The sequence below is a fragment of the Accumulibacter sp. genome, from assembly GCF_029255125.1.
Taxonomy (GTDB): Bacteria; Pseudomonadota; Gammaproteobacteria; order Burkholderiales; family Rhodocyclaceae; genus Accumulibacter.
Genome location: NZ_JAPUVR010000106.1, coordinates 1 through 53,315, shown reverse-complemented (window position 1 = coordinate 53,315; position 53,315 = coordinate 1). Strand labels below are relative to the sequence as shown.

At 66.4% G+C, this 53,315-nt stretch carries 46 protein-coding genes; 15 read left to right on the top strand and 31 right to left on the bottom strand.

The features are described 5' to 3' along the window. The 13 genes from Q1L59_RS11100 to nosZ all read right to left on the bottom strand — a co-directional run. A partial coding sequence (locus Q1L59_RS11100; protein WP_300332178.1) for a toll/interleukin-1 receptor domain-containing protein occupies positions 1–1,995 on the bottom strand: 1,995 nt, incomplete at its 3' end. Between the two features lie 229 nt (positions 1,996–2,224). Then, complete coding sequence (locus Q1L59_RS11095; RefSeq protein WP_300332176.1) at positions 2,225–3,754, bottom strand: methyl-accepting chemotaxis protein; 1,530 nt, start codon at positions 3,752–3,754, stop codon at positions 2,225–2,227. Positions 3,755–4,310: 556 nt separating this feature from the next. Then, a complete protein-coding gene (locus Q1L59_RS11090; RefSeq protein WP_300332174.1) occupies positions 4,311–7,571 on the bottom strand; it encodes an SUMF1/EgtB/PvdO family nonheme iron enzyme in 3,261 nt (1,086 codons plus the stop codon). A 206-nt stretch (positions 7,572–7,777) separates the two neighbouring features. Beyond that, positions 7,778–8,605: an ABC transporter permease subunit gene (locus Q1L59_RS11085; RefSeq protein WP_300332172.1), complete on the bottom strand. Its 828-nt coding sequence runs from the start codon at positions 8,603–8,605 to the stop codon at positions 7,778–7,780. A gap of 31 nt (positions 8,606–8,636) precedes the next feature. Continuing rightward, the gene (locus Q1L59_RS11080) at positions 8,637–9,092 is read right to left on the bottom strand and encodes a protein NosL (protein WP_300332170.1); all 456 of its coding nucleotides are present in this window, start codon (positions 9,090–9,092) and stop codon (positions 8,637–8,639) included. 25 nt (positions 9,093–9,117) lie between these two features. Continuing rightward, entirely contained in the window at positions 9,118–9,990 is an 873-nt protein-coding gene (locus tag Q1L59_RS11075; RefSeq protein ID WP_300332168.1) for an ABC transporter ATP-binding protein, read from the bottom strand. Between the two features lie 12 nt (positions 9,991–10,002). Further along, positions 10,003–10,965 (bottom strand): NapH/MauN family ferredoxin-type protein, encoded by a 963-nt coding sequence (locus Q1L59_RS11070; RefSeq protein ID WP_300332166.1) that lies wholly within the window; start codon positions 10,963–10,965, stop codon positions 10,003–10,005. Then, on the bottom strand, positions 10,962–11,867 hold the full coding sequence (locus Q1L59_RS11065; protein WP_300332164.1) for a 4Fe-4S dicluster domain-containing protein: 906 nt from the start codon (positions 11,865–11,867) through the stop codon (positions 10,962–10,964). The genes Q1L59_RS11070 and Q1L59_RS11065 overlap by 4 nt, the downstream gene beginning before the upstream one ends. After that, positions 11,864–13,327, bottom strand: a complete 1,464-nt coding sequence (gene nosD / locus Q1L59_RS11060; RefSeq protein WP_300332162.1) for a nitrous oxide reductase family maturation protein NosD — start codon at positions 13,325–13,327, stop codon at positions 11,864–11,866. Before nosD ends, Q1L59_RS11065 begins: the two co-directional genes overlap by 4 nt. Before the next feature lie 7 nt (positions 13,328–13,334). Next, on the bottom strand, positions 13,335–14,324 hold the full coding sequence (locus Q1L59_RS11055) for a hypothetical protein (protein WP_300332160.1): 990 nt from the start codon (positions 14,322–14,324) through the stop codon (positions 13,335–13,337). A 1-nt stretch (position 14,325) separates the two neighbouring features. Beyond that, the gene (locus Q1L59_RS11050) at positions 14,326–15,060 is read right to left on the bottom strand and encodes a c-type cytochrome (RefSeq protein ID WP_300332159.1); all 735 of its coding nucleotides are present in this window, start codon (positions 15,058–15,060) and stop codon (positions 14,326–14,328) included. 117 nt (positions 15,061–15,177) lie between these two features. Next, positions 15,178–15,489 carry a c-type cytochrome gene (locus Q1L59_RS11045; RefSeq protein ID WP_300332157.1) on the bottom strand — a complete coding sequence of 104 codons (312 nt, stop codon included), beginning with the start codon at positions 15,487–15,489 and terminating at the stop codon, positions 15,178–15,180. 81 nt (positions 15,490–15,570) lie between these two features. After that, positions 15,571–17,868: a Sec-dependent nitrous-oxide reductase gene (gene nosZ / locus Q1L59_RS11040; protein ID WP_300332155.1), complete on the bottom strand. Its 2,298-nt coding sequence runs from the start codon at positions 17,866–17,868 to the stop codon at positions 15,571–15,573. Between the two features lie 316 nt (positions 17,869–18,184). On the opposite strand from nosZ, the gene Q1L59_RS11035 reads away from it, so the two are divergent. Further along, a complete protein-coding gene (locus tag Q1L59_RS11035) occupies positions 18,185–18,733 on the top strand; it encodes a hypothetical protein (protein ID WP_300332153.1) in 549 nt (182 codons plus the stop codon). A 128-nt stretch (positions 18,734–18,861) separates the two neighbouring features. Here the strand turns inward: Q1L59_RS11035 and Q1L59_RS11030 are convergent, their stop codons facing one another. From Q1L59_RS11030 to Q1L59_RS11015, 4 genes are all read right to left on the bottom strand, one after another. Next, complete coding sequence (locus Q1L59_RS11030; RefSeq protein ID WP_300332152.1) at positions 18,862–19,149, bottom strand: DUF3467 domain-containing protein; 288 nt, start codon at positions 19,147–19,149, stop codon at positions 18,862–18,864. A 200-nt stretch (positions 19,150–19,349) separates the two neighbouring features. Further along, the gene (locus Q1L59_RS11025; RefSeq protein WP_300332151.1) at positions 19,350–20,462 is read right to left on the bottom strand and encodes an SDR family oxidoreductase; all 1,113 of its coding nucleotides are present in this window, start codon (positions 20,460–20,462) and stop codon (positions 19,350–19,352) included. Continuing rightward, positions 20,459–22,270, bottom strand: a complete 1,812-nt coding sequence (locus Q1L59_RS11020) for an AMP-binding protein (RefSeq protein ID WP_300332150.1) — start codon at positions 22,268–22,270, stop codon at positions 20,459–20,461. The genes Q1L59_RS11025 and Q1L59_RS11020 overlap by 4 nt, the downstream gene beginning before the upstream one ends. A 58-nt stretch (positions 22,271–22,328) precedes the next feature. After that, positions 22,329–23,408, bottom strand: coding sequence for a hypothetical protein (locus Q1L59_RS11015; RefSeq protein ID WP_300332148.1), 1,080 nt, complete (start codon positions 23,406–23,408; stop codon positions 22,329–22,331). Between the two features lie 520 nt (positions 23,409–23,928). Here Q1L59_RS11015 and Q1L59_RS11010 point away from each other — a divergent pair. Continuing rightward, positions 23,929–24,780: a class I SAM-dependent methyltransferase gene (locus Q1L59_RS11010; RefSeq protein ID WP_300332146.1), complete on the top strand. Its 852-nt coding sequence runs from the start codon at positions 23,929–23,931 to the stop codon at positions 24,778–24,780. A gap of 121 nt (positions 24,781–24,901) precedes the next feature. On the opposite strand, the gene Q1L59_RS11005 is transcribed toward Q1L59_RS11010, so the two are convergent. Together Q1L59_RS11005 and Q1L59_RS11000 are read right to left on the bottom strand one after the other, a co-directional pair. Next, positions 24,902–26,131 (bottom strand): FtsX-like permease family protein, encoded by a 1,230-nt coding sequence (locus tag Q1L59_RS11005; RefSeq protein ID WP_300332144.1) that lies wholly within the window; start codon positions 26,129–26,131, stop codon positions 24,902–24,904. A gap of 9 nt (positions 26,132–26,140) precedes the next feature. Beyond that, a complete protein-coding gene (locus tag Q1L59_RS11000) occupies positions 26,141–27,370 on the bottom strand; it encodes an FtsX-like permease family protein (RefSeq protein ID WP_300332180.1) in 1,230 nt (409 codons plus the stop codon). Between the two features lie 144 nt (positions 27,371–27,514). Here Q1L59_RS11000 and Q1L59_RS10995 point away from each other — a divergent pair, with 144 nt between their 5' ends. The 7 genes from Q1L59_RS10995 to Q1L59_RS10965 all read left to right on the top strand — a co-directional run bounded on the left by Q1L59_RS10995 (position 27,515) and on the right by Q1L59_RS10965 (position 32,861). Then, entirely contained in the window at positions 27,515–27,919 is a 405-nt protein-coding gene (locus tag Q1L59_RS10995) for a hypothetical protein (RefSeq protein WP_300332142.1), read from the top strand. A gap of 157 nt (positions 27,920–28,076) precedes the next feature. After that, a complete protein-coding gene (locus Q1L59_RS10990) occupies positions 28,077–28,952 on the top strand; it encodes a PEP-CTERM sorting domain-containing protein (protein ID WP_300332141.1) in 876 nt (291 codons plus the stop codon). 212 nt (positions 28,953–29,164) lie between these two features. Continuing rightward, positions 29,165–29,704: a TlpA disulfide reductase family protein gene (locus Q1L59_RS10985; RefSeq protein WP_300332139.1), complete on the top strand. Its 540-nt coding sequence runs from the start codon at positions 29,165–29,167 to the stop codon at positions 29,702–29,704. After that, positions 29,701–30,873 (top strand): cytochrome D1 domain-containing protein, encoded by a 1,173-nt coding sequence (locus tag Q1L59_RS10980; protein ID WP_300332138.1) that lies wholly within the window; start codon positions 29,701–29,703, stop codon positions 30,871–30,873. The genes Q1L59_RS10985 and Q1L59_RS10980 overlap by 4 nt, the downstream gene beginning before the upstream one ends. Before the next feature lie 5 nt (positions 30,874–30,878). Beyond that, a complete protein-coding gene (locus Q1L59_RS10975) occupies positions 30,879–31,877 on the top strand; it encodes an AsnC family transcriptional regulator (protein ID WP_300332136.1) in 999 nt (332 codons plus the stop codon). Continuing rightward, on the top strand, positions 31,870–32,349 hold the full coding sequence (locus tag Q1L59_RS10970; RefSeq protein ID WP_300332135.1) for an Lrp/AsnC family transcriptional regulator: 480 nt from the start codon (positions 31,870–31,872) through the stop codon (positions 32,347–32,349). Before Q1L59_RS10975 ends, Q1L59_RS10970 begins: the two co-directional genes overlap by 8 nt. Next, positions 32,346–32,861 carry an Lrp/AsnC family transcriptional regulator gene (locus Q1L59_RS10965; protein ID WP_300332133.1) on the top strand — a complete coding sequence of 172 codons (516 nt, stop codon included), beginning with the start codon at positions 32,346–32,348 and terminating at the stop codon, positions 32,859–32,861. Before Q1L59_RS10970 ends, Q1L59_RS10965 begins: the two co-directional genes overlap by 4 nt. A gap of 87 nt (positions 32,862–32,948) precedes the next feature. Here the strand turns inward: Q1L59_RS10965 and Q1L59_RS10960 are convergent, their stop codons facing one another. The 4 genes from Q1L59_RS10960 to Q1L59_RS10945 all read right to left on the bottom strand — a co-directional run bounded on the left by Q1L59_RS10960 (position 32,949) and on the right by Q1L59_RS10945 (position 37,997). After that, a complete protein-coding gene (locus Q1L59_RS10960; protein ID WP_300332131.1) occupies positions 32,949–35,528 on the bottom strand; it encodes a PHB depolymerase family esterase in 2,580 nt (859 codons plus the stop codon). 60 nt (positions 35,529–35,588) lie between these two features. Next, positions 35,589–36,413, bottom strand: a complete 825-nt coding sequence (locus tag Q1L59_RS10955; RefSeq protein ID WP_300332129.1) for a DUF3047 domain-containing protein — start codon at positions 36,411–36,413, stop codon at positions 35,589–35,591. Between the two features lie 62 nt (positions 36,414–36,475). After that, positions 36,476–37,291, bottom strand: coding sequence for a TIGR04282 family arsenosugar biosynthesis glycosyltransferase (locus Q1L59_RS10950; protein WP_300332127.1), 816 nt, complete (start codon positions 37,289–37,291; stop codon positions 36,476–36,478). Then, positions 37,266–37,997 carry a TIGR04283 family arsenosugar biosynthesis glycosyltransferase gene (locus Q1L59_RS10945; RefSeq protein ID WP_300332125.1) on the bottom strand — a complete coding sequence of 244 codons (732 nt, stop codon included), beginning with the start codon at positions 37,995–37,997 and terminating at the stop codon, positions 37,266–37,268. Before Q1L59_RS10945 ends, Q1L59_RS10950 begins: the two co-directional genes overlap by 26 nt. 276 nt (positions 37,998–38,273) lie before the next feature. On the opposite strand from Q1L59_RS10945, the gene Q1L59_RS10940 reads away from it, so the two are divergent. Next, the gene (locus Q1L59_RS10940) at positions 38,274–39,092 is read left to right on the top strand and encodes a formylglycine-generating enzyme family protein (RefSeq protein WP_300332123.1); all 819 of its coding nucleotides are present in this window, start codon (positions 38,274–38,276) and stop codon (positions 39,090–39,092) included. Between the two features lie 64 nt (positions 39,093–39,156). Here the strand turns inward: Q1L59_RS10940 and Q1L59_RS10935 are convergent, their stop codons facing one another. The 3 genes from Q1L59_RS10935 to Q1L59_RS10925 form a co-directional block, all read right to left on the bottom strand. Continuing rightward, positions 39,157–40,812, bottom strand: coding sequence for a caspase family protein (locus Q1L59_RS10935; protein ID WP_300332121.1), 1,656 nt, complete (start codon positions 40,810–40,812; stop codon positions 39,157–39,159). Positions 40,813–40,928: 116 nt separating this feature from the next. Beyond that, the gene (locus tag Q1L59_RS10930) at positions 40,929–41,264 is read right to left on the bottom strand and encodes a hypothetical protein (protein ID WP_300332119.1); all 336 of its coding nucleotides are present in this window, start codon (positions 41,262–41,264) and stop codon (positions 40,929–40,931) included. Between the two features lie 153 nt (positions 41,265–41,417). Continuing rightward, positions 41,418–42,062 carry a disulfide bond formation protein B gene (locus tag Q1L59_RS10925; protein ID WP_300332117.1) on the bottom strand — a complete coding sequence of 215 codons (645 nt, stop codon included), beginning with the start codon at positions 42,060–42,062 and terminating at the stop codon, positions 41,418–41,420. 125 nt (positions 42,063–42,187) lie between these two features. Here Q1L59_RS10925 and Q1L59_RS10920 point away from each other — a divergent pair, with 125 nt between their 5' ends. The 4 genes from Q1L59_RS10920 to Q1L59_RS10905 all read left to right on the top strand — a co-directional run bounded on the left by Q1L59_RS10920 (position 42,188) and on the right by Q1L59_RS10905 (position 44,733). Further along, on the top strand, positions 42,188–42,910 hold the full coding sequence (locus Q1L59_RS10920) for a winged helix-turn-helix domain-containing protein (protein WP_300332115.1): 723 nt from the start codon (positions 42,188–42,190) through the stop codon (positions 42,908–42,910). Continuing rightward, entirely contained in the window at positions 42,897–44,300 is a 1,404-nt protein-coding gene (locus Q1L59_RS10915) for an ATP-binding protein (RefSeq protein ID WP_300332114.1), read from the top strand. The genes Q1L59_RS10920 and Q1L59_RS10915 overlap by 14 nt, the downstream gene beginning before the upstream one ends. A gap of 80 nt (positions 44,301–44,380) precedes the next feature. Beyond that, the gene (locus Q1L59_RS10910; RefSeq protein WP_300332112.1) at positions 44,381–44,539 is read left to right on the top strand and encodes a hypothetical protein; all 159 of its coding nucleotides are present in this window, start codon (positions 44,381–44,383) and stop codon (positions 44,537–44,539) included. 5 nt (positions 44,540–44,544) lie between these two features. After that, a complete protein-coding gene (locus Q1L59_RS10905; protein WP_300332111.1) occupies positions 44,545–44,733 on the top strand; it encodes a hypothetical protein in 189 nt (62 codons plus the stop codon). Positions 44,734–44,933: 200 nt separating this feature from the next. On the opposite strand, the gene Q1L59_RS10900 is transcribed toward Q1L59_RS10905, so the two are convergent. From Q1L59_RS10900 to Q1L59_RS10880, 5 genes are read right to left on the bottom strand one after another with little or no spacing between them, the layout of a single operon-like run. Next, the gene (locus Q1L59_RS10900; protein ID WP_300332109.1) at positions 44,934–46,232 is read right to left on the bottom strand and encodes a mechanosensitive ion channel domain-containing protein; all 1,299 of its coding nucleotides are present in this window, start codon (positions 46,230–46,232) and stop codon (positions 44,934–44,936) included. Then, positions 46,229–47,488, bottom strand: a complete 1,260-nt coding sequence (locus Q1L59_RS10895) for an RsmB/NOP family class I SAM-dependent RNA methyltransferase (RefSeq protein ID WP_300332108.1) — start codon at positions 47,486–47,488, stop codon at positions 46,229–46,231. The genes Q1L59_RS10900 and Q1L59_RS10895 overlap by 4 nt, the downstream gene beginning before the upstream one ends. Next, complete coding sequence (locus Q1L59_RS10890; RefSeq protein WP_300332106.1) at positions 47,488–48,636, bottom strand: DUF3108 domain-containing protein; 1,149 nt, start codon at positions 48,634–48,636, stop codon at positions 47,488–47,490. The genes Q1L59_RS10895 and Q1L59_RS10890 overlap by 1 nt, the downstream gene beginning before the upstream one ends. Before the next feature lie 11 nt (positions 48,637–48,647). Then, positions 48,648–49,301, bottom strand: coding sequence for a phosphoribosylglycinamide formyltransferase (gene purN, locus Q1L59_RS10885; RefSeq protein WP_300332104.1), 654 nt, complete (start codon positions 49,299–49,301; stop codon positions 48,648–48,650). Beyond that, positions 49,298–49,945, bottom strand: a complete 648-nt coding sequence (locus Q1L59_RS10880) for a DedA family protein (protein ID WP_300332102.1) — start codon at positions 49,943–49,945, stop codon at positions 49,298–49,300. Before Q1L59_RS10880 ends, purN begins: the two co-directional genes overlap by 4 nt. A gap of 226 nt (positions 49,946–50,171) precedes the next feature. Here Q1L59_RS10880 and Q1L59_RS10875 point away from each other — a divergent pair, with 226 nt between their 5' ends. Then, positions 50,172–52,970 carry an SUMF1/EgtB/PvdO family nonheme iron enzyme gene (locus tag Q1L59_RS10875; RefSeq protein WP_300332100.1) on the top strand — a complete coding sequence of 933 codons (2,799 nt, stop codon included), beginning with the start codon at positions 50,172–50,174 and terminating at the stop codon, positions 52,968–52,970. The last annotated feature ends 345 nt before the right edge of the window (positions 52,971–53,315 follow it).

Sequence of the window (53,315 nt, the reverse complement as noted above, 5' to 3'; positions counted from 1 at the left end):
GGCGTCACCGAGACCGGCGATCACTTCGTCCAGGCTGGGCGAGATCGTCGCCGCGCGCCATTCGCTGGCGGCGAGTTCCGCCTGCGGGTGCGCAGCCAGCCAGCGCGCGGCGAAGTATTCCTGCAGCAACTGGTGGACGTAGAGGAGGTCGTCCCATTGTTCTTCGAGCACCTGCAGCGCGCTGCCGGCGCACAGCAGCTCGGCCGCCGGTACGCCGCCGCCCGAAGCGCTGAGGAGTTCGCAGGCGTCGTCCCACGGCACGCGCACGCGCGAGGCTTGGCCCGGTGCGCGGCGCGCCTGCAGCGCATGCGCCAGCCGGCTGAGCGCCGGGAGGAGCGGGCCGCGCGTCGGCAGTTCGAGCGCGTTGCGCCATTCGCGGCGGACGATGTGTGCGTGGTCGCGCGCGTCGAGCAGGTAGCCAGGGCGAAACATTCGGTTGCCAGCTTCGATTTCGCGCAGCAGCGCTTGCCGAACGAAGCCGGTGAACAGGGCGGCGCGCCCACGCAGCGGCGGCCCGCCTTCACCCGCCTGGGCGATCAGCAGGCGCAGGTAGAACGGCGAGCGGAAGAGATCGAGTTGCGGCGTGCCGCGCAGTTGCGACCAGAGGTCGGCGCCGTGCGTCGGGCTGTATGCGGCGAGGAAGTCTTCGACCTGACGGTCGGCGAGTTGTTCGATGCGCACGTGCGGCACCGAACGCTCCGGCGTCGACAGCGATGCGCTGTAGTCGAGGCGGCGGCACGAAAAGATCGCGCGCACGCCATGCGGCAGGCGCGCGAGGAAGTCGCGCCATAGGTCGATCCGCTGTGCGTAGTCCGCCGCGTCGCCGTGCGGGATTTCGTTGACCGCATCGAGCAGGAGAAGCACCCGGCCGCGCCGCAGGAAATCGGCGAGCGGCGGCAGGTGCGGCGTGCGCCGCTCCCATTCGGCCGCCAGCCAGTCATCCGGCGACGGTAGCGCTTCGCCGGCGCGCGCCGGTCGGTAGCGGTTCAACGGGACAAAGAAGCTCACCCAGCCGTCGGCGGCTACTCCGCCCACCGCCCGGGCTGCGCCTGTGCCTTCGCCTGTGCCTTCGCCTGTGCCTTCGCCTGTGCCCTGGCCTTCCCCTTCGCCTTGGCCCTTCCCTTTGCCTTCTGCCGCGCGTAGTGCGTCGTACGCCAGGTCGAGTTCCAGCCGGCGCAGCAGCGTGCTCTTGCCGCAGCCGGGCGGGCCGAGAACGACGAGTGCCGGCGCGTCGGCCGCGGCCGCGAGCACCTGGCGCAGATCGTCGAAGCTCTGCGGCTGCGCCTGCCAGCGCATGCCTTGCGCGTCCTGCCCCTGGTCGAGCAGCAGCGTCAGCCGCGTGAAGCGCCTGTTCAGCGCGTAGCGCGGCTGCGACCATTCGGCAATGCGCGCCAGTCGGTAGTCGCTCAGCGTGCGCGGCGAAGCGGCGAGGATCTCGTGCAGCGCGGCTTCGCTGATTTCCGGCAGCTCGCCGCCGTCGATGATCGCCCGGCGCAGCCCGCTCAGCGGAGCGCGCGCAACGCCGGGGAAAGCCGGCGGCGCCGATGCTGCAGCGCCCGGGAATGGCGGCGCCGTCGGCGGCTTGCGCCGCCCGCGTTCGACTCCGGCGAGCAGCTTCGCGCGCGCTGCCACCTCGTCAGCACCGACCAGATCGAGGTAGACGATGGCAGCGAGCAAGCCATCCGGCCGACAGTCGCGCACGCGCACCGGCAGCAGACGCTGGCGACCCGCCGCGAAAGCGCCTGTCCATTCGGCCTCGGTGAAGCCCGAAGCGAAGTAGGCGTCCGACAACACGGCAATCGTGCGCTCGGCCTTCTGCAGCGCGCGCTGCATCGCGCTGACGAAATTGCTGCCCGGGTCGAAGTCCCATGCCTGAATCAATGTCTTGTAGCCCGCGTCTTCGAGCTGCCAGGCAATCCACTCGGCCCACGCGCGGTCGGCCTGCGTGTAGCTGACGAAGAAGTCGATCGGCGGCGTCGCGGCGCTGGAAGTCATCGTGGGCTCGGGCTGGGCGGTAGGCGGAATGCCGAGAAACTGGCCAGCGCTGCGCGCTGCTCTCGGCAATGCCGTCCGGTGTCGTCCGCTCTCGGCGAGCGATGCCGGGGACGATGATATTAGCCGAAAATACCCGTGCTGCGGAGAGGATCGCCAGGCCAGTCGCGCGTCATCGCGCGATCGTCAGCGGCGCGACGACCAGCCCGGCGCTGCGGCCGCCGGCAGCGGCTCAGCCGGCGATGTGCGCCTTGCGGCCAAGGTGGAAAAAGTCCATCAGCTCCTGCAACTGTATGGCCTGCGCACCGAGTTCTTCGGCCGTCGCGGCGAGTTGCTCGGAGGCCGAAGCGTTCTGCTGCGTCGCCTGATTCAAGTGGCCCATCGCGCTGCTGATCTGGCCAACCCGCGTGGACTGCTCGTGCGAGGCGGCGGCGATTTCGCGCACGAAGTCGGACACCTTGCGGATCGACGGCACCATTTCGACGAGCAGCGCGCCGGCGCCTTCCGCGAGGCCGACCGAATCACGCGCCAGCGTGCCGATTTCCTGCGCGGCAACCTGGCTGCGTTCGGCGAGTTTGCGCACCTCGGCGGCAACGACGGCGAAGCCCTTGCCGTGCTCGCCGGCGCGCGCCGCCTCGATCGCTGCGTTGAGCGCCAGCAGATTCGTCTGGTAGGCGATGTCGTCGACGATGCCGATCTTGCCGGCGATGCTCTTCATCGCCTCGACCGTGCGAGCCACCGCCGCACCGCCCTCGCCCGCCTGCCGCGCAGCGCCCGCGGCCATGCCCTCGGTGACTTTCGCGTTCTCGCTGTTGCGCACGATCGCGGCGCTCATCTCTTCGATGCTGGCACTGGTTTCCTCGGCCGCCGCCGCCTGCTCGCTGGTCGACTGCGAGAGCGAAACGGCGGTGGACGACACCTGGCCGGAGGCGTTCGATACATTGTCGGCGGCGGCGAGCACCTCGCCGATGATCGTACCCAGCTTACCGACCATCGCCTGCATCGCCGTCAGCAACTGGCCGAGTTCGTCCTTGCCATCCGCCTCGATGCCGACCGACAGATCACCCTCGGCGAGCGCGCCGGCAACCTGCAGCGCGCTGTGGATCGGTCGCGTAATCGAAAGGCAAATCCAGGTCGCCAGCGCGCCACCGAGCAAGACCGCCGCCGCGGCCAGGCCGGCGATCAGCACGTGCGTCGAGGCGACCAGCCCCTCCGCTCGCCGGCTGACCTCCTCGGCGCGCTCATTCTGCTGCCCGACGAAATCGCCGATGGCTTTCAGATAAGCCGCTTGCGCCGGACGATAGTGCTTGCCGAAATGGCTGACCGCCGCCTCCCATTCCTTCGCCTTGATCATCTCCTGCAGCGTGCCGGACATCGCGTTCGACGCCGCCCGCGCCTGCACGATCGCCGCCAGCGCTGCCTTGCCCGCCTCGCCCGCCTCGCCATCGCGCAAACCGGCGAGCGTGTCGATGATCTCGGTCGCCCGCTTGCTCGCTGCCGCGCGTTGCTCGAGTTCGTTGTGACTCGCCTCGTCGTTGCGCAGAATCAACATGTTCAGGCGCGACGCGGCAGCCACATGCACGATGTCGTTGAGCTCGTTGGCCAGCCTGACTTTCCGGTTCTTGTCCTGGACCAGATCGCTGATCTCGGCCTGCAGGTCGCCAACACGCTTGAAGCCGATCCCGGCGACGCCAAGCAGCAGGATGAGTACGGCAGCGAAGGCAGCTCCCAGGCGGGTACCCAGATTGAGATTGCGGAACATCGATATCTCCCCCGGTCAAAGAACGCGAACACGCCCGCCGCGCAGCAACGGCGGCAGGCGATAAACGCGCTACGCCCGAGACCGGGAGCCAGCCCCTCCGGCAAAAAGGGCACGCCAGCCAGCGAAGCCGCTCGTTGCCGGCACGGTCAAGCCGCGGACGGGACGGCCAGGCCGAGAGCTCGGCCAACCGGCGTGCACGGACGACGCCGCTTCACCGGATCTCGCCTTCCGTTCGCGAGCGTCTCGGGCTCTGCCGGGAGGGCTCCACAGGCGATGCTCGCTGCTCGCCCGGCGACGAGCAAAACCGCCCTTCACCCGCCGCACCGCCAGCCCAACGGTGACAGGCGACGCCGCCCTCAGCCGTAGCGCGCACCACACAAGCGTAACGAGACCAAGGGGCTTGCACCATCCGTAGTTTCTCGGAAAGCTCAGTGGAAACACGGAGAAAATCGCCCGCAACAAGGCGCGGGCGCTGCGCGCCCGGTGAAAAGCGGAAAAGCCGAAGAACGACGCCGCTGCGCGGCGACAGAGGAGCAGAAGATCAGAAAATCAGTGATCAGCATTCCGGTGGGCAGCGGTTCAAAAGGATGGGGGACACACACACCACCCGAACGCCAAGGGCGTTGTTGCGGGTTCCAGGATGGCGGCGGCCGCGGTAAGTAAAGCGCGCGAAGTCGCGGTCGTCGAACCAAGAGCCGCCGCGCACCACGCGCCGGGGCGTCGTCCGATCCGGATCTTCGCGCCCATCGTCCGCCACGTAGGGGTACGACTCGTACGCGCTGCTCGTCCATTCCCAGACGTTGCCGCTCAGATCGGCCACGGCCTCCAGCGTGTCGCCGCCGGCAAACACCCCCACCGGCGTCGTTGTACGCGCGTGCGTTTCGAAGGTGTTCGCGCGTGCAGGGTCGAAATCGTCTCCCCACGGGTAACGCCGACCCGCCCTTCCGCGCGCCGCAGCTTCCCACTCCGCCTCGCTCGCCAACCGCCACGCCTGCCCTGTCTGCTCCGACAGCCACGCGCAGTACGCGCACGCTTCGTACCAGGACACACCGACTACCGGCTGCGCCGCCTGGTTGAACGCTGGATCGTTCCAGTACGTCGGCTGCCTCTGCCGACCGGACGGGTACTCGCCTTCAAGCAGCGCTGCAAACTCGGCGTCGGACATCGCGCACCACTTCTCCCAATCGGTCAGCCGCTGCAAAGTCATGCGGCCCTCGGCTGGCCACAGGCGCACCGCCGCTAGGTTGTCCTGCACCCAGCGCCGGGCGTCAAGCGAGGCCTCCTTCGGCCCGTCGGCCGTGCCTTCGCCGCGGCGCCAGGCTTGCGCTGCTTCGCCCTCCCACCAGCGCTCGTCGTCGTAGCCGCCGGCTTCGATGAACAGCCGCCACTCGGCGTTGCTCAGCGCAAAACGGGCAATGGCGAAGGCGGCGACCGACACGCGATGCGCCGGCGCTTCATTGTCGTACAGCCCTTCGTCGCTGCCCAGCGGGTAGTCGCCGCCGGCAATCGCCACCAGCGGCGGCAGCAAGTAGGCGCCGTGCGGCCCGCTGCGCCGTTCGTAACGCGGGTCGCCGAGTTCGCCCAGCGCGCGCGCCGCGCCGATGCGCGCGCGCAGGTCGGCCGCCCGGTCGCGGCTGCGGGCGATCAACTCGTCCTGCAGCCGCCGGCGCAACGGCTCGGAAACGGCCACATCCGGCTGCGCGGCGCAGCGACCGGCGAGCGGCAGGTTTACCGCGCCGACGGCAGCGACGAAGTCGTCGGCGCGCGGCGCCAGCGCCGCGGCGAGGACAAAGGCCTCTTCCCAGCCGCTGCCCGGCAGCGCCGGCAGCGGGTCGGCGTCGCCCAGGCCGGCGATGACTTCGCTCAGGCTGGGCGAGACGCGGTCGGCGCGCCATTCGCCGGCGACCAGGCCCGGTTGCGGATGCGCGGCCAGCGCGCGGGCAGCGAAATACTCCTGCAACAACTGGTGGACGTAGAGGATGTCGTCCCATTGTTCTTCGAGCACCTGCAGCGCGCCGCCGGCGTGCAGCAGCTCGGCCGCCGGCGCGGCGTCCGCCGCGGCGAGGAGCTGGCAGGCGTCGTCCCACGGCACGCCCACGCGCGAGGCTTCGCCCGGCGCGCGGCGCGCCTGCAGGGCATGCGCCAGGCGGCTGAGCGCCGGCAGCAGCGGACCGCGCGTCGGCAGGTCGAGCGCATTGCGCCAGGCGCGGCGAACGATATGTTCGTTGTCTCGTCGGTCGAGCAGGAAGCCGGGGCGGAAGAGCCGATTGCCGGCTTCGATTTCGCGCAGCAGCGCCTGACGGACGAAGCCGGTGAACAGTGCGGCGCGACCGCGCAGCAGCGGCCCGCCTTCGCCGGCCTGGGCGATCAACAGCCGTAGGTAGAACGGCGAGCGGAAAAGATCGAGCTGCGGCGTGCCGCGCAGTTGTCGCCAGAGGTCGGCGCCGTGCGCCGGGCTGTACGCGGCGAGGAAGTCTTCAACCTGGCGGTCGGAGAGTTGTTCGATGCGCACGTGCGGCACCGACAACTCCGGCGTCGACAGCGAGGCGCTGTAGTCCAGGCTGCGGCACGAGAAGATCGCCCGCATGCGCCACCCGGTCGGCGGTCGGGCGAGAAAGTCGCGCCAGAGCTCGATGCGCTGTTCGTAGTCGGCCGCGTCGGTGTGCGGGATTTCGTTCACCGCGTCGAGCAGCAGGAGCAGCCGGCGGCCGCGCAGGATGTCGGCGAGCGCCGGCAGATCGGGCGTGCGGCGCGCCCATTCGGCCGTCAGCCAGTCGCCCGGCAACGGCAGCGCTGCGCCGGGGTTCGCCGGCCGGTAGCGGTTGAGCGGCACGAAGAAGGTGATGACGCTCTCGTCGGCGTCGGCGTCGGCGTCCGCACTCGTTGTGCCCTGAGGCTCGCCCTCCCCGCCGCCGGCGCGCAGCGCGGCGCAGGCGAGGTCGAGTTCGAGCCGGCGCAGCAGCGTGCTCTTGCCGCAGCCCGGCGGGCCGAGGACGACGAGCGCCGGCGCATCGACCGCGGCGGCAAGCACCTGGCGCAGGTCGTCGAAACTCTGCGCCTGCGGCTGCCAGCGAACGCCTTGCGCGTCCTGTCCCTGATCGAGCAGCAGCGTCAACCGCGTGAAGCGCTTGTTCAGCGCGTGCCGCGGCTGCGACCATTCGGCGATGCGGCCGAGGCGGTATTCGGCCAGCGTGCGCGGCGAGTGGGCCCCGATCTCGCGCAGCGCAGCCTCAGCAAGCTCCGGCAGCTCGCCACCGGCAACGACGGCTTGCTGCAGCGCGCGCAAGGGGTTCTCCGCGCTTCCGGGAAAAGCGGGCGGCGATGGCGTCGTGGCGGCGCCGCCGGACGTCGCCCGGGCTGGGCCCGGAAAGCCGGGCGGCGTCGCCGGCTTGCGCCTGCCGCGGTAGACTTCGGTCAGCAGTTTCGTCCGCGCGGTCGCCTCGTCGAGCCCGACGAGATCGATGTAGACGACCTGCCCCAGCAGCCCGTCCGGCCGGCAGGCCGCCACGCGCACCGGCAGCAGGCGGCCGGCTTCGGCTGTCGGGTCCTGCGCGAAAGCAGCCGTCCACTCGGCGTGCGGAAAGGGCGCCGCCAGGTACTCGTCCGACAGCACGGCAATCGTGCGCGCCGCTGTCTGCAGTGCGCGCTGCATCTCGCCGACGAAGTTGCCGCCGGCAGCGAAATCCCACGCCTGGATCAGCGTCCGGTAGCCGGCCTCTTCGAGCTGCCAGGCAATCCACGCCGCCCAGTCTTCATCGGCTTGCGTGTAGCTGATGAAGAAGTCGGTCGGTGTGGTAGCGGGCGCGGCGCGTCTCATCGTGGACTCGGAGCGAACAGCATGGGGCAGGCAGCGTGCGTGAAGGAGGAGGCCAAGGAAGAGTGAGAAGCCGACGAAGGCGGCCGACGGCTAATGGCTACGAGACGGATATTAGCCGAAAACCTCTGCCGGAAAAATGGCCGGGCATGCTCGCCGGCCGACGGCTACACGCTGGCACGCCCGGCGGGCGGCGCTTCACCGCCGACTTACGGCAGGTCGCTGCGCCGGAACGTCCAGTAGCCGGCCAGCGCGCACAGCGCGCCGATGAAGAGCGGGTAGAGCAGCGCGTAAAGGCGGAAGCCGTCGCGCCCGAAGAGGTCGAGGATGACGTAGGCCGACGGGCCGAGGACGATCAGTTGCGGGTCGAACATGGCCAGCGCGGCGGTGCGGAAGACCTGCAGCGGGTTGAGCAGCGCGATGCCGACCGCGACTTCGGGCGCGGCGCGACCCTGGATCAGCAGGCCGAGCAGGATCAGGTCGAGGAAGAGGAGCATGCACAGCCAGACGAGAAAGGCGGCGCCCTGCGCAACGTCGGTGCTGCGCGCCAGCGTCGAGATCAGCATGCCGATGCCGAGGAAGCACCAGGCGAGCGCGGCGAGCAGCCCAGTGTAGTAGAAGAACATCGCCCACGGCACGTCGATCGCCTGGAAGAGCGACCAGACGACGGCGCCGAGCATGGCCGCGAAGACGGGCAGGAAAATGACCAGGTAGCGGCCGAGCAGCTTGCCCCAGAACCACGCGGCGAGACCGACCGGCAGCGCGAGCAGGTACTCGTAGACGCCGGCCTCGCGGTCGCCGGCGACCGAGCGCACGGTGGTGATGAGGACGAAGACCGGCAGGATGGCCATGGTCAACTGGATGTAGGTGACGAGCAGACGCGACAGGCCGATGAAGCCGAGAACGCGCGATTCGGTCAGACCGAAGGCAAAGAGTAGCGCGACGATGCCGCCGAAAACCAGGCTGTAGACGAGGAACCAGCGCGCGCGCAGCGATTCGACGATGTCCAGGCGGGCGGTGAGCAGGAATGCGTTCATGCCGGGCTGCTCGGCGCGGGCTGCCGCCGGCTCATTTGCCGCGCGCCAGGATGCGCTGCTTCATTTCGCCGTAGCTCAGGCTGCCGTCTTCGGCGTTCGCCTGCGCTGCGAACTGGTAGCCCATCGGGCTCTTGCGACCCGCCAGGTAGTGCGCCTGGCGGGCGTCGAGCCAGGCCAGCGTGCGCTGGTCGGCGACCCAGTATTCGAGCCTGGCCGCGTTGTCGTCGAAGGGCTGGCGGGCGAGCCAGAAGACGGCGCAGCCGATGTCGTCGAACTTCCAGACCTTGCCCGCCGGGTCGCGAATCTGCGCCGCGAAGCGCCGGTCGCTGATCACCATGCCGCAGCGCGCGTCGAGGTCGCGATCCCACTTGATGTCGACCGGGCCGTGCTCGGCTTCGCGCGCGCAGCCGGCCGCGAACGCCGCCGGCAGCAGCGCCGGAGCGAGCGGCAGCAGCCGGACGATGCCGACGAAGCGCCGGCGCTTCATGCCTCTGGCGGCGGAATTCGCCGGCTCATTGGAGGACGACCGCCGGGTCGAGCGCGTGCATTTCGATGCGCGCGAGCAGCCCGACGTAGCGCGCGACGACGCCCATGAAGCGCAGGCGGTCGGCGCCGGCGACCGTGCCGTGCCATTCGAGGCCGGCGCGCCGATCGGCAAACTGCCAGGCGGCGAGCGTGCGGGTGATCGCCGCGTCGGCGCGGGTAAAGGTCAGATGCACCTGGAAAAGCGCCGCCAGCGCGCCCTCTTCGGCGACCCGGTCGTCGAGCACGATGCGCCCGGTGTCGAGTTCGACGACGCGGTTGACCAGCGGCGCGACTTCGTCGAGACGGTGGCTGGAGATGATCATCGTGCTGCCGGCGAGGCGCTCGGCGAGCAGGCTGAAGAAGGTGTGCCGCGCTTCCGGGTCGAGGTTGGCCGCCGGTTCGTCAAGCACCAGAACCTGCGCGTCGCGGCCAAGCGCGATGGCGATCAGGAGCTTCTGTTTCATGCCGCCCGACAGGCGGTTGAACGGCCGCGCCAGGATCGCCTCGACCTCGAGCCCGAGCCGACGCGCGACGGCGAGGATGCGCTCACTCGCCGAATGGCAGACGCCGGCGGCAAAGCCGACGAGTTGCGCGACCGGCATCTTGAGCGGCGGCGGCAACTGCGGAACGAAGCCGATGCGGCCGAGGACGAGCGTGCGCTCGCTGCGCGGCTCGCGCCCGTCGATGGTGACCTTGCCCTGGTGCGTGTATTCGCCGAGCAGGCAGCGAATCAGCGTCGTCTTGCCGGCGCCGTTCGAACCGATCAGCGCGATGCGCTCGCCAAGGCCGATCTCGAGGTTGACGCCGTCGAGCACGCGTTGCTTGCGGAAATCCTTGCCGACGTTGTCGAAACGTATCATGCGCAATCTTGTTCAGAGCAGGCGGTCGAGGCCCTTGACCGAAAAAACCAGCGCGCCGCTCGGACAGACGTCGACGCAGAGGCCGCAGCGCGTGCAGTCGGGGCCGATCGGCTCGCGCAGCTCGGCTGCCCTGCCCTTGATGACGACATCGAGCACGTGCGGCACCAGACAGACCTTGCGGCAATCGCCTTCGTGGAAACAATTTTCGAGCCGGTACTCGATACGCAGCGGAGAGACGGCGCCGACGATACCATAGGTCAGCCCGATCGGGCAGACGTAACGGCACCAGGCGCGCCGCGAATAGACGACTTCGAAGACGAGCAGCACGAGCACCCAGCCCAGGGCGAGCGACGGACCGTAGATCAGCGCACGCGAGAGGATTCCGGTCGGCGAGATCGTTTCAAAGACGGTGTAGCCGCTGAGCAGCGCGAGCAGCGAGAAGACCAGCCAGAAAATGCTGCGCGCGCCGCGGTGGAATTCGTGGTCGCTGACCCGTTTCTTCGCCACCAGTTGGAGGTGCAGCCACTCGAACCACTCGGCGACCAGGTGGTAGGGACAGACCCACGAGCAGAACGAGCGCCCGCCGAGCGCCACCCAGAGAACGAAGACGGTCACCGTGCCGATGAACAGATTGACGATGACGTGCTTGTGGGCAAGCATCACCTGCAGCGCCGAGTTGAGGTCGATCAGGTGAAAGCCGACGAAGCGCGAGGCGGTGAGCGATCCTTCGAGCATCTGGATGTCGAGCCAGAAGGAGAAGGTGAACAACAGGTTGACCAGGATGAGAACGAGCCAGCGCCGGTTGCGCCATTTGTGGTTGACCAGTTGGTGATCGTGCGCGTGTTGCTTGAGCGCCGCGAAGTCGGCCTTGGTCATTCGTTTCAGGCTGTGTACCTGGCGCGCTGCCGGCGAGATCACCGGCGGTTTCTGCGGCGCGGCGCCGAAGAGGACGCGCAGTGCTTCAAGCTGGCTCATCCGGCGCTCCACGCGGCGCGTTGATCGACGACGATCGCTGCCGTTTCGAGCGGGCAGATCATCTCGCAGACGCCGCAGCCGACGCATTGTTCGAGCACCTGCGGGCGATAGTGCTTCTGCCCGTCGGGGCCGATCGTTTCCTGCAGGTGGATGGCGTCCTTGATCGGGCATTCGCTGACGCACAGGTCGCAGATGTCGCGTTCGTAGGGGTGTTCGCGCACGGCGATCGGGCGCCAGCGGTCGATCGCGCTGTAGCGCAGGCGTCCGGTGAAGTCGGCGCCGCGCGCCTGCCCGCGAAAGCCTTTGCCCTGCACCGCCAGACACGTCTCGGGCCGCGCCAGGCGGGCGAGGCCGATACGCTCGCGCAGATTGAGCGTCGGCTCGGCGTCCTTTTCCTTCGCCTTGAGCACCGGCGCGCGAGCGAGCGGCATGCCGGGCCGCGTCGGCAGCGTCGCCGGTTTCTTGTAGGTCAGCGAGCCGGTCGGGCACGCCAGGATGCACTGCACCGCGTCGCAGGAAAAGTCGCACGCCTGCCGGCGCGCGTCGATGTACGGAACGCCAAGCCCGAAACCGGCGTCGAGATCGTCGAGTTTGATCGCCGCGACCGGACAGACCTGCACGCACTGGCCGCACTTGATGCACGAGGAAAGGAAATCGCTCTCCTCGAGCGCCCCCGGCGGGCGCAGACGCGCCTTGCGCGCGCTGGCCACCGGAACGTAGCCGAGCATCGCCAGGCCGAGAACGCCACCGACCAGAAAGGCGGAACGGATGAAGCGGCGCCGGTTCGCCTGCCGGCGCACCGGCGCCGGCGATCGTTTCGCTCCTCCCGGGGCCGCGCTTTCGTTCGTCGCAGCGGCCGGATCGAGGTCGACGCCCGACTGATCCTTGCCTGGCTGGTTCATTCGCCCGCTCCCGTGTGGCGCGCCGGCGTCCGCGTGAACGCCGGCTGCTCGTCGCGCAGGAGCAGCACCGGCGTCGAAAACGGCGCCAGGCGTTCGAGGAAGTCGAGCGTTTCCATCATCGGTGCGTTGCGGAAGAAGCGCGCGTAGGGCACTTCCATCCACAACTGGTCGGCGTAGGCGTACAGCTCGTGCGGGCGGTCGCCGATCGCGTCGTGGTCGCGGTCGAAACCCTGATAGTCGTCCCAATAGTTGTTTTTCCAGACGTTGTGGCGCGCGCTACCGGCGTCGCCCATCGCCACCTGCGTCAGGTTGCCCTCGAAGACGTTGCCCTCGATCAGCGTGCCGTCCTTGTCGGCAAGAAAACTCATGCCGACGCCGTTGTAGGCAATGCGGTTGCGGCGAATCCGGATCGTGCTCTCGGGCTCGAAAGGCGACATGTCGAGCCCGATGCCGACGCCGCAGTAGATGATTTCGTTCTCCTCGACGAGCACGTCCGAGGCCTCCTTGAAGCCGACCGCCATCCCGGTCGGCCCGTTGGCGTGCGAGAAGAGATTGCGCCGGATCGCGCCGCCGCCGGAATACATGACATAGACGCCGACGGCGTTATCGGAAAAGCGGTTGCCTTCGACCAGGTTGTTGGCGGCAAACATGAAGTGGATCGAATAGCGGCTGCGCCTGGCCTCGTTGCCCAGGTAGCGATTGTCGTTCGAGTACCAGGCGACCATGTCGCGCGCGTCCTCGATCATGTTGCCGGCGATCAGGTTGCGCTGGCTGTACCACAGGCGCAGGCTGTCGCCGCGCGTGCCGAGGTCGAAAGGCTTGGAGCGTATCCGGTTGTTGCGCACGACGTTGTCGTTCGACTTCTTGAGGTCGATGCCGAACAGGCAGTCGTCGATCGTCAGGTCTTCGAGCATGTTGCGGTCGCCGCGTACGTTCAGGCAGGCGTCGTCGGTGTCGTGCGACGCCCCGGAAGCGGTCAGATGAAGTCCGCGCAGAACGGAATCGTTCGCCGCGAGTATGAAGACCGTTCCCTTGCCGCCGCCGTCTATCGTCACCTGCCCGCCACCGTCGATATGCAGCGGCTTGTTGACGACGACCGGACCCGAGTACCTGCCCGGCGCCAGCTTGAGCAGCGTGCCGGCGGGCGCGGCATTGACCAGATCCTGCAGGAAAGGCAGCCCGGCAACGTGCGCCGCGAGAGGAATGCTCACTGGCTGGTCGATGCCGCCCCAGCCGGCGTTTCCCGGCGCCGCCCGGCCCGGCGGCGCGGCCATTCCGCCCAGGCGTTCGTCGCGCGCTTCATTGTCCGCGTTGCGCGCTGCATTGGCCGTGTTGCCGCCGCTGCCGCGCGCGCCGCTGCGCAACAAGGCGGTCAGCGCGTCTTCGGCGTCGCCCGCCAGGGGCAGCGCCAGCAGTGCGAACCCGCAGCTCAGGCCGACGGCGAGCAGACGACGCAGCATCGGTCGCTTACTCCACACTTCCCTCGCGCAACTGCCGGCGGCGGATCAGCAGCGCGAGCAGCAGGCAGATCATCACGCCGACGAGCATCGCGTAGCCCCAGTAAGGGTAGGAGTAGGTCGAGAACTGCGCCACCTTGCCCTCGCCGAAAACGGTCGGCATGAAGGGCTTCAGCGTAAAAGCGCCCCAGGGGTGCATGTTGTGCCCGAAGAACCACAGCCAGCCGGCGTAGGTGATCAGGAAGTAGATCGGCAAAAGCGCCGGGATCAGCGCGAGAACGAGCGTGAACGCGCGCACGCGGGCAACGCCAAGAACGATCAGCAGCATGGCGACAAAGGTGGCGCCGATCACCAGGTGCGTGATGCGCGTCACGTTCTCGCCCCAGCCGCGGATTTTTTCGGGCTCGTTGAAGAAGGTCGCGGTCTCGCTGACGTAGTGCGCGACATGCGCCTGCAGTCCGCCGAGCGCGTACTGGTCGACCAGCATCCAGGCGGCGACGGCAAGAAAGCCGGCGCTCAGCAGGCGCACGCGCGCCGCTCGCTGCGGCAGCATGAAGCCGATCAGCATGACGGCGAAGAAGGCAAAGAAGAACTTGGCCAGCGGTTTCTCGACCGGCGCGCCGGTGGCGATCGGAAACATGCCGACGTAGTGGTTGATGGTGTTCATCTCGTGCACGCAATCGAGTCCCTGCGCGCCCTGGTTGACGTCCTTGCCCTTGTCGGTGATCGGATTGTAGCGCTCGTCTTCGTGCGAAATGTCCTTCTGGATGATCTCGCCGGCCATGCGCGACCCCTTGCCGGCGGCGCTGCAGCCGTTGAAGACGCCGTTGAAGTGGAAATGGATGCGGATTCCGTCGGGAAAGGCGTCCGGCGGATAGTTCGGGGCGGTCAGCGAGACCCACCAGATCGGCGCGAAGTACGCGCCGATCATCAGGGCCGTCGCCACTGCGCTGAGCAGGGCGACGATCCGGTTCGGCCCGGCAAAGGGGTTTGCCGACATCCTACTTCTTCTTCGCTGGCGCCTTGGCCTTGCACATGTTGCCGGGCATGACCAGGCTCGATTGGTAGGCCGAGATGGCAATGAGTTGATCGTTGTTGTATTTCTTGATGATTCTGACCATGTCCGGGTTGGCGTTGCGGCGATGGCCGTCGCGAATTTCGGTCATCTGGCGGAGCAGGTACTTGTAGTGCTGACCGGCGATCACCGGATAGAACTTGTCCTTGACGCCCTCGCCGTTGGCGCCGTGGCACTCCTTGCATTCCTTCTCGTAGAGGTCCTTGCCGGTCGCCAGTTGCTTGTCGGCGTCCTTGCCTTCGTACTTGCCGTGTTCGAGCGGAATGCACAACTGTTCGATGTACGCAGCAACGTCGGCGAGTTCCTGCGGGTCGGTGAGCGTCGCAGCGAACGGGTACATCGTCGGATTGTCGCGCAGGCCGGCGCGAATGTCGGCCATCTGCTTGATCAGCACCGTCGTATGCTGCCCGGCGAGCTGCGGGAAGGTGCCGTCCGGACGCCCGGCGCCCGACGGCAGGTGGCAGGCGCCGCAGACTTCGTACGCCTCCTCGCCGCGCTTGCGATCGCCCTTCAGCTTCAAGGCCTCGATCTTCTCGCCCTCCTGGGCGTTCCATTTGTAGTCCTTGCTCTCGATCCCCTGCGTCTTGGGCGCCGGTGGGCCGGCCTGCACCGCGCCCGCCGCGAACATCGCCAGCGCCGTCGCCAGTATCACTTTTTTCATTGTCTGCTCCCTGCTGTATGAGAAGTCACTGCGGCTGATCCGCTCGGCCGTCCGCTCTTCGCTGCGCGCCATCGGAACGTGCGCCCGACGGCCGCGCGCCGGCCGTCGGCGAACGGCTCAGGGCTTGAGCTTCGAGACGTAGTCGGCAAGCACTTTGATTTCTTCGTCGCTGACCAGGTGCATGACGCCCTTCATCGCCGCTGCGTTGCCGTTGGCGCGCGCGCCGCTCTTGATGTCGAGCATCTGTCGTTCGGCGTACTTGGCGTTCTGCCCGGCGATCTTCGGGTAGTCGGGCAGCAGCGCCTTGTTGCCCGCCGGGCCGTGGCAGGCATTGCAGGTCTTTTCCGTGTACAGCTTGGCGCCGTCGGCCGCCAGGGCTGGCGCCGCCGCCAGCGCCAGCAGGGCGAGCAGTACGATCGGTTTCTTCATCGTTTTTCCTTCCTGGGAATGAAACGGGGAACAGGATAGTCCTGCTCCCCGCTGATCTGCCTTGAGATGCATCAAGAGCGCTTACTTCACCTTCTTGGCGCCGTTCTGCTCAAGATACGTCTTGGCGCGCAGGCCGAGGTCGGCTGCCTTGACCTGGTATTGCCAGATCTGCTCGGTCCACAACGCAGCGTTGTTCCAGTCCTTCTTGCCCGCCGCTTCGTCAGCCTTGGCTTTCGCGTCCTTGATCTTGCCCAACTGATCGACCGCGTCGTCCATCATGTTGACCACGTCCGGGAAGTCCTTGTAGTTGACGCTGGTGATGTAACCGACGACCGAGTCGATGACCGCCTGCGTGTCGGCCACCTTCTTCAACTGCGCCTTGTAGTCGGCTTCGCTGTAGTTCGCGCCGGCCGCGCCACCTGCCTTGCTCGGCTTCCAGCCTTTCGGCTTGACCAGCAGGTAGCCCTGCATTTCGAGGTGCAAGGCCGAGCAGAACTCGGTGCAGTAGTACGGATAGACGCCTTCGCGATCGGCCTTGAACTTGACCGTGACCGTCTTGCCGGGTTCGACCGAGGCATGCACGTTGTAGGTCGACACGGTAAAGCCGTGCGTTTCGTCCTGCGCGCGTTCGAGGTTGGTCAGGTGGATCGTCACTTCGTCGCCGACCTCGGCTTCGATCGTTTCCGGCGTGATGTGCGAGCGGATCAGCGTGCCGAAGACCTCGATCTTGTTGCCTTTCTTGACGGTCTTCTCTTCGCCGGCGCGCACGGCTCCCGGGTGCGGCTTGTCGGTCCGGCTGTCGGTGCCGACCTTGTAGCGCACGCCCGGCTTCAGCTTGCCGGCCTCGATGGCGACGACGTAGTGCGGCTCGCCGAGCGGCAGCGGCATGTCGTACAGGAGCTGCATCTTGTCGTTGCTGATGTCGATCAACTGGTGGTTCTGCGGGTGCAGCGGGCCAACCGGAACGAAGCGGTCGATCGCCAGCTTGTTCAGCGCGATCAGATAACGCCCTTTCGGATCGACCGAGTCGCCTTCCATCGTGACCAGGTGACCGATGTTGTAGTGCACGCTGATCTTGTCGAGCACCTTGCCTTCGCAGAAGTTCCACTTGGCAACCTGCGAATCGACGTAGAGCGAGGTGTAGGCAACGCAAGGCTTGGCGTCATACTGCGTATGCAGCGGGCCGAGGCCGAGCTGGACCTGCGTGTGCAGCGCTTCCTTCATGCCGATCACCGGGATGCCGTAGGCGTCCTTCGACTCGAACTTGCCGGCCTTGATTGCCGCCTGGATCTTGTCGAACGAATAGACCGAAACGTGCGTGTCGAGCTTGCCGGAAACGGTAATGAACTTGCCGTCCGGGGTGACATCGACGCCGTGCGGCGACTTCGGTTCGGGAATCAGGAAGAGGATGCCCTCCTTGATCGCCGTCTCCATCATCAGCACGTCGTGCCCGTTGATCTTCTTCGCCTTGCCGGCAGCAACCAGTTCGGCCGCCTTCTTCCAGTTGATCACGTGCAGGTAGTCGGTGTCCTTCGCCGAGCAGCCGGCTTCGTACGGTGGCCGGCCTTTCTCGATGCCGCCGACGTAGCGCTCGGAACAGAACGAGTTGGTGAACGACCAGCCGTCGGACGGCCCCTTGCCGGCGTCGCTCAGGTCCTGGCTGTACGGCGGCAGTTCAAGCGAGAACGACTGCTTCGGGTTGATCCGGCCTTCCTTGCGGTCGAACTTCCAGTAGGTGACGCCGCCGCGGTATTTATCGTTGAACTCTTCGAGCGGATAGAACTTCTTGTTTTCCAGCGGCGCGGCGTACTGCGCAGCCTCGATGACGTATTCGGTGTTCGGCGTGACGAAAGCGCCGCCGTGCTCGGACTTGAAGATCGGGTTGACGACGATTTGCTTGGTTTCGAAATCGCGCAGGTCGATCACCGCCAGCCGCGGATTGGCCTTGTCGTTGATGAACAGGAACTGACCGTCGTACTTGCCCTGCGTCTCGGAGATCGCCGGGTGGTGCGTGTCGCCCCAGGTGATGTCCTTGCCGTCGATGCGCCCCTGCGCGAGAACGGCCTTGGAGTTTTCGTCGAAACCGTAGCCCTGCCACGGTTCCGGCGTGAACACGCCGATGTACTTCAGGATACGCATCGACGGAACGCCATAGACGATCACCTGGCCCGACTGGCCGCCGGACGAGAAGGCAACGAACTCGTCACGCTTGCCGGTCGGTACATAGGTCTTGGCGGCAGCCAGGAGGTCCTGCTGCGAAAGATTGCGGCGCTTCAACACGTCCTGCAGCGATTCGGCAGACCCGACGCTGCCCGCCGCGGCAAGGCCGATCCCTGCCGTCAACAGCAGCGACGCAAGCTGCCTGGTACGCATTTTCATCTTGACTCTCCCTCTGGTCATTGGGGTGGTCCCTTCCTTGATGCCCACGGTCATTGTCTCGGCAGCCACCCCGAATGATGGCGATGACCGCCTCCTCGCCCCCACCGCCGGTTCCTCCGGACGACAAGGGAGGTTTCTCGATCGCCGGCGCGCGTGTCGTCGTGCTGCCCGTGCGACACGACGCGGCTGCGGCAATGTGTCGCACATTGTGCGGAGATGCCGACTGCGATAATTTGACCTACGCTAAAATTTTCCACAGCGCCTGCCGGCGGCCGGTGCGCCTTGGCGGTCTGCCAGCCAGCCAGGCGGCCGCAGCATGCCGCTGGCAGGCAGCGCCACACCCGGCGGCAGCCGCGCTTCGCCACCGACCAACGAACCGCAGACGATGATCAGAAACCTGGCGCTTGACGCCGCCCTATTGCTGGGACTTGCCGGGGTGGGTTTCGCCGGCTACAAGCTGGCTCCGCTGCTCGAACCGCGGACCGATATCGCGCTGCCGCGGTCGACCTGCGACCTCGCCCGGCAGACCTGCACGGCCATTCTGGCCGACGGCGGCAAGGTCGAGCTGTCGATCGAGCCGCGCCCGATCCCGGCACTCAAGCCTTTGCGGGTCAGGGCGAACTTCAGCGGGATCGAGGTGCGCAAAGCCGAAATCGACTTTGCCGGCACCGAGATGAAGATGGGTTACAACCGCCCGCAACTGGCGAGGCAGGCGGAAAGCGCGGCAGGCGGCAGCCACTTTGCGGGTAATGCCAACCTGCCGGTGTGCATCACCGGCGGCATGGAGTGGGAGGCGACGCTGCTCGTCGACACCGGCAAGGCAGTCATTGCGCAGCCCTTCCGCTTCGTCGTCGGAAGCGATTGAGCGACATCGCCGGCGCTCGCCGCAAGTCGGCGGCAGAGGGGTGAGCCGACGCAGGGGAAAACGGGCGGCTCGCCTGCGCTGCCGCCAGGGCAAGCCGCCGTCTTGCCCTTACTGCGTCGTGCTTCGCCTTACTTCAACTCGCCGTAACGCGACTCGTATTCGGCAATCAGCTTGTTCAGCAATTCGGCCAGGCGCTTGGCGGCGAACGGGCTCATCACGATGCGGTGCGCCAGTTCGATCTCCATTTCCGGCTGGCTGCGGTCCCAACTCGCGTTCAGTCCAAAGTTCATCACGACTTCTTCGCGCGTCGAGTTGGCGTTGGCGAAATTGACATAACTGCTCTTCAACTGTTCGACGTTCCACTTGACGCGTGTACCGACGGGTTCGGGTCTCTTTTCGGCAGGTGATTCGGCCATTGTGCACTCCTTTCTCGGTTTGATGAAAACACGCCATTTCAGCGTGCCGGGTTTTTTCGATCACTGCTAGTATAAGTTGTTCTCGCGCCGACGAACCGAAAAGCGGCTGTCCGTTGGACGGCTGGACGCTTGTTGGCTGGGGTGATTCGGCCGCCCGGCCCGCGCCACGGCCCTGGCCCAAACGAGATGGCGCACGATGGCTAGCGGCTGCGCTCCAGGTAGTAGTCCAGTACCTTGTCCAGATAGCGGTCAGGATGCGGCACCGGAAGCTGCGCTGCCGCGAGCAGCTCCTGTGTGCGCTGATTGATGAAGGTCTGCTCGGTCGCCAGGTAGTCGAGGAACACCGGCAGCGTTCGCACCGCGCGCCTGAGTTCTGTCGGCATGAAGACGCTGACACCGGCAACGATCGCCTTGAACAATGGCGTCGGCAGTTCGACCATCCGCGGCAGGTCGCGACCCGCCCGCGAGAACGCCGCCCTGACGCGCTCGCGCAGCGGCACGAGGGCAACGGCCAACGTGGGGCCGGAACACGAATGGAGGATCAATCCCCCGCTCGCCGAGGTCTGGCTCGACCAGGCGATGGTCTTGGCGACATAGTCGGCCGGGACGACATCGAGGCGAGTGCCGCCAAACCGAGGACTGAGGCCACGCGTGCGCTGCCCGGAGAGAAACTCGCACAGGTGATAGAAGACCTGGAAATGTATGATGCGACCGCTGGCGCTCTCGCCGACGACCATGCTCGGACGGTGGACGGTCACCGGGAGGCCGCGCTCGGCTTCGCCGCGAACGAGTTCTTCGGCTTCCGCCTTGGCTTGCTCGTAGGTGTTGTGAAAGTCGCGCCGATCAGTCAGCCATTCTTCCGGCACTTGCCGATACGTCCGACCGCCGACGCCAACGGTGCTGACGAACTCGATCTTCTCGAGCTTGGGTGCGGCGTGCGCGAGAGCCACGACATGCTTCGCCGAATCGACCGAAGAGCGGCGTGCCTGCTCGATCGGCAGATTCATCCGCACATTGCCGGCCGCATGGATGATGTGCGTACAGGCGGCGCAGAGCGCCTGGTATTCGTGCGCCGTCAAGCCGAATTCGGGCAGCGTGACGTCGCCGCGCAAGGCCCGTATGCGCTGGCGCGCGGCTTGGTCGCTCGAGCCGATTCCCCAGAAACGGTACAGCTCCTCCAGCCGCTCGTTCAGCTTGTCGGCGGTCTCCGCGCGCAGGAGCAGGGTCAGCTCGCTCGTCGGCTGCTGCAGCAACACCGGCACCAGACTGCTGCCGATCGCTCCGGTGGCCCCGGTAATGAAGTAGTGGCTCATGACTCGCAGTAGAAAATCTGGTGGTCGGCACTCCAGGCTTCGAATCGACTGCCAGGTGCAGCATCAATCCGGGCGTAGAGTTCGTGCAAAACTGCACGATGCTTCGCCTCGATGACCTGTCGGCGGAGTTTGAGGTTGGTGGTCAGTTCGCCAGCATCGATGGTCAGCGCCTGAGCACTGAAGATCAGGCCGGCTGGGCGCTGATACGCCGCCATCTGCTCGCTTACCGCCGCCACCTGGGCGCGCAGAGCGCTGAACGAATTCTGCTGGGCGGCCTGCCACTGCCCTTCACTGACGACCAGCAAGGCGACTGGCCGGGCGCGCCCGGCGCCAAAGACAACCGCGTGTTCGATCTGCCGAATCTGCTGCAGGCCGCTTTCGATTCCTGCCGGAGCGATGCGACGGCCGGTGGACGTCTTGAAAATCTCGGATTTGCGACCGATCAGCGTGATGAAGCCATCACCATCGATCGTCGCCAGATCACCGGTCGCCAGGTAGCCATCGGCAAGTAGCGCGGGCGCCGGTTTCTCAGCACCGAGATAACCGGAAAAGACGCCGGCACCCCGCACCAGGAGCTCGCCATCCTCGGCCAGGCGAACTTCGCTGCCCGGAGCCGGCTGACCGACCGTGCCGAAGCGAAAGCGGTCTGGCCGATTGATCGCGATCGGGATGACATTCTCGCTGACGCCGTACGCTTCCAGAACGGGCAGACCGATGGCATGCAGACGCTCGAGCAACCACCCGGGCATCGGCGCCGAACCGCTGACCATGAAACGCAGGTTGGGCCCGAGCGCACCGCGAATTCGGCTCAAGGCCAGCCAATCGGCCAGCACATGCGCCAAACGGTCGGCCAGTCCTGCGCGCTCTCCCGCCCGGCTCGCCGCGGCGTGTCTTTGACCAACGCGCAGCGCCCACCTGACCATTCGCCGTTGCCACGAGGGCTGTTGCTCGATCACCGCATCGATGCCGGCCTGCAGTTTCTCGTAGAAGCGAGGCACGCCGATGAAGAGGTGCGGCGCGATGAACTTGACATAGCGCATGATCTCGCGCGGATCGCTGACGTAGAAGGTCTGCGCGCCGCGCGCGATCGCGCTCAGATTGATCATCCGCTGAAACAGATTGGAGAGCGGCAACCAGCAGGCGAGGCGGCTTTCCGCGCCGACCTGCGGAAAAGCCGAGAGAATCGCACTCGCCGCCAGGCAGATCTGCCGATGCGAATACTCGATGCCTTTCGGCTCGCCGGTCGTGCCGGAAGTGAAGACGATCGTCGCCGGCGCATCCGGCAGGGCCAGATTCCAGTCGTCGCCGGCCGACGCTGGCGCGAGCAGCGTGGCCAGCGAAATGACTCCGTCATCATCGCCGTCACGCAGACAGACCGCGAAACGCAACTGTTGGCGCATGTTCGCGTCGAACCTGTCGAGGTACGAACGGTCGGCAACCACCAGGCCGACGAAGCCACAGCGACGCGCAATGGCGCACAACTGCTCGCCGAGTGCGTAAGGATCAAGGCCGACGGCAACGCCGCCAGCAGCGAGAACGCCAAGTTGCGCGAAATCCCATTCGCGACAGGCGGGAGCCATGATGCCGACCGGCTCGCCCGCCGTCAGACCAAGCTTGCGGAAGCTGCTGCTCAGCGACGCTACCGCTTGCCGGTAGGTACGCCAGTCGGTTGGCTCCCATTGTCCGTCGGCAGCCAGACTCCACAAGGCCGGCGCCTCCGGACTGTGCTCGCTACGTGCGAGCAACAGGCCGGGCACCGTCCAGTCACTGACCGCGAACACGCGATCGAGCTCGGCTACGCCACTCATGTCCGCGGTTATTGCGCCCAGGTCTGCCGGTTGGCGCACGCACTGGCGCTACTACTGATCATGCCTGGACAACCGGATCGTAGGCGCCGCGCGCGCGCGTAAGGCGAAGATCGTCTGCCGTCATGCCCAGCCAGTCCAGGCTGCGCGTCACTTCCTTGGCCGGACCGATGCGGTGGCGGATCAGAAAATCGACCACCGGCCCCATGATCTGCCAGTATCTGCGGTTCGCCTTGCCGTGGCGGATCAGGGTGGAGAATTCTGGGGCGTAGGGGTTGTAGCCAAAAGTACGCAGATCCGAGTACATCAGCAGCCAGTTGATCGGGTAGTTGCTGTGGATCGGGTTGGCGTGTTTGCTCGAGGCGACCAGATCATGCTCAACCACCTTGCGCATGATCTCTTCCTGGTTGTATGGCCATGCATGGAAGGGTGCCAGGTAACGCGGAATCGCGGTCCCCTTCGGCAGCGTCGTCGGGTTGTAGAAACGTGCCAGTTCCTCCTCGCTGAACTCACCGCAACGCCTCAGTTCCGGGGGCGTCCAGTCGGTCGCGCAAATCAGCGGCCGGGAAAATTCATAGAGCATCCGCTCAGGCTCAGGCTGTCCGGGTGAGTAGCCGGCTAGGACCAGCGGGATGCCTTTTTCTATCGCCAGTTTGATCGCATCACCCTCGAAAAGCGGAGCATAAACATAAGACAACGTATAGACGGCGCCCCGTTCTTCCTGGTTGCTCAGTAGATAACGAAACGTCTTGCGGTAAAACGCCTGCGAGGGCGAGTAGCTGAGATGGTCGATATCGAGCTTGGCCAGCGCGCGCCTGATGTTGTCCCAGGCGAGAGGCGGTATATTGATATCGACCGTAAAGGCGAGAACCTTTAGCTTGAGTTCGACCGCCAGCCGGTAGAGCAGATAGATACTGTCCTTGCCGCCGCTCAGCGGCACCAGACAATCATACTCGGCCTGACCACGCGATTCGGCCAAGGTCCTTTCCAGGTCCAGCTCGAACGCGCGGCGCGCTTCTTCGGCTTGCGCCGTTTCCCTGGCCAGCGCTGCTTCATCGCGACACAGGTTGCAAACCCCGTCGTCAGCCAGCGATACTCCGGGCACCTGATCGGGAACCAGGCATTTGGCGCATCTTCTCATTCTACTGTCTCCTCTCGGACCGCGGACCGGGCAGCGGACATCGTATCGATCAACTGATCGCCCTCCGTCGCAACGGACCACTGGCGGCCGGCCGGAACAGCACGATCATCTGCCACGCTTGGTGGCAAACCGGCTCGTGCTGCTTGCCCGACAAACCTGATACGTGGCCCAGGCAACGCAGATTTCAGGCGCTTGCCCAACCCCCCGAAACCTCGGCCTGCCCCGGCGCACGCTGCCTTGCAACCGCGGCATCCTGGCCAGAAGCGCCAAGAGACCATCGGAACCCCGGCCGTGCGCGCCACCCGGGGCGCCTTGCGCCACCTATTCTGCCGTGTTGCCAGTACCGGTGCAACCATGTAGAGTGCATTACTCCGCACGCATCTGGAGTTGGGCGCTTGGCACGGAAAGGGCGAAACGAGTCCTCTCAAGGCGCCCGGTCGATACGGCAACAGGCCGCCGGCGAGCGCACTGCGATCGCGCGGAACTTCCCGCAGCACCGCCTTTTCCTTGGCATTGCCGCATGCTTGAAGAACTTTACTACTTTACCCGCGAGCGGCTGACCGCGGCGCATAGGCCACGTGTCGCGCACGCGAACCCTCTGATTTTCGACCGGGCATTCTGCGAGCAGTACATCGCTGCTTCGCGTCTGAGCGATTTCCGGATCATTCAGGCGTTCGTTCTCCAGCGCGCGCTGGCCGGCATTCCGGCGCACGGCGAAGCGCTCGATGTGGCCTGTGGCCCGGCCCTCCTCCTGGGAGAATTGGCCCGGCGGCGGCCCGGCGTGCGGTTCACCGGCGTCGAGATCTCGCGCGCGATGCTTCTCCTGGCCAAGGAGCATCTCGGGCGCGAGCGAATCGACAACGTCGAGCTGATCGAAGGCGACATGACTGACTTGCCGAAGGTGCTGGGTGAGCGAAAGTTCGACGCAGTCACCTGGACCTTCGGGCTGAACTACTGCCCGACGCCCGAGGCAGCGCTGGCCACGCTCGACGCCATGGCCGCTTTGCTCAAACCCGCTGGATCCTGTTTTGTGGTTGATCTGGCGAGGTTCAAGCGAGACGAGACCTGGCGCTGGCTGGCAGAAAAGCACGACCGTGCGCACGGCGAAAGCTTTCTGAAGGAGACGACCGACTCCTATCTGGCTGCCTTTTCCCTCGCCGAGTTTACCCAGTTGCTGCAGCGCAGCCGCTTGTCTGGCATGCTGAGCGAATGGTCGTACCTGTTCCCGATGCTCCTGCTCGCCCACCAGCAGCAGGCCGTCAGGGCGAGTCCGCCGGCGCCCGAACACCCGCTTCTTCCGTGGCGCGAGCGCATGAAGTACGCCGCGCTGCAGGCGATTTTCAGGTGGACCGCTGTCCGCTCACCCCTCTGAAGAGCTTGCGCGCAGCAGCCGATACGCGAGCTGGCAGACAAGGGGAGCAGAGCTTCGGACGCGGACGACCGAGTGCGCAACAAAGCAATCCTGCCTGACGCGCGCCTTGTCGCGCCGAGGATCAGACGTTCTGGCGCAGCGCGTCGACGACGGGGATGCGCGCAACACCACGCGCCGGCAGGAGCGACGAGAGTACGGTGGCCAGGAAACCAATGATGAACGAGAGCGCGAGCACGCTCGGCACGATACGGATGTAAGCCGTATAGCCAACATTCGAGTTCGGCGGTGGCGGCATCGGAATGCCGATCGCCGACAGACCAAGAGCGAGGACGACGCCGAGGACGACGCCCAGACTTGCCCCGATCAGGCCCAGCAGCGCATTCTCGAGCACAATCAGCAGCGAAATCTGCCAACTGCGCGTGCCCAGCGCCTTCAGCGTACCAAACTCGCCGACACGTTCGTAGGCCGTCATATTGACGCTGTTGGCGACGCTGAGCAGAACCACGACCAGGATGGTGAACTGCAGGACGCCCAACTGGACCTGATACAGTTCAACCGTCTTGGCGTAGAAGTCGTCGAGTTCAAACCAGGTCTTGACCTCGAAGCCGCGCACACCGAGGCTCTTTTTCAACGCGGCAGCGACACGGTCGGTGCTCAGCGCGTCGTCGAGCGAGACGACGACCGCATGCGCACCCTTGACCCCGAGCAAGTCCTGCGCAGCACCAACCGCCACACGCACCGCGCGGTCGTCAAAATCCTTCGCATAGGTGCGAAAGATCCCGACCACCTGGAACTCGAGGCTGTTCAGTGCACCCTCCGGCGTATTTGTCAGTATGGTTACGTACGAACCGACGCCAACGCCCATCGATCGCGCGACGCCCTCGCCGAGCAGGATGCCGTTGGCGTCCTGATCGGCGAGTTGCCGGCCGGCAATCAGGAAAAGGTGGCTGCCCAGTTTCGCCTCCTTGCCGGCCTCAACGCCCTCGCCGAGAATCGGCAGGTCGGTCTTGCCATTGTTCAGCAAGCCGAAGAAGTTGATCCGCATCATTGAATCGAGCACACCCGGAACCGCGGCAACCGCGGTTTTCACCGCATCTGGCTCTGGAATCAGATAGTTGTATGGCTCCTTCACGCCGTTCGCGTAAAAGCCCTCCTTGTAGATCTGGAGGTGGCCGAAGCGCGAATGGATCGTCGCCTCGCGTAGCTGGACGAAGACATCCTCGACGAAGCCACCCGAGACGATGAGGCCCACGACGCCGAAGACGATCGAGGCCAAGGTCATGCCGCTGCGCGCCTTCTGACGAAAGATGTTGCGCAGACTGCAGCGCAGACTGAGTGAGTCGAAGCTCATCGCGCTCGCCTAAAGTGCGCGCCGCAAGGCATCGACGATGGCCAGGCGCGACGCCTTCCACGCCGGATAGAGGCTGGCCAGCGTCGACGACACAAGCGCCAACAGGAAACCGCTTGCAGCAAGGCCCAGAGTGACCCTGATCTCGGCGTCGAAACCGTGATCCATCCCCGGCGCGGGCGGCATCGGAATCCCCACCGCCGAGATCGCCACCGCCAGCAGATAAGCCAGCAGCACCCCTAGCGTCCCCCCGATCAGCCCCATGGTGACCCCCTCGCTAACGAACAGTTGCATCACCTCATGACGGCGAAAGCCAATCGCCATCATCGTCCCGATTTCGCTGGTGCGTTCGCGAACGCTGGTCATCAGCGCGTTGGACATGCTCATTACGATGATGATCGCGATGATCGCGCGCACGAATCCGGTTTGTGATGCAAACAGATCGACCACCGCCTTATAGAAATCCGCCAGGTCTATCCACGGCGTGACCTGCAAGCCGCTTTGCGGTTCATCGACCAGGCGCCGCACCTGGCGCAGAACCTCGTCGGTGCGCTTTGTCTCGGTGAGCAGGACGATCAGTTGATGCGAGCCGCCGGCTTTCATCAGCTTGCGCGCGAGGGGAATCGGGACACGCAACGCCGAATCGTCGAAAGCCTTGATCGCGGTATGAAAGATGCCACGCACTTGCGCTTCCACCGCAGAAACGCCACCGCCCGGCGTCGTCGTCAGGAGGACGACGAGGGCACCGGGTTCAGCACCGAGGCTTGCCGCCAGACCCTTGCCCAGGATCACTCCGTTGCGATGGCTGCTCGCCAAAGGCTCGCCGGCATGGACGATCACATCGCGCGAGACGGCAGCTTCCGTCTCTGGCACGACACCCTCGCCGATGAAGCTCACCGTCGTGTCGCCGCGCGAAATCAGACCGGAAAAGGCGACCCTCGGCGTCACTGCCTTGACATGCGGCAAGGCAGTGATCTGCTGCGTATCGATGATCCTGTCGCCGAACAGGTAGGCGTGTGGGTCGGCAACGCCATGTTCGTAGAAGCCGCGCTTGACGATCTGCAGATGGCCGAGACGCGAGTGAATCGTCGATTCCCCCTCCATCCATATCATCCATTCGGCAAACCCGCCAGCGAGCACGAGCGCGACGACGCCAAAGACGATCGCGCCAACGCAGACTGCCGTGCGCCGACCGTGGCGCGCCAAGTTACGCCAGGCCAGTGCGAACATCTCGCCGATCATCGTCGACACAACCCGCTCAACGACACCGCGCTGGCATCGTGTCCAGGTGATCGAGCCGGCTGCAGGATTGGCGCCTGACTCGCCATCGACGCTCGACAAACAAGCAAGCTGCCCATAGCTTCCATCACAAACAAAGGCGGCGCGATGCCTGGGATCCTGATTCAGCGCCTCGCTGCGCAAGTGCATCGCTCATTCACCGCATGCGACACGCGGAGTCGGGCGCATCGCCGCTCTGAAGAGCCAGACTGGCAGCCTGATGATGGCCCAGTATGCCGGATCTCGCTCGCCCAAGTCAATTCGCGCCGGGCCAGCGAGCAAGCCCTTCGCGGCCGCGCGCGGTTGGTGTGCGCTCAGCAACAAGACATGGACGAAACGAAGGCCTGCACAAGTGCGCGCACGCTGGTCCGACAAACATCGCGGGGCAGCCGGCTGGCGGGCAAGGAAGAACATATTTGTGTCGAAAAATTTTACACCGACCGCCATTCCGCCAAGCGGGAAGAGCCCGATCAAGACTGCCCGTCCTATCTCAATCTCGTGTACTATCAATAGATCAATGATGTATTCAGGCGTCGACGACTTGCCTGGCGGCCGTGGCACAGTCATTGCTTTATTCTGGTACGGCCCCGCACGGGGGGCTGAAGTTTAGGGCGGAAGTCCTCCTGCACCCAAAACTGATTCTTTCAACTTGACTCTGGAGCCACACATAATGAATATCCGCAAAGCAGCCTTGGGCGCAGCCTTGGCGAGCGCCCTTAGTGTCCCGACATTGGCTAGCGCAATCACGGTCGCCGGGATCCATTTCCAGGACGGGGCCATCTTCGAAACCATCGACCTCTTCGAAGCCGAAGCCTTCGGCGACGGCATCGGTGACGACAACGGCAAGATCGATCAACTCGGCGAAAAGCTCGTCGGGATCGGCCAGGTCAACAGAATCCGGGCGAATGACATTGCCAACGGCAACCCGATCCTGTGGCAGAGTGGCGACAACGGGATGGAACTGACCATCTACTTCTACGACTATGTCGCCGAGAATTTCGATCCCGCTGGTGGTGCCGATGTCAAGATCGGTTTCACCGGCGGTAAGGTGGAAATCTGGGCTGGTGCTGCCGGCAACTTCGCGCCGACCGCGACCCAGGCCGGCGGTATCGCCACTGCTAGCGATGGCGTGCTCTGGCTGTCCCTGCAAGGCTCGCCGATCGGCCTCGAGGCTCTTGGCAGCAGCGAGTACGGCAGCGTCAGCAACACCCCGATCACGCTGCGCTCGGTCGGCCCGCTCGCTTCCGGCTCCGTCGGCGGAATGGGCAACCTCGACGTGACTGGCGGTCTGGCGGCGGTTCATTTCGACACCAATACGTTCAACTGCACGCCTGGCCTTCCGGGTTCGCCCTGCCCGAATTCTGCCGACAAGGTGTTCACGAGTTCCGGACAGCTTGGCGCCAACCCGAATGCAGCCGGTTGGGCGTTCTTCGGCACCGGCGAAGTTCAGGATTTCGCCATTCCCGAGCCGGGTTCTCTGGCCCTCCTCGGCGTAAGCATGGCCGGCCTGGGATTTGGCGCTCGTAGAAAAGCGAACAAGGCCTGATCCTTCGACAGTATCCGCGCAGCTTCCTGCGCAACGAGAGCCCCGCCCAAGAGCGGGGCTCTTTGTTTTCGGCGTGTGAAGGCCGCCCGACGGTACCGGCGGGCTTCCGTCCCCGCTCTTGGATAAGCGATGCTCTAAAGAGCGCCGTTGGAGCAAGCGCGCCACTCGCAGGTTTGCTACACTTTCCGCTTTGCACCCCCGGTCATCGGCCAGTGGCACACTTGACGCGAAATCGATTCATCGGCCTGGCTACAGCGCTCGTCATGGCGCTTGGCGCACAGCCCGCAACCGCAGCGGCCGATGCTCCAGGGCCGTCGGCCACGGCCGTGCTGTTCGCGCTGTCCCTCAGAGGTGTTACCAACGGACGGCCTTTCGCCCTTGCCGGACTCCAGGGGCGACCACTGTTGGTTAACTTCTGGGCCCGCTGGTGCCTACCCTGCCGCCGGGAGATTCCCGAACTGGTTGCCGTGCATGCCCGCTACCGAAGCGGCGGGCTCGAGGTCGTCGGCATCGCTGTCGAGGACGCGGAAAGCCGGGAGGGCGTGCGCGATTTCGCCAAGGCCTACGAGTTGTCCTACACGTCGCTGATCGGTGGCCTGCAGCCAGGCATCGAGCTGATGCGCGCGCTGGGCAACCAGAAAGCCGGTCTGCCGTTCACGATTGCCATCGACCGCACCGGTACGATCCGCAGCAGCAAGCTCGGGGCCATGACACAAACTGAAATGGAGGCCGCCGTGCGGCTCGTGTTGTGACGACGGCCAGCAGACTTCTCCTCGTCGTGCTGGTCCTGCTGCTTGCCGCCTGCGCGCAGGCGCCCTTGCGCGGCACCGGCGACCTCGGGCTGATCATCGAACGTGCGAACGGTCACGTGACGCTGGTCGATACGAGCCGGCGTGAAGCGTACGCGCGTATCGGGGGCCTCGGTGACCTCTCGCACGCCTCCGTCGTGTACTCCCGTGATGCGCGCTACGCTTACGTTTTCGGCCGTGACGGCGGCCTGAGCAAGCTCGACCTGCTCGGCGCACGCGTCGTCAAGCGCATCCTGCAGTCGGGCAACGCGATCGGCGGATCGATCTCTCAGGATGGACGAATCGTCGTCGCACAGAATTACACGCCGGGCGGCATCAAGGCTTTCGACGCCGATACGCTGGAGTTGCTCGCCGAAGTGCCGGCCGAGTATGCCCCGGGCGCCTTTTCCAAAGTCGTCGGCCTGGCCGACCTGAGCGGCCAGCGCTTTGCCTATGCGCTCTTCGACGGCGGCGAAATCTGGCTGAGCGACTTCAGCCAGCCGCGGCAGCCGAAAACGCTGCGCTTTCCGGCCGGGCAGCAGCCTTACGACGGGCTGGTGACGCCTGACGGACGCCACTACCTGGCCGGGCTGTTCGGCGAGGACGGCGTCGCGCTGCTCGATACCTGGCAGCCTGAACAAGGGACGCGGCGCATTCTCGAGCACTACGGGCGTGGCGAGGAAAAGCTGCCGGTCTTCAAGATGCCGCACTTGCGCGGCTGGGCCGTCGCCCAGGGCAAGGCCTACTTGCCGGCGATCGGTCGGCACGAGGTTCTCGTCGTGTCCACCGCCACCTGGCAGGAAGTCGGCCGTATCAAGGTCAAGAGCCAGCCAGTGTTCGTCATCGCCCGGCCGGACGGACGTCAGGTGTGGGTCAACTACGCGTTCCCCGATAACGGCTGGGTTGAAGTGATCGATACGCTGACGGCGCAGGTCGTGCACACGCTCGCCCCCGGCAAGGCCGTTCTGCATATGGAGTTCACCCCGCGCGGCGAGCACGTCTGGATATCGGCGCGCGACGACAATCGCGTCGTCATCTACGATACCGCGAGCTTCGCCAGGATCGGCGAGATCGCCGCCGAAGCGCCGAGCGGCATCTTTTTCACCAGCCGTGCCGGCCGCACCGGGTTCTGAATAAAGTGGCGAGCAGCACACTCGATGAACTGGCCGACGACCGGCTGAGCTTTCGCCTGCTGAACGACTTTCAACGGGATTTCCCGCTCTGTCCGACACCCTTTGCCGAACTTGCCGCGCGCCTCGGAGCCGGCGAAGGGACGATCCTGCGAACGCTGGCAGCGCTCTGCCAGCGCGGCAGGGTGGCGCGCGTCGGTGCGGTCTTCGCTCCCCAGCGGATCGGCACCAGCACGCTGGCGGCGCTTGCCGTACCCGCGGAAGCGCTGCACGGCGTCGCCGATATGGTCAGCCGCTTTCCCGAAGTGAATCACAATTACGAGCGCGAGCACCACTACAATCTGTGGTTCGTCGTCACCGCTGGATCGGGTGAACGGCTGCAGGCGGTGCTCGCCGCGATCGAGCGGGCCGCCGGTTGTCCCGTCCTTGCCTTGCCGATGCTGCGCGAGTACCACGTCGACCTCGGTTTTCCGCTTGACGGCAGCGATCGTGCCCGGCGCAGCACGCGACCAAGCGCGCCCGTTGCGCCGGCGCCCCTGGGCGAGACCGATCGCCGGCTGGTCGCAGCGGTACAGGAAGGGTTGCCGCTCTGCCGTCGTCCGTTTGCCGTTCTCGCCAGCCGCGTCGGCTACAGCGAGAACGCACTGATCGAGCGGCTGCGCGCCTGGTGCGCGGAAGGCATCGTCAAACGCTTCGGCGTCATCGTCCGCCACCACGAACTCGGCTATACGGCAAACGCGATGCTGGTGCACGACATACCCGACGAGACAGTCGCCGAGGTCGGCGAACGGCTGGCCGGCGAAGCTGGCATCACGCTCTGCTACCAGCGTCCGCGCGTGCGGCCAGACTGGCCGTACAACCTGTTTTGCATGCTGCACGGCCAGACCAGGAGCGAGGTCGAAGCACGCATCCGGGAGTTGCGCGAGCGTCTGCAACTGGCTGCCTATGCGTATGACGTGCTGTTCTCGCTGACCCGCTTCAAACAGTGCGGGGCGCGCTATGCCTGAGTCGGTAGCGCTCGACGCCGTCGACCGGGCGATCATCGAGCACCTGCAGGGCGGTTTTCCGATTTCCCCGCAACCCTACGCGGTAGCCGCAACCAGCCTGGGGATCGGCGAGGCGGATCTGCTTGCACGTCTGCAACGCCTGCTCGACGCCCGCGTGCTGACGCGCTTTGGCCCGCTCTTTCAGGTCGAGCGCATGGGCGGCGTCTTCCTCCTGGCGGCGATGCACGTTCCGCCGGCCAGATGGTCCGAAGTGGTCGATCTGGTCAATTCGTTTCCCGAGGTAGCGCACAACTACCAGCGCGAAAGCGCGCAGCAGTGCGCGTTCAACATGTGGTTCGTGCTCGCCAGCGAGAGCGACGCTGCCGTCGCAACGACCATCCGGCGGATCGAGGAGGCGAGCGGCCTGCCCGTCTGCGCCTTCCCGAAGCTACGGGAGTACTTTGTCGACATGCGCCTGGCGGTGCGCGCATGAGAGCGCCGGCTGCGGCAGGAGCAAACCTGTCGCTGGACGCTGTCGATCGCGCGCTGGTGATCGCCACCCAAGGCGGTTTGCCGCTCGTCCCGCAGCCTTACGAGCGGCTGGCGGAAGCGCTCGGGTGCAGCGCGCAGGAGGTGATGGGGCGTCTGCAAAGCATGCTCGAACGGGGAATCATCCGGCGCATCGGAGCGGTCCCCAACCACTACGCGATCGGCTACACGGCGAACGGCATGAGCGTCTGGGACGTTCCCGACGAGCAGATCGACGAGTTCGGCGGCAAGGTCGGCGCGCTCGACTTCGTGACGCACTGCTACCACCGACCGCGCCGCCTGCCCGATTGGCCGTACAACCTCTTTGCCATGGTGCATGGCAGCTCGCGCGGCGAGGTTCTGGCCAAGGTGGCGATCATCGCCGACCTCCTCAGCGAAGCCTGCCGCGCGCACGACGTACTCTTCTCGACACGCATCCTCAAGAAAACCGGACTGAGGATCAGCGGCAGCGATTGAGTCACCTGCCCCAAGCAACGCGACCACGCCAACCTACCCTTCCCCGCCAGACAGATCGACGACCCGCCGCGAGGCTGGTCGTCGGCTTCAGCAGCGGACGACGTCGACCGCGCTGTGGATGGTAATGTCATCGACCCAGGCGCGCGCGCACACCGGGCTATAGATATTGGCGTAGGCGGCGACTTCGAGCGTCAGCACGACCGTGCGATTGGCGAAGCGCGCCAGGTCGATTCCTGGCCGGCGCAGCCATTCGCTCTCCTGATGCAGCATGCCGATCGCAGTGACCTCGTCGACGACGACACCGTCGACCAGGACGCGGAAGCTGGCGCTCGTATAGTCGTTGACCGCCGCGCTCAAATCGAGCCGGCGGACGTAGCACAGTTCAGGCCGTTCGCCGAGGGTCAGCCGGCGTGCGATGGCGCTCGTCCGGGCGCCGACGGTGCCCGTCTCGCCCGCCGTGACGCAGCCGTAGAGCATTGCTCCGCCACGGAAAGCACGCGCATCACCGTGCAGCAGTTCCCATCCCGAGCCTTGCCAGCCAGCCGCTTTCAGCTTGGCCTCGCCGTTCGCCAGGCCGTTGCGCGCAGCGATTCCCTTGAGCACGCCAGCCGCTTCCAGTGCCGTCGAAACGATCGCCGGAACGTCGATGCCGAGCGGCGCCGAACTGCTCGAGCGGCGCTCCCGGTCAGCCTTGAGCAAGCCTGCTGCCTCGAGCGAGGCCGCAATGATCCCGTGTACGTCGAGGCCGAACGGCCGAGCGGTGGCGCCGCGGGAATCGTCCGCCGCGCCTGTGCGATCGCCGGATGCCCCGCCGGTCGGGCCGCTGGCCGCGTCGGAGCGCTCGTCCCGGGCCAGATGTTCGCCCTCCCGGGTGACTCCGGCTCCCGCCGGCGCAGCATCACCGCCTGCCGCAGCGCCATCGACGACACCGGCCGGCGCCTCACCAGCGACCGCGCGTTCGCCACATAGCCCCCAGAATTCGGCAATCCGGTGCGTCGATGAAATCCCCACCGCGTTAAAGAAGGGCGCAGCCGTTCCGCATTGATGGGGCGCTGCGCCGGGGTCGATGGCAGCGCCATGCGCCATGCCGGCAATCGTATAGGATTCGATCAGCTCATCGCCGTCGGCCGCCAGCCAGACACGCCGCGCATGGCCGTCTACCCGCGTTTCGATCGTCGGCGACAGCGCCAGGCCATGCAGATCGGTCCACTGCTTGAGGATTTCTTCGGCATTCACGGGCTTGACCGCCGTATCGGCGTCACCGTGCCAGACCGATACCTTCGGCCACGGACCACAATGCGGCGACGCTGCGCGGACAAGGTCACCCCATTCGCGCGGCGCACGGGGTCGCCCGACGAAAATCGTCTCGAGCCCTTCCTGCAGACCGTTCGCCGCGCGATAGGGAACACCCGCAAGGATCGCCCCGCCAGCGAACACATCGGGATACGTCGCGAGGAGGACAGCGGTCATCGCACCACCCGACGAGGTACCGGTCACGTAAACCCGGCGGCGGTCGAGTTGCTGCTCGCCGAGCAGCTTGTCGACCATCTGTCGAATCGACACCGGTTCGCCGCGCTCGCGCTCGTTGTCTTCCGGGCGAAACCAGTTGAAACAGCGCAAGGGATTGTTGTTCCACTGCTGCTGGGGAAAAAGCAGGGCGAAGCCGTGCCGGTCGGCCAGCGTCGACCAACCTGCTCCCTTGTTGTACGAAGCAGCACTCTGCGTGCAGCCGTGCAGAACGACGACCAGCGGCGCGTTCTTCGGCAGGTTTGCCGGCAAGTAGGTGAGCATGCGCAGCTCGCCCGGGTTGGAACCGAAGTCCACCACCTCGCGCAAGCGGTGCTCCTGCGCATCGACCTGGTCGGACCAGGCCTGCACGGCGGCCAGCGCCGAAAGCAGTTTCTCCCAGCGCTTGCCATGCGGCGTCTTCGCCGCAAGTTCTGCCATCCGGGCAATGGCGGCCACTTTGTGGCCAAGTTTCTTGATCATCGATGAACTCCTGTCGTCGGACAAGGTAGTGACGAGGCCGATCTCGAGCATCTTGCGGACCGGCAGGAAAACGCTGTGGAAGAGTCCGGGGTCGACCACTCCACCACGTTGGGGATCGAGCCAGGCGGGCGGCGACGCGTCCGCTGCCAGGCCATAGGTATGACTGATGACTGCCCGCCTGCCTTGCCGGAACGTGCTGAACTGTAAAGCAGCCACCGGGCAGGCGCGGTTGACCCAGACGCCGAAGAACTCGCTGGCAACGATCGCGCGCGTTTCTTCGGCGCAAGCCAGTTCGAGCACACCCGCCAGTGCATCGGCGAAGCGCAAGCCGTCGAGCCGTATCGTCAGCGCGTGCGGCGCCTCCTCGCTATCCACCGGCGCCGGCCCGAAGAGCACGCGTGGCACATCGCCGCCGGCGGCCACCGCCCGCGGTTGCAAGGCGCCGTAGCAGCGGATCGCCTCAACCGTCTGCGCTTGCTGGGGCGCCGCCATGGCGCCGATCAGCAGTTGTGCCGCGTATTCCGGCGTCGCCGGCGGTGAGCCGCGGCCGCGCGGGCCTGCGGCGACCAGGCCGCTGCTGACCATCAGGGTGACGCGAAAGCGCAGGTCGCGCCGCGACTCGCCAAGGATGTCGGCGAGGCGTTCGCTGAATTCGTAACGTGCGATCGAGTTTGCCATGCCCGAACGATAGCACGCCCCGCTCAGGATTGCACTTAATTTTTGAGTAAGTGACGAAAATTAATTTTCGATTGGACGGGCCTCGAAAACCAGATCGGCAAAGCGTGCCTCGACGGCCTCGCCGGTGTTGTCAGTATCGGCGCCCACCGCCAGGCCCGAAATCGGTGGAACCGGGCCACCGAATGCGGCGTGGAAGTCGCTCGCCACGTCGCGCACGAGCTCGCGCCACTGTCCGGCGTGAGTTGGTCCGGAATCGACGACGATCATCCGCAGACGATCGGTATAGGGATTCCAGCCCGCCTCGCCAACCGCCTGGGCGTTTCCCCAGACGTAACATAGCGCGGCCGCCGGCAGTCGGGCGCCGTGCAGCAAGCGCGCGGCGGCGATGCGCAGCCGGTCGCGCACGCTCAGACGCTCGGGCGGCAGGTCGAAGAGGACATAGACACGCGCCGCGTAATCGTCACCGTCCTTGCGCCGCAGGTCGGATGCCGTCACGATGTTCGAAACGCGCCAGCGCCAGCGCAACAGCGGTGTCTTCGCCGGGTCTATCCGCAGCACGACCGCCAGGCTGGACGCCGAGCGCTCCGAGCGCACGCGCAGCACGGTCGTTCCCTGATCGCCGACCAGGTCGAAGCGATTCGTTCTATCGACTGACGGCAGCGTCTGATGCGTCCACCCGGTCGGCAGCCGCTCCCCGGGCGGCTGCGCCGAAAAGCGTGGCACCGCGCTGCGCCCGCTGTCGACCGACACCGTCTCAGCCGCAGCAGGCGCCGGCCGCGCATCGACACCGCCGATGATCGCTGGCGCGGCGAGCAGCCAACGGACAACGGTTCGGCGCGCCAGCTTGATCGGCCGCCCGGGCCGGACTTCTCCCCCGGCACGCACCGTCGTGCGGGCCGGCGCGCCGGATGACGCTGGTGACGAGCCTGGCACCCACCTCCGGCGGCTCACGGCGACTCTGGCGCGCCGGCTCGCGCGCGCGCAGCCGACGGCAAACCGGCCACACGCAGCTCACGGCAGTCAGAGAATGCGGGCAGTTCGCCCAATCGCAGCAGATCGGCCGGCCGGTCAACATCCCACAAAACCGGAAGTTCAGTCCAGGGCAGAGCCAAATCGCGCAAACGCCGACGCGTTTGCGCCATCACCCGGGCGCTCCCCCAGTCGATATCGACGAACAGGCGCGGCTCGGCGAAACGCAGCCCGACCAGAACGTATCCGCCGTCTTCAGCCGGGATGAACACCGCCGCGTTCGCCCCGCCCGGGGTCGACGGCAGCGCAGCGAGTGCGGCGGCAGCGGCAATCAGATGCTCCGCCTGCAAGGCCGGGCAGTCACTGCCGACGAGCAGCAACGGCCCCGCGTGCGCAGCAAAAGCTGCCGCCATGCGCGCCCCGAGGTTGCCGCCGGACTGGCTGCACAGAGCGACCGCGCAGTGCTCACGCACGGCGCGGAAGAAGCGATGCCGCGCGTCGGGGGCAGCGTAAAGCACGACCTGGCCCAGCCCGGCGCGGCGCGTCATTGCCAAGGCATGCAAAGTCAGGCGCCGATGCAGGCGCGCTGCGCCGACCGGTCCGAGCAGCGCGATCAGGCGCGTCTTGCAGTTGCCCGCCACCGGCGCGCGCGCGAATACGGCAATCGTCGGCACGTCGCCCTCGTTGCCCACGGCGCAGCCGCCGGCTGGCGCAGGCGAACTGGCGATTGGCGACGGCCGACCGGCGGCGGTCAATCGCCGATCGGGGTCAGCGTTCGCGTGCTGCATAGCCATAACGAACCGCCAATCGGGCCGGGTCGGCGCCCAGGAAGTAGCGCAGGCGCAAGGACCACATCAGCAGGATCGTCCGCACGACGCCGTTCTTCTCCCAGCGCCGCCCGGAAGTGAGCACGCGCGCGCGCAGGCAGGCAGGCCGCGCCAGGCGGAGCAACCGGCGCGACAGCGCAATGTCCTCCATCAACGGCAGTTCGGGAAAACCCCCGGCGCGCGCGAAAACGTCCTGGCGAACGAAAATCGCCTGGTCGCCGGTCGCGATGCCGGTCAAACGCGAACGCAAGTTCATCATTCGCTCGACCACGCGCAACAGGCGATGGCGTCCGTCGATTGTCACATCGAAACGACCCCATAAGGCGCCGCGCGCGACCGCTCGCTGAATGAGCGCATCGGCCTGCGCCGGCAGCGTCGTATCGGCATGCAGGAAAAGCAGCACGCCACCCTGGCTGGTGCCAGCACCGGCGTTCATCTGCGTCGCTCGCCCGCGCGCGGTGACCAGGAAACGATCGACCGCTGCCCGCGCCAGGTCACCCGTTCCATCCCGGCTGCCGCCATCGACGACGATCAGTTCAGCGCCGCGCTGCCGCAGTGCCTGCAGCGCAGCCAGCCGGGCGGAAATCGTCGCTGCCTCGTCGAGTACCGGAATGATGATCGAAAGCGCGGGCAGCCGCTCGCGGCCGGTCGCAGCAAGTGACGCATTCGTCATCGCTGGCAGTGTCCGGGAAGTCTCATCACCGCTCACCGTCGCGCCAACCGCAATTCGGCAGCGACCGGAGCGTCCGCTTTGGGCAGAACCGCTTGCATCGCAAAAAACTCCTTGGCCAGGCCGCATTGTTGCGCAAACACAACACTTGAATCAAGCGCCTTCACGGTATAGTCTCGCCTGCCCCCGGCCATCTGCGCGCCGCAGCGAGCCACGCCGGGACTCAACCAATCCGCAGGAACGATGTCCAGCCAGCCTTCAGTCTCCGCCCCGATGGCGTTGAAACCTGCCAGTGAGACGTCCGGAAGTCGAATCGAGCCGCCTTTTCGCGTTCCCTGGACGGCGTTTGGCGAGGATGACGATTACGGTCGCTCGCTGACTCTGAAAATCGGCAACGCCCGCCAGGTTTTTCGCTGGATTCCTCCCGGTTGCTTCATGATGGGCTCACCGGCCGACGAAGCGCAGCGCGGCAACAGCGAAAGCCAACACGAAGTGCGCCTGTCGTATGGCTACTGGCTGGCCGACACCGCCTGTACGCAGGAGTTCTGGCTCGCCGTCTGGCCGGTCAATCCCAGCCACTTCGACGCCTGCCGACAGAATCCGGTCGAAAACGTCAGCTGGCACGATGCGCAAGGCTTCATCAGCGAGCTGAACAAACGATTGCCCGGGCTCGCCGCGCGTCTGCCGAGCGAAGCCGAGTGGGAATACGCCTGCCGTGCCGGCACCACGACAGCGTTTTCCTTCGGCCCAGGAATCACCCCCGAGCAGGTGAATTACCACGGCGAGCATCCGTACGCTGGCGGCGCGCCGGGAATCCATCGTGGTCAGACGGTGCCGGTCGCTTCGCTGCCGGCCAACCCTTGGGGCCTGTACGAAATGCACGGCAACGTCTGGGAGTGGTGTGCCGACTGGTATTGCGAGTATGTCTGCGAACCGCAGTCCGACCCGCGCGGGCCACCGTACGGCAAGATGCGCGTGCTGCGCGGCGGCACCTGGAGCGACCCGGCGCGCTATGCACGCTCGGCCACGCGCAGCCGGATCGAGCCCGCCTACCGCCCGCGCAGCACAGGTTTTCGCCTCGTCCTCGGTCCGCGCTGAAAGCTGGCCTGCCAACCGTTGGGCAGCCGGCGCGCGGCTGGCGTGCGCCTGGCGAGGGATGCGCTCAGTAGGCCGAGGCTGGCCGCCAGCCTGCCTCATCCTTCCTTCCGTCGGCTCCCGGCAGCGCGCCGCCGGTCGCCGCGCCGCCCGCACCGGCGCGGTATTCGACGAGTTCAGTGCGTTCGCCTCCGACGACCGTACCTCCCTTGCGCACCAGGCTTTCCAGCGCGAGAACGCCACGCATGCGCTCGGGCGCCACCCATGCCCGCCGCTCGAGCTCAGCGCCACCGGCCAGATTGAGGCCGCGCGCTTCGATCCGATAGGCGTCGAAGGTGCCGGCCGGCAGAGTGATTCGTTCGCGCGCCGCAACACGCAGATCGAAACGGACGTTCACCTTCGACCCATCGGGCTGGGTGACGATGAACTGGGCGGACCAACGCTTACCCAGCGCATAGTCGTTGATGAAGAACTGGTACGGTGTCCAGCGTGTACCATCGGGCGCCTGAACCGAATTGCCGAAAAGGTCGGTGACTTTGCTGCCATCGTTGAAGAAGACCTCGTCGCCAGCGATCCTGAGTACTGTATCGTCGATCTGCTGCGTTTCCTGCTGAGTGAGCAAATCGAGACTCCGATAGCGATAGCGCTCGCCAGGTCGAAACGGCAGTGCGGCGCCCGGATAGGAGGCTGCCGACGATCCGCTGACCACGCCTGGCACGCACGCCTCGCGCGCCAAAGCCGGCGAAACGCTCGCCTGAACGGGCTTCTCGCCCTTCCGGCGAAGCACGAAATCGAGCCTGTGCTGCGCGAGTTCGGCGAATTTGCCGCTCGGCCGCTGGCGGATGAAAGCCTCCAGCGGTTCGGGCGTCGTTGCCTCGCGCAGCTTGCTCCACGCCGCGAGATCGGCTTCGAATTCCTTCTGCTCGCGGTTGAGCTCGCGCCTGGTTTCGCCGAGGAACGAGAAATCGCCTTCCAGCGAAGTACTTTCCCAAGGGATCTGTGCTCCTTGCGAAGCGCGCCGCACAGCCAGGCGAACACGCTTGAACACATCTTCCACCGCTGCCCCGGGGACCGCCATCTCCTGCAGCAACCTCCCGGTATACAGTCCGTGCTCGCCTTCGCCGTCGTCGGCGGTGTTGCCCGGCGCCGTTGCGTAAGCGAGCAGCGTTCCCGGCGGCGCGTCGAGTTGTGACAGGCCGCGATCGTCAACGCGGAAGTCGCTGCCCAGGGGATTATTGCGGCAGGCGTCGAGAATCACCAGATTGAGCGCGTTGCGTGCCCGCCCGAGCACTTCCAGCAGGAGCCCGAGATCGACCCCCTGTCCGGCAATGTCCGCCTGGTTCCTGATGCGCACGTCCACCGGCAGCATGAAGTTGCGCCAGTTGAGTTGTACGCCGTGCCCGGCGTAGTAGAAGACGCCAACCGTACGGCTGTCGCGCAGCAGCGCGTCGCCGAACTTGCGGATCGCCTCGTGCAGGTCACGGCGACCAACATCAAGCACCAACGTCACGCCAAAACCCGCCTGGCGCAGGCGTTCTGCCACCGCGCGCGCGTCGCCCGCCGGGTTGACCAGTGGTGCCGAGCGATACGCGCCATTACCCACGACCAAAGCAACTCGCGGCCCGCCGGCCGCTGGCTCGGCGGCCATCAAAGCGCGCGCAGGCACGACCAGCAAGCTGAGGATCAGGCAAAGCGCAAAGCGGGAGAATCGATGGCAAGACATCGCGGCAGCACTCCGGAGACACGCGGGAAGCAAACTATACCCTCATCCCGCGGCGCTGCGTCAGGCGCCCGGCCGGGCGCCGCGCCAGAGCGCTTACCCGGCCATCGCCAGGTGGGTTATTCGCCTTGATACCCGGTAACCGGCGGCGCGATACCCCCGAAAGCAAGAACGAAAACCATGATGATCACGACCAGAATGACCAAGAGGGCGATCCCGCCGTAGATCACCTGGTCGGTCAGGATACGGCGCGCCCAACCGCGCAGGCCAAGATAGTCGGCAATCGACAACGGGCGATCGCTTTCTGCGGTCACTTCCTCTTCGGCAACGAAGCGCAAACCGCACGCTCGGCAGCGATAGGGCGCCTGATGCTTGACGCGCAGCGCCAAGCCCTCTTGCGGACCGCGGCGACGCGAACGACGAACGTCGTCCGATTGACACTTTGGGCAGTTCATACGAGAAACGAAGCTCCGTGCTGTCGCCTGCTCGAAAAACGCAGGCGGGTTCCTGGTGGGCGATGCGGCGATGCGCTGCAGTCTACCGTCACCCGGAACCGTGTCTGTGCGCATTGTCACGAACGTTTGCGGGCGGATCTCGGAGGCGCGTCGCTAGTTCCGCGCGGCTCCCCGCGCCAGCCACGCAGCGGCTAGCAGGAAGGCGAAGAAGCAGAGGGCCGACCAATTGGCCATCGATAGATGAAGGAAAACCCACTCCTTGCTGCTGCAGAAGCCAGTGGCCATGAACATCTGGGGCCACAGATCGCCAAACCAATAGACGATGCGCTCGATCAGGTTCGGCTCACCAGAGCCGCACTCCAGACTTGCGTCAGGCTGCCACTGCAGCCAGCTCTGGTAGCTCGCGGTCGTCACCCCGCCAGCCGCGGTGAGCACGAGCAGGCCGCAGAACAGCCGCCGCGCGACAGGAACGAAAGCGGCGAAAAAGGCAAGCGCCGCCAGCAGCAGATACAGCAGACGTTGGAAGATACACAGCGGGCAGGGCTGCAGGTGGAGCAGCTCGCCGATTCCCCAGGCCGCTGCCGTCAGGCTGATCGCTGCCACACCAACGACGACGAACGCGTGCCGTAGCGCCAGGCGCATCAGCGCATCCCCGAACACGCGGCTGATCGGGCAAGCAGACAGCACGCGCACGCCACGTCCGACGCCAACTGCCGCGGCAAGCGGATTTCCCCCATCACTCGCAACTCCAGCCAGGAAAACCTTCGATTTTACGGCAAAGGCACGCTCCACAGGCACGCTGCCACGCTGCCCCACGCTGCCCGGGCGGGAGTATATCGCTCGTCGAGTCCGCCTTTTTCCGCTGCCAGGCGTTATTCGCGAGAAGCGTACGCCTGGCGCCGACAACCCGTTATGATTGAGCGATGAAGACACGCATCTTGCTGATCGAGGACGACGAGCGCCTCGCCCTACTGACTGCCGAATACCTGCGCAAGAACGACTTCGAGGTCCTCGTCGAAGCGCGCGGTGACGCCGCCGAAGAACGCATTCTCGGCGAGCGTCCCGATCTGGTCATCCTCGATGTCATGCTGCCGGGGAAGGACGGTTTCGAAATCTGCCGGGCCGTTCGTTCACGCTTCACCGGCGTGATCCTGATGCTGACCGCGCGCGAAGAGGATTTCGACCAGATCTTCGGTCTTGAGCTGGGCGCCGACGACTACATCGCCAAGCCTGTTCAACCGCGCCTGCTGCTCGCCCGCATCAAGGCCTTGTTACGCCGAACCGTGCCCGCTGCCGGCGGACAGAGCGGTGGCGAGAACGAGAGCGGCGAGCCCACCGAACTCGCCTTCGGGCGCTTCCGGATCAGCCAGACGACGCGCAACGCTGCACTCGGCGACGACAGCATCGACCTGACGACGGCCGAGTTCGACCTCCTCTGGCAACTCGCCCGCCATGCCGGCAACATCCTCTCGCGCGACAACCTGCTGCAGGAACTACGTGGGATCGGCTTCGATGGGCTCGATCGCTCGATCGACGCGCGCATTTCGCGCCTCCGCCGCAAACTCGGCGACGACCCGGAAAACCCGACGCGGATCAAGACTGTACGCGGTAAGGGCTACCTGTTCAGCAAGCATGATTGGCAGTAATCGACTGCTCGCCCGGCTGGGGACCTACAAACCGGCGCCGTGGCGGGGCCGCTACAGCCTGTCGCGGCTGTTCTTCAACTTTTACTTGCTGGTCATGGGTTCCTTCGTGGCCATCGCGATCTTTGCCGATTTCGTCATCTCGGCGGCGATCAAGGGAGTCACCAACGATTACACCAGCCGCTTCATGCGCGGGACGATCGTGCTCATCGAAGACGAGTTGTTTCGCAAGCCACGCTCAGAATGGCCAAAAACGATCGAGGCGCTCGACCGCAAGTTCGCCTACAAGCTGGAAATCGTCGATCGGTGGACGCTGAAGCTTCCGCCAGAAGAGGCCGAGAAGCTCGACGGCGGCGAACTGGCGATCGACGCGCAAGGCGATATCGTATACCACCGCCTGAAGCAGACGCCGCAAATCCTGGTCGTCGGCCCGATATCGCCCGAGCGCAATCCCGAGTACCAGCGCGGCCTGCCGCTCGATCTGCGGATCAGCCTGTTGACCTGGAGCCTGATTGGCGTCTGCCTGGCAATCGTCGTCTGGTTCTGGGTCTACCCGGTCTGGCGCGACCTGGAAGCGATGCGCCAGACCGCACGCGCGCTTGGCGAAGGTCTCTTCGATGCGCGCGCGCCGGGCATGCGCAGCAGCGCCTTCGGGCCGCTTGCCGAGACGCTCAACGGCATGGCCGAGCGGATTCAACTGCTGATCGCGACGCAGAAGGAACTGTCGAGCGCCATCTCGCACGAATTGCGAACACCGATCGCGCGCCTGCGCTTCGCGCTCGAAATGCTCACCGAAACCGACGAGACGAGCGAGCGCGAACGCTTGCGCAAGGCGATGGAGGACGATCTCGGCGAACTCGACGGCCTGATCGACGCCAGTCTGACCTATGCCCGCTTCGAGCGCGAACAACCCGAACTGCAGATCAGCTCGGTCGACATCGCCGTCTGGCTCGCCGAGCAGATCGAGGCGGTTCGCCTGCTCAGCCGCGAAATCGACCTCCGGCTCGACACCTCGGCGCTGCCGCCGGGCCAGCGTGTTGAAATCGATTGCCGCAGCCTGCCATATGCTATCGCCAACCTGCTGCGCAACGCCATCAAGTACGCACGCTCGCGAATCGAGGTCAGCGCCGAAATCAGCGAGGGCTGGATCAGCGTGCACGTCGACGACGACGGAATCGGCATTCCCCGCGACGAGCGCGAGCGCGTCTTCCTCGCCTTCACCCGGCTCGACCGCTCGCGCGACCGGACGACCGGCGGTCACGGTCTGGGCCTGGCGATCGCCCGCCTGGTTCTTGAACACCACGGCGGAACGGCGACCGCGGGCGAGTCGCCAAGCGGTGGTGCGCGCCTGACGCTGACCTGGCCGCTGTCACAAAGCGTCACCGAAAGCTGACGCAATCGCGCAAGACGACGTGGCGCCTGGTCTCTATCATCTCGCTCTGTTCACACCACAACGAGCGAGGAGACGAGACAATGAGCGAATTCAGAGCAAACTGCGAACGGTTTCTGGCTACCACGCGGCAGCATTTCTTTGCCGGTGATCGCGCGATAGCCTTCCAGAGCGACCTCAGCGGCGGCCCGGCGCAAGCGCTCAACAGCGAAACGCACCCGCGCGCCCACACCGGAAAATGAGTACGGTGGCACAACCCCAGGTCCCGTTCCCGCTTGCCGAGGGTCTCGGCATCTTCTTCGGGATCGCAGCCTGGGATGTGCTCAGCGTCGGCAAGGTCGATCTGCTGACCGCCGGGCTGCTTGCCGCCGGCGCCTCCGGCGTCTGGTACGGCGCCCGCTGCTGGCTCGCGCACCGCCGACGCAATCGGCTTTGACCGCCGACCGACGCGGCGAATCCTGACAGTACCAGCTTTCCCTCCCTGATGCCCACCGCCCCGGGTGGGCCTTCAACCGCGCTCCCCCAGCGCGGTTTTTTTTTGTCCGACGCAGGGCAGCAGCCTTCGGCTGGTGCCGGCAGACTGCGCCTTCTCCCGCGCGCGGCGACTGCGCTCCCTGACCCGCTGGGCACCGCCGCTCAGGCGGCTGCTGCGTCGCCGACGATGCGTACTTCGCGTTGCGGGAAAGGAATCTCGATGCCGTGCGTGCGGAAGGCGCGCCAGATCGCCAGATTGACCGCCGAGCGAACGCCGCCGGTACCCTCTTCTGGATCGTTGATCCAGAAGCCCAGATCGAGATTGATCCCGCTGTCGGCAAAGGCAGTCAGCAGCGCCTGCGGCGGCGGATCGGCGAGGACGCGCGCTTGCTCGCGCGCGGCCTCGACCATCAGCCGCATTGCCGCTTCAAGGTCGGTGCCGTAGGCCACCTGCAGCGAAACGACCAGGCGCACGCGCGGATCGGCGAAGGATTCGTTGCGCACGATGTTCGACACCAGATATTCGTTCGGAATGATCACCGCCGTCCCGGTGAGCGTACGCACGACCGTATAACGCGCGGTGATCTCGTTCACCACACCGGAAGTCGCCGCGTCGATGGCGACGACATTGCCCAGGCGAATCGAGCGATCGAGCAGAATGATGAAGCCGCTGACGTAGTTGCTGGCAATCCGCTGCAGGCCAAGACCGAGACCGACGCCGAGCGCGCCGCCGAAAACCGACAGCGTGGTGATGTCGATGCCGACCAGCGAGAGGCTGAGCAGGAGAGCGATCACCGAGAGCACCGCCTTGACCAGCCGGCCGAGGACGACGCGCAGGCTGGAATCGAGCCCTTCGCTGGCGAGCAGGCGACGCTCGACGACGCCGGACAGCCAGAGCGCGACGAGCACGGTGACGATGACCGTGACAATGCCGTTGAGCAAGGTCCACAGGTCGAGCTTCTGCTTGCCGATGTGCAGGCTGACCTGTTCGAGCAATTCGATCAGCGGCTCGGCCAGACCGCTCAGGTAGAGCGCCAGGCAGAGCCAGATGCCGGTTGCGACGAAGCGCTCGGAAGTCGCCAGCCAGCCGCTCGGCGAAAATGCGTGGCGCAGAACGTAGATCGCCGCGCGCACCAGTGCCATCGACAGGAGCAGCGGCAGCGCCACATCGAGCAGGCTGACCGAGCCCAGATGCCAGAACTTGAACAGCTTGCGGGCAACCAGGATGAAAGCGAAGCCGAGCAGCGGAAAGGCGACGCGTTTCAGGCTGCCGGTTCCGAAGGTACGCAGCGCGCCGTGCTCGGCGCTGGTCTGGGCAAAATCCGCCCGCCGGCCGTAACGCGAGAGGCCCCAGGCGAGCAGCAGGCTGATCCCGAGTGCGACGATCTGGCGAATGAAGTTCGGGTCGCTGACGTCGTGCCAGAGCTCGATGAGCAAGGCAAAGGTCTGTTTTTCGTTCATGTCCTCTCCATCGCCACAGCGTAGAAAGCGTCCGTCGCGTGCACCTGCGGGAGCAGCCGCAAGCGCTCGCCGCAGCTTACGGCGATCTGCTGCGCGGCAAGAATCTCCTCGGCCGAGTGGACGATGAAGTCCGGATGCGCGCTGAGGAAGGCGTCGACCACCGCCTCGTTCTCCGCCGCGAGCAGGCTGCACGTCGCGTAAACCAGGCGCCCGCCGGGTTTGACCAGCGTCGCCGCAGCACGCAGGATCGCCGCCTGCTTGACGCTCAGTTCGTCTACGCTAGCCGGCGTCTGCCGCCACTTCAAATCGGGATTGCGGCGCAGCGTGCCCAAGCCTGAGCACGGCGCGTCGACCAGGACGCGGTCGAGCTTGCCGGCCAGCCGTTTGACCTTCAGGTCGCGCTCGGACTCGATGCGCAGCGGATGCACGTTCGACAGACCTGAGCGTGCCAGGCGCGGCTTCAGGCGCGCCAGCCGGTGCTCGGCAACGTCGAACGCATACAGGCGGCCTTGCGAGCGCATCAGCGCGCCGAGCAGCAAGGTCTTGCCGCCGGCCCCGGCGCAGAAATCGGCGACCATTTCGCCGCGCTTCGGCTGAAGCAGAAAACCGAGCAACTGGCTGCCTTCGTCCTGGACTTCGAGGCTGCCGTCGATGAACAGCGGATGCGCAGACAGCGCCGGCTTTTCCGCCAGGCGAACGGCGAGCGGCGACCAGCGTCCGGCGGCCGCGGCAATCCCGTCGGCGTGCAGGCGAGCGAGCACCGCCGGCCGGTCGGTCTTCAGCGGATTGACGCGCAGGTCGAGCGGCGCCGGTCGATTGAGCGCCGCCGCCAGCGCAGCCAGGTCGTCGGCGGAAAATTGTCCAGCAAGTTGCTCGTACAACCAGTCAGGCAGATCGAGGCGAACCGCCGGCGGCAGGTCTTCCACGCGCAGCGCCTTGGCCTGCGCCAGCCAGCGGCTTTCGCTGGCGTTGAGAAACGGCGCCAACTGGCGCAGGTTCAGCCCCTGCCGGCAGGCCAGCGCGGCGAGCAGCAGACGGCGCGAGCTGAGGTCGCCGGCACAGCGCGCGGTGAGCGAACGGCGATGGCGGAGAACGGCGAAGACGTTCTCGGCGATAAACGCCCGATCGGCGTGACCGAGTTCGCGCTGGTGCCGGAAATAAGTCGAAACGACCGCGTCGGCCGGCAGGTGGGTCTTCAGCAATTCGCCAAGCAGGCGTTCGGCGTGCGCGAGCAGAACGGGGTGAATGTTCGTCATCAGGGTTCCCGGGTGAAATCGATGTGGGTCGCCGACTGCACGAAGACGTCACCCTTGCGATCGACATGGCGAATCTTCACCGGCAGCAGCGCCTGCTCGTAAGCCAGCCAAAGCTCGGTCGTCGCCGTGCCGGCAAGGCGCAGGTGCAGGCAGCGGAAACTGCCCGCCGGTGTCTCGATCGTCTCCTCGCCCATCACCTCGATCCGATAGCCGGCCAGCTTGCGGCCAGTAGCGACGTTCACTGCGACGCCGGAATGCTCGGGCAGCAGCGCCAGTTGAAAGTTCAGCGACAGGATGTCCTGCGTCCCGCCGCGCAGCGCCAGCGGCGGCCGCTCGCCCATGCGCACCTGGCGCGCCGGCCAGTCGAAATCGATCTCCTCGGCGCGCTCGCGTCCGCTGCGGCGGACGACGAAGTGCTCCGGAACGAGGCCGCTGGAACCGACCCGGCCGCGACTCTCGGCCTCGACGCGCACGCGTTTGAACAGGGCGACCAGCCCGCTCGTCTCGCTCAGCGCGCTGATCCGGTAACGGTCGGCGCGCACCTCCCACTCCTGCCGCGCGAAACCGATCGGGAAACTGCGGTCGCCACGCTCGACGCGGTAGCGAATCGAGCCGCGCGCCGGCAGACGCGCGGTGACGACGACCGGCGGTGTCGCCTCGACAGCGGCCGGCTCATCGCCGCCCACCTCGGGTACGCCGGCCACTCCGGGTATGCCCGGAACGCTGCCCATCCCGGGTGCGCCCGCCACATCGCCCACTTCGTCCGGCGCAGCGGGCTGCTCTGCCGCCCGTTCCGGCTGATCGTCCGCCGCCGGCGCATCGCCAAGCGCGTCGGCCGGCGCCGGTTCGTCCGGCGCGACCTCTGGCGGTGCGCTCGCGGGCGGCGCAGCGACGATTGCCGAGTCACGCGGCGGCGTCGGACGCGCCGCACGCGGTCGCGCCGGCGGCGGCCGCGGCGCCGCGCGCCTTACCGGCGGCGGGTCGCTGAGCTGCGCCGGCGCTGCACCGCCCGTCTGCGGCGACGGACGCAACTCGGCGAGCAACGGGGGTGGATCGCCCGCGCCCGGCAAGCTCATCTGCGTCGCGAAGAGCGCCAGCGCATGCAGCACGAGCGAGACGAGCAGAGCAACGAGCAAACCACGCTGCATCGGCCCGCCGGTCAGCCGGCCGCGCTCGCCGGAACGATCAGCCAGGGGTGCGCGGCCTGTTCGACGGCACAGACGACGCGCCCCTGGCGCAACTGCAGGCGGCCTTCGGCGAACCAGCGCACGGCGAGCGGGTAGATCCGGTGCTCCTGCGCGATAACGCGCGCGGCCAGCGTCTCCTCATCGTCGCTGTCGAGAACCGGAACGGCTGCCTGGACGACGATCGGCCCATGGTCGAGGTCGGCGGTGACGAAATGCACGCTGCAGCCGTGAATCCGCACGCCCTCGGCGAGCGCCCGCCGGTGCGTGTGCAGACCGGGGAAGGCGGGCAGCAGCGACGGATGAATGTTGAGCAGACGACCGGCGTAGCGTTGCACGAAAGCCTCGCCGAGGATGCGCATGAAGCCGGCGAGAACGACCAGATCCGGCGCGCAAGCGTCGATCGCCTCGGCCAGCGCGGCGTCGAACTCTGCGCGGCCGGCGAAAGCGCGATGATCGACGACGCAGGTCGGCACGCCGGCGGCGGCGGCCGTCGCCAAACCGGCGGCATCCGGCCGATTCGCCACGACGCCAGCGATGCGTACCGGCAGGTCGCCGCGCCCGGCGGCGTCCAGCAGCGCAGCCATGTTGCTGCCCCGCCCGGAAATCAGGATGACGAGCGAAATCATGCTTGCCCTCCAGCCTGCCGATGCTGCCACCAGCCGTAGACGACCGGCAGCAGCGAAATGACGATGATCGCCACGATGACCAGCGTCAGATTCTGCTGGATCCACGGCAGATTGCCGAACCAGTAACCGGCCAGCGTCAGCGAGCCGACCCAGGCCAGCGCGCCGATCAGGTTGAAGAACGTGAAGCGCGCGTAGCCCATCGCGCCGATCCCGGCGACGAAGGGCGCGAAAGTCCTGAAGAGCGGCAGGAAACGCGAAATGACCAGCGTCTTGCCGCCGTGCTTCTCGTAGAAAGCGTGCGTCTTGTCGAGCGCCGCCTTGTTGAAGAAGCGCGACTGCTCCCAATGGAAGACCTTCGGTCCGAGAAAGCGACCGATCTGGTAATTGACCATGTTGCCGAGGATCGCCGCCGCGCTGAGCACCGCGAGCAGGATGCCGATGTCCATTCCACCGAGCGCCGCCAGCGCGCCGGCGACGAAAATCAGCGAGTCGCCGGGCAGAAAAGGCGTCACGACAAAACCCGTCTCGCTGAAGATGATCGCGAAGAGAATCACGTAAATCCATTGTCCGTACTGCTGGACAAGCAAAGCCAAGTGCTTGTCGAGATGCAGGACGATGTCGATGAAGCTGAGCAGGTAATCCATGAACGGCCGGGAAGCGAAGGAAGGAGGGAGGGAAGGACGGAAGCCGGAACGGCGGCAAGCGCCGGCGCGCAGGCGGGATTCTACCGGAAGCCGGCCCGCTCTGCCCGGCGGCGGCCGTCGACCAGCGATCGCCGCTGCCGGGCGCCCGGCCGGCAGACAATCTCCCTCCCGCCGACACGCCCGGCGAGAGATAATCGCGCCAGCGCCCATCGTCCAGGGGAAAACGATGTCCCAACCGCCGGCCCGGCCCAGCGTCTTCATTTCGAGCACATCGATCGACCTGCCCGAGCATCGCCGGCAGGTCGTCGCGGCCTGCCTCGGCCTCGGCTATTTCCCGCTCGGCATGGAATACTGGCCGGCGGAGGACGCCGACGCCGAAGCCGTCTGCCTGCGCGAAGTCGACGCGGCCGATATTTTCGTCGGCCTCTACGCCTTCCGCTACGGCTGGAAGCCAGCGGGCAGCGCCGTTTCAATCTGCGAGATCGAGCATGAGCGCGCCAGGGACGGCGGCAAACCGCGCCTGCTTTTCTTCATGGACGAAGAGCATCCGTGGCCGGCCAGCCGCGTCGACAAGGGCAAGGACGGCGACTTGCTTGCCGCCTTCAAGCAGCGGCTGCGCAGCGAGCGCGTCAGCAGCCGCTCGTTCACCACCGCCAACGACCTCGCCGGACTGCTGACGCAGGCGCTCGTCGCGCACGAAAAGCGCCACCCGCGCCACAGCGCAGCGGACGGCGCAACCAGCAGCGGCGCGCCGGGCGCCACCGCCCCTACGCCGGCCGGCCCGCCGCCCGCGCTCATCGACTGCCCCTACCGCGACCTGCGCGCCTTCACTGACGCCGACGCGCCGTTCTTCTTCGGCCGCGAGGGCTTCACGCGCGAGCTGCTGCAGGCCGTCGACGGCAGCCCTTTCGTCGCTGTCGTCGGCGCTTCCGGCAGCGGCAAGTCGTCGGTCGTCCAGGCCGGGCTGATTCCGGCGCTGCGCCGGCGCGGCGGCTGGGCGGTCGGCGTGCTGCGGCCGGGCGAGGAACCCTGGCGCAGCCTCGCCGGCTGCCTGCACGATCTGGCCGCCACGGGTCGGGCGGACGCCGCCGGTAGCGCCGGCGCGCTGCGCCAGCTCGTCATCGGCCAACTGGCCGACGAACTGGCAAAGGGCGCCGACGGCGGCAAGCTCGCGCTGCGTCACCTGCTGCCCGACATCCTCGCCGGCCAGCCGGGCAGCCGCCGTCTGCTGCTGCTCGTCGATCAATGGGAGGAGCTGTACACCTACGAGAAGAAGGACGCCGCCGGCGACGAGATCAGCGCGCCGACGGCAGCAACGGCGGCAACCGCCGCACGCTTCGCCGACGCGCTGATCACTGGTACGCAGCAGGCGCCGCTGACCGTCGTCCTCACGCTGCGCGCCGACTTCACGCACCACGCCGTCGACCACCGCCCGCTGCGCGACCGCCTGCAGGCGGCAACCGTCTTCCTCGGCGGGATGACGCGCAGCGAGCGCGAGCGGGCGATCGTCGGCCCGGCCGAGGTCGCCGGCTTCGCTTTCGAAGACGGCCTCGTCCGCCGCATGCTGGACGACGTCGGCGACGAGCCGGGCAACCTGCCGCTGCTCGAATTCTGCCTGACGCAGCTTTTCGCGCAGCGCGACGCCGCCGGCCGCATGTGCCATCGCGCCTACGACGCGCTCGGCGGCGTCGCCGGCGCCATCGTCCGCTACGCCGACGGCGTGCTCGACGAACTCGCACCCGGCGGCGCGCAGCAGCGCCATGACCTCGTGCGCGACGTCTTCCTGCAGCTCGTGCAACTGGGCGACAACAGCGAAGACACGCGCCGGCGGGCGCGGCGCGGCGATTTCGCCGCCGCCGCACAGCCGCTGATCGAGCAACTGGCCAGTAAGCGCCTGCTCGTCGTCGGCAACGACCCGGCGCGCGGCGAGGAGACGGTCGAAGTCGCGCACGAAGCGCTGATCCGGCGCTGGCCGCGCCTGGTCGACTGGCTGGCTGAAAACCGCGCCGACCTGCACCAGCGACGCGAGATCGAGCGTGCGGCGCAAGCCTGGCAGACGCACGGCGATTCCCATCGCTGGTCGGACGAGCGGGTCATGAACGAAACGGCGCCGATGCTGCGCCGGCTGGGGACGCGCTTCGCGCTGAGCGAGAACGAGCGCCGCTTCCTCGGCCCGCTCGCCGCCGACGAGCTGCTCGCCCGTCTCGCCGACCCGGCGACGACGCACGGTGAACGGGCAAGGATCGGCGACCGCCTGACGCTGCTGCCCGACGGCGACCCACGCCCCGGCGTCGGCCTGACCGCCGACGGCGTTCCCGACCTCGTCTGGCAGGCGATCCCCGGCGGCGAGGTGGTGCTCGCAGTCGACGAGGCGGCGCCGACGCGACGGCGACGCTTCAAGGTCCAGCCTTTCCACATGGCCCGCTACCCGATCACCGTCGCCCAATGGCAGGCTTTCGTCGCCGCCGAGGAGGGCTACGAGGCGTTGGTGCGCCGGGTGCGCGGCTGGGAACCTGACCCGCAGCGCGGGCGCGCCAACCAGCCGGCGGTCATGATCACCTGCTTCGAAGCGATCGCCTATTGCCGCTGGCTCACCCGCGTCGCCGGCCACGAGGTCCGCCTGCCGACCGAATGGGAGTGGCAGCAGGCGGCGACCGGCGGCGACGCGCAGCGCGATTACCCCTGGGGCGAATGGCACGCGGGGTGCGCCAACACCTTTGAAAACCAGCTTGGCCGCATGACCGCGGTCGGCGTGTACCCGGCGGGCCAGTCGGTGCACGGCGTCTTCGATCTGGCCGGCAATGTCTGGGAGTGGTGTCTCAACGCCTACGACACGCCAAAGGATGTGAGCGAAGACGGCGACGCCCGGCGCGTGGTGCGCGGCGGCTCCTGGCTCGCCAACCGCGGCGACGCGCGCTGTGCTGTCCGCTACCTCTCCCATCCCGGAGGCCGCAACTACGCCCTTGGCGTTCGGGTGGTGTGTGTGTCCCCCATCCTTTTGAACCGCTGCCCACCGGAACGCTGATCTCTGTTTCTCTGCTGCTCTGTCTCTCTGTCGCCGCGCAGCGGCGTTCCGGGGCGCGCAGCGCCCCGCGCGAAATTTTTTCGGGCCTTGCCCATTTTGCCGCCGGCGCGGCGTCGCCAACAAGCCCGGCACCGCGGCCCACAGCGCTGCGGAAAGCGCTCGGCCACGCTCGTCGAACACCGCCTCCAGGCTCGCTGCGTCGAGCACACGCCGCGCCCACGTCTCCAGCCGCGCCGGTTCGGCGTCGGCCAGGCGGGTCTCGACCCAGGGCGGCAAAGCACCGAAACGGCAATTCAGCAACTGCCTGAGCAGCCGTGCCTGACCCTGCCCGATGCCTTGCTCGAT

Bases quoted from the DNA above. Each gene is read 5' to 3' on its own strand.
- Q1L59_RS10935 (WP_300332121.1), bottom strand. From the start codon at position 40,812: ATGTCTTGCCATCGATTCTCCCGCTTTGCGCTTTGCCTGATCCTCAGC.
- Q1L59_RS10950 (WP_300332127.1), bottom strand. From the start codon at position 37,291: ATGGCTATGCAGCACGCGAACGCTGACCCCGATCGGCGATTGACCGCC.
- Q1L59_RS10900 (WP_300332109.1), bottom strand. From the start codon at position 46,232: ATGAACGAAAAACAGACCTTTGCCTTGCTCATCGAGCTCTGGCACGAC.
- Q1L59_RS10945 (WP_300332125.1), bottom strand. From the start codon at position 37,997: ATGACGAATGCGTCACTTGCTGCGACCGGCCGCGAGCGGCTGCCCGCG.
- Q1L59_RS11085 (WP_300332172.1), bottom strand. From the start codon at position 8,605: ATGAACGCATTCCTGCTCACCGCCCGCCTGGACATCGTCGAATCGCTG.
- Q1L59_RS11045 (WP_300332157.1), bottom strand. From the start codon at position 15,489: ATGAAGAAACCGATCGTACTGCTCGCCCTGCTGGCGCTGGCGGCGGCG.
- nosD (WP_300332162.1), bottom strand. From the start codon at position 13,327: ATGCTGCGTCGTCTGCTCGCCGTCGGCCTGAGCTGCGGGTTCGCACTG.
- Q1L59_RS11090 (WP_300332174.1), bottom strand. From the start codon at position 7,571: ATGAGACGCGCCGCGCCCGCTACCACACCGACCGACTTCTTCATCAGC.
- purN (WP_300332104.1), bottom strand. From the start codon at position 49,301: ATGATTTCGCTCGTCATCCTGATTTCCGGGCGGGGCAGCAACATGGCT.
- Q1L59_RS10995 (WP_300332142.1), top strand. From the start codon at position 27,515: ATGCCTGGGATCCTGATTCAGCGCCTCGCTGCGCAAGTGCATCGCTCA.
- Q1L59_RS10970 (WP_300332135.1), top strand. From the start codon at position 31,870: ATGCCTGAGTCGGTAGCGCTCGACGCCGTCGACCGGGCGATCATCGAG.
- Q1L59_RS10890 (WP_300332106.1), bottom strand. From the start codon at position 48,636: ATGCAGCGTGGTTTGCTCGTTGCTCTGCTCGTCTCGCTCGTGCTGCAT.
- Q1L59_RS10895 (WP_300332108.1), bottom strand. From the start codon at position 47,488: ATGACGAACATTCACCCCGTTCTGCTCGCGCACGCCGAACGCCTGCTT.
- Q1L59_RS10920 (WP_300332115.1), top strand. From the start codon at position 42,188: ATGAAGACACGCATCTTGCTGATCGAGGACGACGAGCGCCTCGCCCTA.
- Q1L59_RS11070 (WP_300332166.1), bottom strand. From the start codon at position 10,965: ATGAGCCAGCTTGAAGCACTGCGCGTCCTCTTCGGCGCCGCGCCGCAG.
- Q1L59_RS11035 (WP_300332153.1), top strand. From the start codon at position 18,185: ATGCCGCTGGCAGGCAGCGCCACACCCGGCGGCAGCCGCGCTTCGCCA.
- Q1L59_RS11055 (WP_300332160.1), bottom strand. From the start codon at position 14,324: ATGTCGGCAAACCCCTTTGCCGGGCCGAACCGGATCGTCGCCCTGCTC.
- nosZ (WP_300332155.1), bottom strand. From the start codon at position 17,868: ATGAAAATGCGTACCAGGCAGCTTGCGTCGCTGCTGTTGACGGCAGGG.
- Q1L59_RS11020 (WP_300332150.1), bottom strand. From the start codon at position 22,270: ATGAGTGGCGTAGCCGAGCTCGATCGCGTGTTCGCGGTCAGTGACTGG.
- Q1L59_RS11065 (WP_300332164.1), bottom strand. From the start codon at position 11,867: ATGAACCAGCCAGGCAAGGATCAGTCGGGCGTCGACCTCGATCCGGCC.
- Q1L59_RS10990 (WP_300332141.1), top strand. From the start codon at position 28,077: ATGAATATCCGCAAAGCAGCCTTGGGCGCAGCCTTGGCGAGCGCCCTT.
- Q1L59_RS11005 (WP_300332144.1), bottom strand. From the start codon at position 26,131: ATGAGCTTCGACTCACTCAGTCTGCGCTGCAGTCTGCGCAACATCTTT.
- Q1L59_RS10910 (WP_300332112.1), top strand. From the start codon at position 44,381: ATGAGCGAATTCAGAGCAAACTGCGAACGGTTTCTGGCTACCACGCGG.
- Q1L59_RS10930 (WP_300332119.1), bottom strand. From the start codon at position 41,264: ATGAACTGCCCAAAGTGTCAATCGGACGACGTTCGTCGTTCGCGTCGC.
- Q1L59_RS11030 (WP_300332152.1), bottom strand. From the start codon at position 19,149: ATGGCCGAATCACCTGCCGAAAAGAGACCCGAACCCGTCGGTACACGC.
- Q1L59_RS11050 (WP_300332159.1), bottom strand. From the start codon at position 15,060: ATGAAAAAAGTGATACTGGCGACGGCGCTGGCGATGTTCGCGGCGGGC.
- Q1L59_RS10960 (WP_300332131.1), bottom strand. From the start codon at position 35,528: ATGGCAAACTCGATCGCACGTTACGAATTCAGCGAACGCCTCGCCGAC.
- Q1L59_RS10915 (WP_300332114.1), top strand. From the start codon at position 42,897: ATGATTGGCAGTAATCGACTGCTCGCCCGGCTGGGGACCTACAAACCG.
- Q1L59_RS11095 (WP_300332176.1), bottom strand. From the start codon at position 3,754: ATGTTCCGCAATCTCAATCTGGGTACCCGCCTGGGAGCTGCCTTCGCT.
- Q1L59_RS11080 (WP_300332170.1), bottom strand. From the start codon at position 9,092: ATGAAGCGCCGGCGCTTCGTCGGCATCGTCCGGCTGCTGCCGCTCGCT.
- Q1L59_RS10880 (WP_300332102.1), bottom strand. From the start codon at position 49,945: ATGGATTACCTGCTCAGCTTCATCGACATCGTCCTGCATCTCGACAAG.
- Q1L59_RS11015 (WP_300332148.1), bottom strand. From the start codon at position 23,408: ATGAGAAGATGCGCCAAATGCCTGGTTCCCGATCAGGTGCCCGGAGTA.
- Q1L59_RS10875 (WP_300332100.1), top strand. From the start codon at position 50,172: ATGTCCCAACCGCCGGCCCGGCCCAGCGTCTTCATTTCGAGCACATCG.
- Q1L59_RS11025 (WP_300332151.1), bottom strand. From the start codon at position 20,462: ATGAGCCACTACTTCATTACCGGGGCCACCGGAGCGATCGGCAGCAGT.
- Q1L59_RS11000 (WP_300332180.1), bottom strand. From the start codon at position 27,370: ATGATCGGCGAGATGTTCGCACTGGCCTGGCGTAACTTGGCGCGCCAC.
- Q1L59_RS11075 (WP_300332168.1), bottom strand. From the start codon at position 9,990: ATGATACGTTTCGACAACGTCGGCAAGGATTTCCGCAAGCAACGCGTG.
- Q1L59_RS10965 (WP_300332133.1), top strand. From the start codon at position 32,346: ATGAGAGCGCCGGCTGCGGCAGGAGCAAACCTGTCGCTGGACGCTGTC.
- Q1L59_RS11010 (WP_300332146.1), top strand. From the start codon at position 23,929: ATGCTTGAAGAACTTTACTACTTTACCCGCGAGCGGCTGACCGCGGCG.